Source organism: Streptomyces sp. NPDC104381 (assembly GCF_055583745.1).
Window position 1 is genome coordinate 229,053 of the sequence record NZ_JBVJNK010000003.1, and the last position, 57,671, is coordinate 286,723.

General features: G+C 72.9%; 40 protein-coding genes (2 of these 40 cut by a window edge). 26 read left to right on the forward strand and 14 right to left on the reverse strand.

The window, feature by feature from the left end:
• The 3 genes from ACZ607_RS10570 to ACZ607_RS10580 form a co-directional block, all read left to right on the forward strand.
• Positions 1 to 351, forward strand: the end of a protein-coding gene (locus ACZ607_RS10570) for a right-handed parallel beta-helix repeat-containing protein (RefSeq protein WP_469733831.1). It extends 1,863 nt beyond the left edge of the window; 351 of the gene's 2,214 nt are visible here — the last part of the coding sequence; its start codon lies beyond the left edge, outside the window; the stop codon is at positions 349 to 351.
• A 56-nt stretch (positions 352 to 407) separates the two neighbouring features.
• Entirely contained in the window at positions 408 to 1,595 is a 1,188-nt protein-coding gene (locus tag ACZ607_RS10575; protein WP_469733833.1) for a Gfo/Idh/MocA family protein, read from the forward strand.
• Positions 1,596 to 1,813: 218 nt separating this feature from the next.
• Positions 1,814 to 2,371 (forward strand): DUF3291 domain-containing protein, encoded by a 558-nt coding sequence (locus ACZ607_RS10580; protein WP_469733835.1) that lies wholly within the window; start codon positions 1,814 to 1,816, stop codon positions 2,369 to 2,371.
• A 31-nt stretch (positions 2,372 to 2,402) separates the two neighbouring features.
• Here the strand turns inward: ACZ607_RS10580 and ACZ607_RS10585 are convergent, their stop codons facing one another.
• Both ACZ607_RS10585 and ACZ607_RS10590 read right to left on the reverse strand, forming a co-directional pair.
• The gene (locus tag ACZ607_RS10585) at positions 2,403 to 2,828 is read right to left on the reverse strand and encodes a spore-associated protein A (RefSeq protein WP_469733837.1); all 426 of its coding nucleotides are present in this window, start codon (positions 2,826 to 2,828) and stop codon (positions 2,403 to 2,405) included.
• A gap of 166 nt (positions 2,829 to 2,994) precedes the next feature.
• A complete protein-coding gene (locus ACZ607_RS10590; protein ID WP_469733839.1) occupies positions 2,995 to 5,973 on the reverse strand; it encodes a tetratricopeptide repeat protein in 2,979 nt (992 codons plus the stop codon).
• 118 nt (positions 5,974 to 6,091) lie between these two features.
• On the opposite strand from ACZ607_RS10590, the gene ACZ607_RS10595 reads away from it, so the two are divergent.
• A complete protein-coding gene (locus ACZ607_RS10595; RefSeq protein WP_469733841.1) occupies positions 6,092 to 6,721 on the forward strand; it encodes a hypothetical protein in 630 nt (209 codons plus the stop codon).
• Between the two features lie 62 nt (positions 6,722 to 6,783).
• On the opposite strand, the gene ACZ607_RS10600 is transcribed toward ACZ607_RS10595, so the two are convergent.
• Both ACZ607_RS10600 and ACZ607_RS10605 read right to left on the reverse strand, forming a co-directional pair.
• Positions 6,784 to 7,224: a VOC family protein gene (locus ACZ607_RS10600; RefSeq protein WP_469733843.1), complete on the reverse strand. Its 441-nt coding sequence runs from the start codon at positions 7,222 to 7,224 to the stop codon at positions 6,784 to 6,786.
• 78 nt (positions 7,225 to 7,302) lie between these two features.
• Positions 7,303 to 8,085, reverse strand: coding sequence for a toll/interleukin-1 receptor domain-containing protein (locus tag ACZ607_RS10605; RefSeq protein ID WP_469733845.1), 783 nt, complete (start codon positions 8,083 to 8,085; stop codon positions 7,303 to 7,305).
• 201 nt (positions 8,086 to 8,286) lie between these two features.
• Here ACZ607_RS10605 and ACZ607_RS10610 point away from each other — a divergent pair, with 201 nt between their 5' ends.
• A complete protein-coding gene (locus ACZ607_RS10610) occupies positions 8,287 to 8,733 on the forward strand; it encodes a hypothetical protein (protein WP_469733847.1) in 447 nt (148 codons plus the stop codon).
• Positions 8,734 to 8,755: 22 nt separating this feature from the next.
• Here ACZ607_RS10610 and ACZ607_RS10615 read toward each other — a convergent pair whose 3' ends face one another.
• On the reverse strand, positions 8,756 to 9,190 hold the full coding sequence (locus ACZ607_RS10615) for an HIT family protein (RefSeq protein ID WP_469733849.1): 435 nt from the start codon (positions 9,188 to 9,190) through the stop codon (positions 8,756 to 8,758).
• 251 nt (positions 9,191 to 9,441) lie between these two features.
• Between ACZ607_RS10615 and ACZ607_RS10620 the strand changes: the two genes are divergently transcribed.
• A complete protein-coding gene (locus tag ACZ607_RS10620) occupies positions 9,442 to 11,706 on the forward strand; it encodes a serine/threonine-protein kinase (protein WP_469733850.1) in 2,265 nt (754 codons plus the stop codon).
• 22 nt (positions 11,707 to 11,728) lie between these two features.
• On the opposite strand, the gene ACZ607_RS10625 is transcribed toward ACZ607_RS10620, so the two are convergent.
• The 3 genes from ACZ607_RS10625 to ACZ607_RS10635 all read right to left on the reverse strand — a co-directional run bounded on the left by ACZ607_RS10625 (position 11,729) and on the right by ACZ607_RS10635 (position 15,928).
• Positions 11,729 to 13,021, reverse strand: coding sequence for an MFS transporter (locus tag ACZ607_RS10625; RefSeq protein WP_469734908.1), 1,293 nt, complete (start codon positions 13,019 to 13,021; stop codon positions 11,729 to 11,731).
• Between the two features lie 272 nt (positions 13,022 to 13,293).
• Positions 13,294 to 13,845, reverse strand: a complete 552-nt coding sequence (locus ACZ607_RS10630) for a YciI family protein (protein WP_469733852.1) — start codon at positions 13,843 to 13,845, stop codon at positions 13,294 to 13,296.
• Between the two features lie 166 nt (positions 13,846 to 14,011).
• A complete protein-coding gene (locus ACZ607_RS10635) occupies positions 14,012 to 15,928 on the reverse strand; it encodes a beta-N-acetylhexosaminidase family protein (RefSeq protein ID WP_469733853.1) in 1,917 nt (638 codons plus the stop codon).
• A gap of 301 nt (positions 15,929 to 16,229) precedes the next feature.
• Here ACZ607_RS10635 and ACZ607_RS10640 point away from each other — a divergent pair, with 301 nt between their 5' ends.
• The gene (locus ACZ607_RS10640) at positions 16,230 to 18,209 is read left to right on the forward strand and encodes a family 20 glycosylhydrolase (RefSeq protein WP_469733855.1); all 1,980 of its coding nucleotides are present in this window, start codon (positions 16,230 to 16,232) and stop codon (positions 18,207 to 18,209) included.
• A 102-nt stretch (positions 18,210 to 18,311) separates the two neighbouring features.
• Here the strand turns inward: ACZ607_RS10640 and eno are convergent, their stop codons facing one another.
• Entirely contained in the window at positions 18,312 to 19,616 is a 1,305-nt protein-coding gene (gene eno / locus ACZ607_RS10645) for a phosphopyruvate hydratase (protein WP_469733857.1), read from the reverse strand.
• Positions 19,617 to 19,779: 163 nt separating this feature from the next.
• Between eno and ACZ607_RS10650 the strand changes: the two genes are divergently transcribed.
• Together ACZ607_RS10650 and ACZ607_RS10655 are read left to right on the forward strand one after the other, a co-directional pair.
• Positions 19,780 to 20,202: a MarR family winged helix-turn-helix transcriptional regulator gene (locus ACZ607_RS10650; protein ID WP_469733859.1), complete on the forward strand. Its 423-nt coding sequence runs from the start codon at positions 19,780 to 19,782 to the stop codon at positions 20,200 to 20,202.
• 123 nt (positions 20,203 to 20,325) lie between these two features.
• Entirely contained in the window at positions 20,326 to 22,287 is a 1,962-nt protein-coding gene (locus ACZ607_RS10655) for an acyl-CoA dehydrogenase family protein (protein WP_469733861.1), read from the forward strand.
• An 8-nt stretch (positions 22,288 to 22,295) separates the two neighbouring features.
• On the opposite strand, the gene ACZ607_RS10660 is transcribed toward ACZ607_RS10655, so the two are convergent.
• Positions 22,296 to 22,943, reverse strand: coding sequence for a ScbR family autoregulator-binding transcription factor (locus tag ACZ607_RS10660; RefSeq protein ID WP_469733863.1), 648 nt, complete (start codon positions 22,941 to 22,943; stop codon positions 22,296 to 22,298).
• Between the two features lie 555 nt (positions 22,944 to 23,498).
• Here ACZ607_RS10660 and ACZ607_RS10665 point away from each other — a divergent pair.
• On the forward strand, positions 23,499 to 24,179 hold the full coding sequence (locus ACZ607_RS10665) for an HAD family hydrolase (protein ID WP_469733864.1): 681 nt from the start codon (positions 23,499 to 23,501) through the stop codon (positions 24,177 to 24,179).
• Between the two features lie 30 nt (positions 24,180 to 24,209).
• Here the strand turns inward: ACZ607_RS10665 and dhaL are convergent, their stop codons facing one another.
• A complete protein-coding gene (gene dhaL, locus ACZ607_RS10670) occupies positions 24,210 to 24,878 on the reverse strand; it encodes a dihydroxyacetone kinase subunit DhaL (RefSeq protein ID WP_469733866.1) in 669 nt (222 codons plus the stop codon).
• Between the two features lie 55 nt (positions 24,879 to 24,933).
• Positions 24,934 to 25,932, reverse strand: coding sequence for a dihydroxyacetone kinase subunit DhaK (locus ACZ607_RS10675; protein ID WP_469733867.1), 999 nt, complete (start codon positions 25,930 to 25,932; stop codon positions 24,934 to 24,936).
• A 280-nt stretch (positions 25,933 to 26,212) separates the two neighbouring features.
• Between ACZ607_RS10675 and ACZ607_RS10680 the strand changes: the two genes are divergently transcribed.
• The 15 genes from ACZ607_RS10680 (at position 26,213) to ACZ607_RS10750 (ending at position 54,431) form a co-directional block, all read left to right on the forward strand.
• The gene (locus tag ACZ607_RS10680) at positions 26,213 to 26,905 is read left to right on the forward strand and encodes a type 1 glutamine amidotransferase domain-containing protein (protein ID WP_469733869.1); all 693 of its coding nucleotides are present in this window, start codon (positions 26,213 to 26,215) and stop codon (positions 26,903 to 26,905) included.
• 163 nt (positions 26,906 to 27,068) lie between these two features.
• Positions 27,069 to 27,809, forward strand: a complete 741-nt coding sequence (locus tag ACZ607_RS10685) for a DUF1684 domain-containing protein (RefSeq protein ID WP_469733871.1) — start codon at positions 27,069 to 27,071, stop codon at positions 27,807 to 27,809.
• 39 nt (positions 27,810 to 27,848) lie between these two features.
• Positions 27,849 to 29,366 (forward strand): ABC transporter substrate-binding protein, encoded by a 1,518-nt coding sequence (locus ACZ607_RS10690; protein WP_469733873.1) that lies wholly within the window; start codon positions 27,849 to 27,851, stop codon positions 29,364 to 29,366.
• The gene (locus tag ACZ607_RS10695) at positions 29,366 to 30,331 is read left to right on the forward strand and encodes an ABC transporter permease (RefSeq protein WP_469733875.1); all 966 of its coding nucleotides are present in this window, start codon (positions 29,366 to 29,368) and stop codon (positions 30,329 to 30,331) included. The genes ACZ607_RS10690 and ACZ607_RS10695 overlap by 1 nt, the downstream gene beginning before the upstream one ends.
• A complete protein-coding gene (locus tag ACZ607_RS10700) occupies positions 30,328 to 31,194 on the forward strand; it encodes an ABC transporter permease (RefSeq protein ID WP_469733877.1) in 867 nt (288 codons plus the stop codon). Before ACZ607_RS10695 ends, ACZ607_RS10700 begins: the two co-directional genes overlap by 4 nt.
• Entirely contained in the window at positions 31,191 to 31,991 is an 801-nt protein-coding gene (locus ACZ607_RS10705) for an ATP-binding cassette domain-containing protein (protein WP_469733879.1), read from the forward strand. Before ACZ607_RS10700 ends, ACZ607_RS10705 begins: the two co-directional genes overlap by 4 nt.
• Positions 31,988 to 32,752, forward strand: a complete 765-nt coding sequence (locus ACZ607_RS10710; RefSeq protein WP_469733881.1) for an ABC transporter ATP-binding protein — start codon at positions 31,988 to 31,990, stop codon at positions 32,750 to 32,752. The genes ACZ607_RS10705 and ACZ607_RS10710 overlap by 4 nt, the downstream gene beginning before the upstream one ends.
• Positions 32,753 to 33,060: 308 nt before the next feature.
• Positions 33,061 to 34,173 carry an SDR family oxidoreductase gene (locus ACZ607_RS10715; protein WP_469733883.1) on the forward strand — a complete coding sequence of 371 codons (1,113 nt, stop codon included), beginning with the start codon at positions 33,061 to 33,063 and terminating at the stop codon, positions 34,171 to 34,173.
• Between the two features lie 70 nt (positions 34,174 to 34,243).
• A complete protein-coding gene (locus ACZ607_RS10720) occupies positions 34,244 to 35,827 on the forward strand; it encodes a PfaD family polyunsaturated fatty acid/polyketide biosynthesis protein (protein ID WP_469733885.1) in 1,584 nt (527 codons plus the stop codon).
• A gap of 55 nt (positions 35,828 to 35,882) precedes the next feature.
• Complete coding sequence (locus ACZ607_RS10725; RefSeq protein ID WP_469733887.1) at positions 35,883 to 41,864, forward strand: SDR family oxidoreductase; 5,982 nt, start codon at positions 35,883 to 35,885, stop codon at positions 41,862 to 41,864.
• A gap of 44 nt (positions 41,865 to 41,908) precedes the next feature.
• The gene (locus ACZ607_RS10730; protein ID WP_469733889.1) at positions 41,909 to 49,594 is read left to right on the forward strand and encodes a beta-ketoacyl synthase N-terminal-like domain-containing protein; all 7,686 of its coding nucleotides are present in this window, start codon (positions 41,909 to 41,911) and stop codon (positions 49,592 to 49,594) included.
• Positions 49,591 to 51,912 (forward strand): MMPL family transporter, encoded by a 2,322-nt coding sequence (locus ACZ607_RS10735; protein WP_469733891.1) that lies wholly within the window; start codon positions 49,591 to 49,593, stop codon positions 51,910 to 51,912. Before ACZ607_RS10730 ends, ACZ607_RS10735 begins: the two co-directional genes overlap by 4 nt.
• 176 nt (positions 51,913 to 52,088) lie before the next feature.
• Positions 52,089 to 52,649, forward strand: a complete 561-nt coding sequence (locus tag ACZ607_RS10740) for a transglycosylase SLT domain-containing protein (protein ID WP_469734909.1) — start codon at positions 52,089 to 52,091, stop codon at positions 52,647 to 52,649.
• A 127-nt stretch (positions 52,650 to 52,776) separates the two neighbouring features.
• Entirely contained in the window at positions 52,777 to 53,442 is a 666-nt protein-coding gene (locus ACZ607_RS10745) for a bifunctional 4-hydroxy-2-oxoglutarate aldolase/2-dehydro-3-deoxy-phosphogluconate aldolase (protein WP_469734910.1), read from the forward strand.
• Positions 53,439 to 54,431 (forward strand): sugar kinase, encoded by a 993-nt coding sequence (locus ACZ607_RS10750; protein ID WP_469733893.1) that lies wholly within the window; start codon positions 53,439 to 53,441, stop codon positions 54,429 to 54,431. Before ACZ607_RS10745 ends, ACZ607_RS10750 begins: the two co-directional genes overlap by 4 nt.
• 54 nt (positions 54,432 to 54,485) lie before the next feature.
• Here the strand turns inward: ACZ607_RS10750 and ACZ607_RS10755 are convergent, their stop codons facing one another.
• On the reverse strand, positions 54,486 to 54,977 hold the full coding sequence (locus tag ACZ607_RS10755; RefSeq protein ID WP_469733895.1) for an ATP-binding protein: 492 nt from the start codon (positions 54,975 to 54,977) through the stop codon (positions 54,486 to 54,488).
• A gap of 121 nt (positions 54,978 to 55,098) precedes the next feature.
• Complete coding sequence (locus ACZ607_RS10760) at positions 55,099 to 56,550, reverse strand: PucR family transcriptional regulator (protein ID WP_469733897.1); 1,452 nt, start codon at positions 56,548 to 56,550, stop codon at positions 55,099 to 55,101.
• 124 nt (positions 56,551 to 56,674) lie between these two features.
• Between ACZ607_RS10760 and ACZ607_RS10765 the strand changes: the two genes are divergently transcribed.
• On the forward strand, positions 56,675 to 57,671 hold the 5' portion of the coding sequence (locus ACZ607_RS10765) for a purine-cytosine permease family protein (protein WP_469733899.1). The gene runs 539 nt beyond the window's last position; 997 of the gene's 1,536 nt are visible here — the first part of the coding sequence; the start codon lies at positions 56,675 to 56,677; the stop codon falls past the right edge of the window.

Below are 57,671 nucleotides of genomic sequence, written 5' to 3' on the forward strand. Positions count from 1 at the left end.
GACCTGGCCCGCCTCGGAACGGCCACCCAGTCCTCCACGGACGGCGCCGCCACCGCCGCCCTGGCCCTGGACGCCGACACCAACACCGACAGCCGGACCCTGTCCGAGCCGGGCGCGTGGTGGCAGGCCGACCTCGGCGCCGAACGGCACATCCGCCGGATCGAGGTCTGGAACGACGCCTCGTCCACGACGGCCGGCTTCGACGTCGTCACGGACGACCGTACGGTCCACATCAGCGGCAAGGCCCTGCGCCCGACCGTCGTCGACCTCGACAGCCGCACCCGGACGGTGCGGATCGAGGCCCGGGGGACCGGACGCGTCGCCCTCTCCCAGGTGCTCGTCCACCCCTGACCACGCCGGCGCACACCCCCTCGCCCCGCGCACCACCGCACAACGAAGGACATCCCATGACCGACCTCCGTATCGGCGTGCTCGGCTACGGCCTGCGCGGTTCCCTCGCCCGCACCGCCCACCGGCCCGGCTCCGGCGCCCGCGTCACGGCACTGGCGGAACCGGACCCACGCGCCCGTACGGAGGCGGCACGGGCCTTCCCCGAGGCCCGCACGAGCGCCGACCACCGCACGGTCGTCGAGGACCCGGACATCGACGCGGTCCTCGTCCTCACCCCCGACCACACCCACGCCGACCTCGCCTGCCAGGCACTGCGCGCGGGCAAACCCGTGTTCGTGGAGAAGCCCCTCGACATAGACATCGAGCGGTGCGACACCATCCTGCGCACCGCCCACGAGACCGGCACCCGGCTCTACATCGGCCACAACATGCGCCACATGCCCGTCGTCCGGCTGATGCGCGACCTGATCCGCGACGGCGCCGTCGGCGAGGTCAAGACCGTCTGGATCCGCCACTTCGTCGGCTACGGCGGCGACTGGTACTTCAAGGACTGGCACGCCGAACGCCGCTGCACGACCGGCCTGTTGCTCCAGAAGGCCGCGCACGACATCGACGTGCTGCACTGGCTGGCGGGAGGATACGCGCGCGACGTCCAGGCGCTGGGCGACCTGATGGTCTACGGGGACAACCCGCACCGCCGCGCGCCGGGGGAACCCAAGGCCGACGACTGGTACACCAAGGACGGCCACTGGCCCCCGCACACCCAGCGTGCGCTGAACCCCGTCATCGACGTCGAGGACGTCTCGCTGCTCAACATGCGACTCGACAACGGCGTCCTCGCCTCGTACCAGCAGTGCCACTTCACCCCCGACTACTGGCGCAACTACACCGTCATCGGGGACGCCGGGCGCCTGGAGAACTTCGGCGACGGCCCCGGCGGCCAGGTGAAGGTGTGGAACACCCGGAGGTCCGGCTACCGCGCGGACGCGGACCAGGTCCACGACATCCCGGCCGCCGAGGACAACGCGGGGCACGGCGGCGCCGATCCGCTGCTGATCGACGAGTTCCTGCGGTTCGTCAGGGAAGGCGGCCGTACCGACACCTCACCGGTGGCCGCCAGGATGGCGGTCGCGGCGGGGGTCCGGGCCACGTCCTCCCTGCGCTCGGGGGGCACTCCGGAGCGCGTACCCGTCCTCGACCCGGAACTGGTGGCGTACTTCGAGCGGGGCCAGATCCGGGGGTGATCCGCCGCCGGCCACCTCGTGGGCGCACGCCGCCCCGGAGCCCGCGAGGACCTGTACGGGAAGCCACCCGGAGAGGGAAAACGCAACTTCGACAAGGCGCGCGGGGGCGGCTACCTTCACCTGGTCCCCGGCGATCACCCACCGCGCCCCACGCACCCTCGCCCCGTGCGTGAGCCCGGGCCGGGCCCCCTCAGGCACCCCCGACCAGGGAGAGACGCATGCCCCAACTCGCTCTGTACACCTTCGGCGTCCTGACGTCACCTCTCGCCGATCCCGCGCCTCTCACACGCGAGTTCTACGAGATCGGTGAGGCCGTCTACCGGGAGTTCGGCCGCCACCCCGGGTACCTCGCCCGTGCCGAAGCGGTGGACGGTGAACCGGGGGTGCTCTTCGGGGCGGACTGGGGCGCGTGGGGGGAGTTCGCCGTGCCGGCCTGGTACGACAAGGGCCGTACGGCGGACACCACCGCCCTGGCCACGACCCTCTCCCTCTGGACCGGCCTGCGCCCCGCCTTCGAGGCCGTCTACACCGGTCTGCACCGCACCGCGCTGAACAGGCGTTACGACTGGTTCGAGAGGACCGGCCACCCGAACTACGTGTTCTGGTGGGTCCCCGGCGGTGTGACACCCACCTGGCAGGACGGGGTCTCCAGGCTGCACCACCTCCAGGACCACGGCTCCGCGCCGCACGCCTTCACCTTCCACGACCCGTTCACCCCGGAGGGAACTCCGGCCACGGTCAAGGACGTCGGGCCGAGAGGTGACCGGGTGCGCTGACGAGGGAGCCTGAACGCACCCGGCCCGTGGATCAGCCGCAGTTGGTCGCGTACCGGATCACGTACTGCTCCGGCGCGGGGCCGATCGCGCCGGACCAGTCGATGCAGGCCCCCTTGCCGCTGATGTACACGGGTCCGGCGTAGCTGGTGTACGTCCCGTGGTCGTCCACGGCGGTGTTCCCCTGGTCGGCGAGCTGGAATCCCGCGTAGATGTAGACGCCCGTACCCGGGGTGTTGCGAATGGTGACGATGCAGTTCTTCCCCGTGGCCGCGCTGTAGGTCAGATACGTCATCCCCCGGGTGCCGACCGCGCCCGAATTGACGACGGAGTATCCGGCCCCGCAGGCGCCGTTGTACGCCGCCGCCGCGGAGGCCGAGGGTGCGGCGACGAGACCGGCCCCCAGGAACGTCATCGAGAGAGCGCCACCGGTGACCGTACGCCGCAGTGAGGGACGCATGAATACTCCTTCAGGGACGACCGCGGGGGCCGTGGACCATTATCAAGATCATCAGAGCATCGGGGTGCGTTCACGTCAACTCCCCGGTGCGTCCAACTCCTCTGCACATCAGTGGAGTTCGCTCTGACCGGCCGGCCCACGGACGGTCCACCGCCGACCCCGCTCCCTACAGGTCCTCGTCGTCCAACTCCCGTACGACCGCGTCGGCTTCCTCCGTGCGGCCGAGTATCCGCAGTACGTCGGCCTTGGCGTTGAGCACGGTACTCAGGTCCGTCGCGTAGGTGTCCGGATCCGCCGCGAAGAGTCGGCGGCAGAGTCGCACCGCCTCCTCCGCGGCCTCCAGTGCCGCGGCCGGGCGCTGTTCCTTGTGCTCATCCGCGATCACCCACCAGCTGCGCAGCAGTTCAGGTTCATGGAGGGCGGGGTTCTCCGCCGCGAGCCGGCGCAGGACGGCCGTCGACTCCGCGGACGCCTCGGCCGCCTCCTCGGGGCGACGGGCGCGTATCAGGAACACACCGAGATTGCCCAGCCCGCTCGCCAGATCCGCCTCGTGGGCCGCCGGGTTGACCCCGGCCAGGCGCCGCAGGACCTCCACGGCCTCCCGGCCCGCCGTCAGGGCGTCCTGGAGGCGCTGGACCTGGTACAGATGCGCACCGAGGTTGCTGAGTGTCCACGCGAGACCGGGTTCGTACGCGGCGGGGTTGGCCCGCGCGAGCCGGCGCTGGATCGCCACCGCTTCCTCGGTCGGAGGCACGGCGTCCTCCAGGAACCCGGCTCCGGCCAGGTGGGCGCCCAGATTGGCCAGTGCGTCCGCCAGATGGGACTCGTAGACCGCCGGGTTGACGGCGGCCAGCCGGCGTTGGATGGCCACGGCCTCGCGGGTCGGGACGTGCGCCTCCTCCATCCGGTGGGCCTCCCACAGATGAATCCCCAGGTTGCTCAGCGCGGTGGCGAGCTGCGGTTCATGGGCGGCACGGTCCTCGGCCGCCAACCGCCGCTGGATGGCGAGGACTTCCTGCCCGATCTCCAGCGTCTCGCTCCTGTGTCCTGCCTGGGCGAGGAAGCTGCCGAGATTGTTCAGGGCGGCGGCCAGGCCCTCCTCGTACGCCGTCGGGTTCGTCGAGGCCAGCCGCCGGCGGAGGGTCACGGCCTCCGTCGCCGCGCTGACCGCCTCCTCGCGCCGGCCCACGTCGGACAGCCGGATCCCGAGTTCGTTGAGCGCCGTGGCGAGGTCGTCATCAGCCTCGGTGCGCACTTCCGTGCCGCCGTCAGCGTTGTTGCGCGCTTCGGTGCCGCCGTCCGGGTCGGAGACGATCGCCTCCGCGACGCGGCGGCAGATGCGCACCGCCTCCTGCGCCGGGGCCACCGCCTCTTCGCGCCTGCCCACCCGCGCCAGGCGGATCCCCAGATCGGTCAGCGCCCCGGCCATCCCGGTCTCGTGGCGTCGCGGATCCGTCGTGACGAGCGATCGCCATGTCTCCAGCGCTTCCCGGGTGCGTTCGAGGGCCTCGCCATGCCGGCCGGCGAACCCCAGACGCGCGCCGAGCCGGTCGAGCTCCCGGGCACGGGTCAGTGGATCCCGGGTCAGGGGCAGCCGGCGTACGGCGAGTCCGTGGACGAGCGCGGCGATCCCGGTGTCCAGGTCCGTGTGGCTGCCCGTGGGAAGCCGCTCCTCGACGGCCTCCAGGACCCCGGTGTCGAGTTCGGCCGCGGCGAGAGCCGTCAGCGCGGCGCCGCCCGCATCGAGGGCCAGCAGAGGATCGGCACGCAGGATCTCCTCGACGTATCCCGTGAGATGGGGCCAGCGGTCGGGTGCGGCAGCCGACGCCAGGAACGTGAGCACACGGGCGAGATGCGCCGGTGCCGCGCCCTTCCCGTCGCGTACGGTCAGCAGTCGGCCGGTGGGGGCGGCCCAGGCCTGGGCGGGATAGTCCGTGACGGAGTGGCCGGGCAGGGTGAGGGCCAGGAAGTCCTCGGCCAGCCGGTCCGGGTAGAGCGGTTCCAGGACGGTGCGGTCGCCGGGCTCCGCGGCGGGATAGCAGAGCGCGTGGTCGGCCAGCACCTGGTCCGCGCGGTGCGGCGAGGCGTCGCAGATACCGGAATCACGCAGCACCGCCCGCCCCAGGTCCCGGGTCTGCGGTCCGGCGAGCGAGGCGACGAAGACGGTGTGGTTCATGACCTCCGGCGGAGTACGCGGAGCGCCCCGGGCGGCGCCGACGCGGTGCGTTCCGCCGTCGGCCATCCGCGACCAGTGCGCGTGCTCACGATCGAGCAGGTACACCGTCAGCCCGGCCATGTCCGCGGGCGCCCGCCGACCCGAGACGTGGGTGTCCACGGCGACCAGCGCCGCCACGTGCAGCGCCAGGGTGAGCCCCATCCCGGCGGAGTCCAGCGGCACGGCCGGGACGACGGCGGGTGGTTCGGCGAGTCCGTAGTGCCGGGCGAATCCGTCCCGAGCCGCGCCGAACATCTCCGTCCGGGCCGCGACCGTGGCCGGCAGCGCGTCGAGCCGTTGCCGGGACGTCGCGGCTCCCCGGTCCGCCGCCGCCTCGGCGACCGGGAGCCAGGCGTCGTCGGTGCGGGCGAGCAGCAGCACGCGGACGGGTGCGCCCGGCTGCCGCAGGAGCGAGTTGCTGAAGAGCCAGCCCAGATGGGACAGCGGCCAGCGATCCGCGTAGTCGACGATGATCAGCAGACCCGTGTGGCCGTCCGAGCGCAGGTCGTGCGAGGCCGAACGCAGTACCGACCCGGGGCCGTGCGTCGCGACGACGGTCTTCCACCCTCTCGCGCCGGCCTCCAGGGCCAGTTGATCGGCCAGCCGGGTCTTGCCCATCCCGCCGGCGCCGTGAAGCCACCTCATCGACAGCCGCGTGTACTCGGTCAGCCACGCGTGCAACGACCGGCGCTCGTCATGGCGTCCGGAGAACCCGACCACGGCGTTCCGGGCGTTGAGCATGCGACTGGGCAGCTCCCGGAGCCATTGCGCCGGCGCCGGCGCGGCCGGGCTCCAGTTCCCGAGGAGGTAGAGGGGCATGCCGTCGCCGAGGACGTGGAGGTCCGCGCCGATCACCCCGTACGCGAATCCGCTCTCCGCGCGGACGCTCTGGTGGGCGGGTGGAACCGTGCTGTCCGGTGCGGCTGACATCGACGGCGCTCCTGGGAGTCGACGGACGGTCGGACGAACGTACAGCCCGGCCACCACGGCCACGCAGAAATACGCAAAGCCAGGTACGGACGGGCATGACCGCACATAATCGGACGTCATGCCGACCACCTCGGGCCCGGACCCCGGCGGCGAACCGTGTCCCGCCGACACCCAGCACATCGTCGCGGCGGGCGGATTCGCCTACGGCACGATGCACGCGCACATCCATGTCGTCGCCGACGGCTCTCCGGCGTATCGGTTGGAGCGCTGGCCGGAGCGTCGGCCGGACACCTCGTCGTCCCGTCGTGCCCCGCTCCGTACCGACGTTCCCTCCACGGCACAGGACCGCCTGCGCGAGTGGCGCGACAGCGGGCCGGCGCTCTCGGGGCGCTGGCTGCACGGACCCGATGACGACCGAAGGGACGGGCTCGCCGCTCGGCTCGCCGCCGAGTCGGCGGAAGCCGGGTGGGAGGTGATGACCGCCTCCCACGGCCCCGGGCCCTCCCCGGCCGCGGCGATGGCCCCCGAGGGACGTCCCGGCGCGCCCGCGGGGGTCCTGCTGATCGTGGAGCACGCCGACCGATGGCCCCAGAGCCATCTGACGTGGCTCCTCAGCAACGCCCTGCTGGAGCGCGCGGGCACCCCGGTGAGAATGCTGTTCCTGTCGGCCCGGCTCGATGCCTGGCCCGCGATACGCGCGTCCCTCGCCGGGCGCCGGGCGGCGCACTCGGCCCAGGCTCTTCCCTGACGCGATGACGACGGCCCCGCCGCACAGGCTCCCCGTGTGGGGTGCGGGGCGGCGGACCCGCGTCAGCCGATCTGTTCGGCCAGGGCGACGATGATGCCCGCCGGGCCGCGAAGGTTGCAGAGCCGGTAGACGTTCTCGTACTGCGCCACCTCGCCGAGGAGTTCGGCGCCGTGGGTGCGCAGGCGGGCGATGGTGTCGTCGATGTCGTCCACGGCGAACATGACGCGGTGCAGGCCCAGCGTGTTGGGCGGAGGGTTCCTCGGCCCGGCTTCGGAAGCCGCGGGGGTGTGGAAGGTGGTCAGCTCCAGCTTGCTGTGGCCGTCCGGGGTCCGCATCATCGCGATGCTGCTCCGTACGCCGTCGAGTCCGGTGGTGTGGTCGGCGTACAGGCCTTCGATCTGCGCCCTGCCCTCCAGCTCCATGCCGAGCTCGGTGAAGAAGGCGACTGCCGCGTCGAGATCGTCGACGACGATGGCGACGTTGTCCATCCGCTGGAGAGTCATGTCGCCGAGCCTAACGACTCGGGGCCGGCACAGCGGGAACTCAGCCGTGTGCGCCCTGTTCCGGAGCTCCGGGTCCGGTCATGGTGCGCCGTCCTCGCGCTCGGCGGCGGAGCCCGCGTCGGTGTCCGCCGTGGGCAAGGGGGCCTGGTGGAGGTGGACGTTGCCGTTCAGCGCGGCGACGGCCATCCCGCCGTACGAGACGATGGTCTGCTGCACGGGTGCGGCCGGCCCCTGCGGGGCCGCGGCGGCGGGTGCGGTCGGGGCTTCCGGAGCCCGGGCCGGAGCCGTCGCGGGGGAGGGGGACGCGGAGACGTCACGGGCGGGCAGGTGGGGCCGAGGGCCGAGCGGCGTGACCGTTTCGTACGGCTGGCCGAGGAGGTAGCGCAGAAGCCCCTCGATGCCGGGCCGGTCGAGGGTGGGGACGTCATGGACGGTGACGGCCCCTCCGGTCATGAACGAAGGCAGGTCGTCACTGTTCTGGCCGGGCAGGACCACGCCCAGGACGCGCAGGTGCCAGTCGTCGGGGTTCCGGTGCACGATCGCGCGCAGTTGACGGGCCTCCCAGGCCACCCCCCTGCCGACCCCGGCCTTCTCCTCGCCCTCCGCGCGGCGACGGTACGCGGGTGACGCGATGACGAGGATGTGGTCCGCCTCGCGGATCTGGCCCGTCATCCACATCGGCCAGTCCTGGGGCTGTTCCGCCGCCGGCAGGTCGATCCGCGCGTCCACATGGTGCTTCCGGAGAAGTGCCCACAGGCACCGGACCCGTTCCGTGTGGGCGTTGTCGTCCTGGGCGTACGAGATGAAGACGCGAGGGGCGGACGGGGGATCCTCTGCCGTCGGCAGATCAGGTTCGGTCACCGTTCCACGGTACCGAGCAACGGCCCCCGGGCGCCCCGTCATCCGCGCTTCCCGGCGGCTCCGCGGCGGTGGCGAAGCTGTCCGGGGCTCATGGCGCGCGCGCACCCGCGTCGGTACGATCGTCGACGCGCAGGTACCAGGGGTTCGTCGACGCGCTAGCACCGGGGGATCGTCGACGCGCGAGCACCGAGGGGGAGAGCCATGACAGCAGTGAGTGACGGGCCGGACACGCCTGTTGTGCGCCGGCCTCTCGACGCCGACCGGATCAAGCATCTCGAATTCATCCAGGCCGTCGTCACCCGCCTGGGCACCAACTCGTTCCTGATCAAGGGGTGGGCGCTCACTCTGGCTGCCGCCTTCCTCGCCCTGTCCGCGGGCCGGCTGAACTGGCCGCTCGCCCTCGCCGGAGCTGTGCCGCTGATCTGTTTCTGGTCACTGGACGGCTACTTCCTCCGCCAGGAGCGGCTGTTCCGCCATCTGTACGAGGACGCCCGGCGCCCCGCGAGCACGGTCGAGGTCCTGTCGATGAACATCGGCCCGTACACGGAACGGGTCCTGTGGAGACACGTCGCCTTCTCCGGCACACTGCTGCTGTTCTACGGCGCTCTGCTCGTGGCGCACCTCGCGGTCGTCGCTCTCGCTGTGTAGCTCCGACGACCGGCCCCCGCGTTCAGGGCGCGACGCTCCGGCACTCCACGGAGATCCGGCGGGCCAGGGCGTCCAGCTCCGCGTCGTCCTCGGACGGGCTGCCCTTCGGCGGCCAGATCGGGCCCATCGCATCTCCGGGCCACCGGGGTACGAGGTGTGTATGGCAGTGGAAGACGCTCTGCGAGGCCGCGGTCCCGGCCGAGTTGACGACGTTCATCCCCTCCGGCTCCAGCGCCGACCGCAGCGCTCTGCCGACCGTCAGTGTGGTCCGTGTCAGATGCTGGACGGACAGCTCGTCCATCTCCCACAGATCCGCGAAGTGTGTGCGGGGGACGACCAGGGTATGACCCCGGGTCGCGGGCGCCAGGGGGAGAAAGGCCACCGTGTGCGGGTCCGAGAACACCACGCGGGCCTTGCCCGGATCGTCGATGATGGCGCAGAAAACACAATCTTCCATCTGCTTCTGGTCCGTTCGGCCGGAAATGGGGCGAAAGCGAGCGAAGGGAATGCTGCGGGTGATTCCGGCGGTCAGGATAGCGGCCGTCGCCTCCGGTCCGTGCGGTCGCGGGCGGCTCCGGAGCCCGTGTACGTCACCCGCTTCGTCCTGCCGTACCGCACTGCGGCTAGTTTGGGTGCAGGACAGATGAGCAGGACAGATGAGCAGGCCCGTGGTGGCAGAGACGCACGGGGGACGGGAGGTCGGGAAGAGTGTCGCTGCGCGGAGGTGATCCAGCCGAGATCGGCGGTTATCCGCTCGAGGCGCGGCTCGGCTCGGGTGGCATGGGCACGGTCTTCCTGGCCCGTACGAGCTCGGGGCGGCCCGTCGCGATCAAACTCATCCACCAGCAGTTCGCGGGGGACGACGAGTTCCGCATCCGCTTCCGGCAGGAGGTGGCGGCCGCGAGACGGGTGAGCGGCGCGTTCACCGCCGCCGTGGTCGACGCGGCCCCCGAGGCCGACCAGCCGTGGATGGCGACGACCTACATCGAGGGGAACACGCTCGCCCAGCACATCGCCGCGAACGGCCCGCTGGACGGGGAGGAGCTGCGGAGGCTCGCCATCGGGCTGGCCGAGGCGCTGCGCGACATCCACCGGGTGGGGGTCGTCCACCGTGACCTGAAGCCCTCGAACGTCGTGCTCTCGCCCGAAGGCCCCCGCGTCATCGACTTCGGCATCTCGCGCGCCGTGGACCAGCAGACGCTGACGATGACGGGGCGGGTCATCGGGACGCCGCCCTTCATGTCGCCCGAGCAGTTGCAGGCGCCGCGTGGGGTGGGGCCGCGGTCCGACGTCTTCTCGCTGGGGACCCTGCTGGTGTACTCGGCGACGGGCCACGGGCCCTTCGACGCGGACAGCCCGTACATGACGGCGTACCAGGTGGTCCACGAGGAACCCTCGCTGGACGCCGTGCCTGCGGCTCTGCGCGCGGTCGTCGAGCCGTGCCTGGACAAGGAGCCGGAGGGGCGGCCCTCGGCCGACGAGCTCCTCGTGCTGCTCAGGGACCTGCCGGCCGACCTCGGCGGGACCGAGGTGAGCGCGGCCGGCGCGGGACGCACCCGGGACATGATCACCCAGCACGACGTCGCGGCGCGGGCCACCCCGACGCCCTCAGACCCGGCCACCGGCGCGGGTACGGAAGGGCCCGGTACGGAAGGCTCCGGTACGCAGGACACCGGCACCGCCCTCGGCCGCCGGCTGCGCGGCCGGTGGCGTCCCGTGCTCGCGGCCGCGGTCGCGGTGGCGGCGATCGGCGGCGGAGTCACCGCGCTGAAGGCGGGCGGTCTCGGAGGGAACGACGGCGGCGACAAGGGCAGCACCGTCGCGGCCCCGGGCGCCACGCTTCCGTCCGGCTTCCAGCCGTGGCACACGACCGTGCCGGGCGGGGACGAGGGCATCCCCGACGAGCTGCGCTGCGTCGCCCGCGAGGACGCGCTGTTCTGCGGGGGCGGGGGAGTGGTCGCGACCCGGGTCAGCCTCCTGGACGGCTCGCGGGCGTGGACGGCGAAGAGCCCCGGCGTCCCCGTCCAGGGCAGGCACCTCGTGGGCGCCACCGACGACACGGTGCTCGGATACCGCTTCGCTTCCCAGGACGACCCGCAGGGACCTCCCGAAGAGGTGGTGGCCGTCGACGCCGACACGGGCCGGGAGCTGTGGTCCGTACCGTCGGGCGCCCAGTCGACGGCCGTCACGGGCCGGTCCCAGGACGCCCTGCTGACCGGCTCCACCGTCGTGACGGTCGACGCCTCCAACTCCCGCTTCGAGGCCCGGGACGCACACAGCGGCGACGTCGCCTGGAAGACGTCGTTCCCCGACGGCACGCGGTGCGCTCCCGTCCCGGCGGGCCCCCGGCTCATGGCGATGTGCGCCACCGACGCGGAGCTGGACGACTCGGAGGTGCGCGACCCCACCCTGTACGCGATGGACCGGGCGTCGGGGGAGCTGGGCAGGCCCATCGCGGTCGACGGCCCGGCCGTGCCGGTGGGAGCCGCCGACGGCAGGCTCGTACTCCTCCAGGAGCACCGGGACGGACCGGCGCTGAACGGCTACGACGGGGTGGCGCGGGTCGACCCGGCCTCGCGGAAGGTCACGTACTCCCGGCTCGCGAAGACGTACGACGGGACCCCCGGCATGGCCGGCGGCACCGTCTACGTGAGCGGGCAGACCGGTCGTGTGACGGCGCTCGACCCCGCGACCGGCCGCAACAAGTGGTCGCGGCAGACGGCCGTGGAGGGCGCGTCCGGGCCCGTGGCGGGAGCCGGCGCGCTGTACTTCAGCTCGGCCACCGGCCGGGTCGTCGCGCTGTCGCCGGACGACGGCACCCTCCTGTGGACGACGGACCCGCAGGCCGACGGCCTGACGGGCGAGCAGGGCGCGAGCCCGCGTGTGACGGTCGCGGGGCGCGCGGTGGTCGTGGCCGGGGACGGGAACACCCTGTTCGCCTTCGACACCCGCAAGCCGCCGAAGTCGGGCTGACCGGGGCGCCGCCGCGCACGCGTCACACCGCTTCCGGTGCGCCCGTCGCCGCCGCGTGGGCCGCGCGGCGGCGGTTGGCGTCCTCGTCGGTCCCCGCGTCGTACGTCAGGAGCTTCGGCAGCGCGGCGGCGAGCAGGCCCACCGAGGCCAGGCAGGCGATGCCGCCGGTCCAGATCGCGGGGCGGGCACCCGTCCAGCCGGCCATCGCACCCGCGCGCACCTGGCCGAGCTGGGGGCCGACGCTGTAGGAGAGGACCTCGATGCCCGCGAGCCGGCCGCGCAGTTCGTCGGGGATGGTCTGGTTCCAGATGGTCGAACGGCCCAGGCCGCTCAGCATGTCGCCCGCCCCGGCCAGGCCCAGGCACACCAGCACCAGCCAGACGTCGGTCAGCCAGCCGGCCGCGGCGATGGCCAGACCCCACCCGGCCGCGCCGCACACGACCAGGAGCCCGTGCCGCCTGACCCGGGACACCCAGCCGCTGGTCAGGCTCACCAGCACCGAACCGACCGACCCGGCCGTGTACATCAACCCCAGGGACCAGTCGGCGTCGAGGTCGTCGGCGAGGAAGGGGAAGATCGTGTTCGGGAAGGCGAAGAACATCGCTGCCAGGTCCACCGCGTAGGTGCCCAGCAGGACCGGGCGCGACCAGGCGTAGCGAGCGCCCTGGGCGATGCCGCGCAGGGACGGCCTCTCCGCGTTCTCGGCGGGCGGCACGGGGGTGAGCCGGAGACACATCGCGACGGACACGGCGAAGCAGGCGACCGTGGTGGCGTAGGCGGGGACGTTGCCCGCGTACGCCACGACCAGGCCCGCCAGCGCCGGACCGGCGATCGCACCGGCCTGCCAGCGGAAGGCGTTGAGCGCGGCGGCCGCCGCGAGCTGGTCGTGCGGCACGATCCGGGCCAGCAGCGAGTCGAGCGCGGGCCGCTGGAGACCGGCCAGCGCCGCCACCCCGGCCGCCACCACGTAGAGCGGCCACAGCATCGGTTCCGGCAGCATCGCGTTCACCAGCAGGACGGCCGCCAGCAGCCCGAGCCCGGCCTCGGTGAACAGGATGACCTTGCGCCGGTCGACCGCGTCGGCGAGCGCCCCGCCGTACAGACCGAAGACGATCAGCGGAACCAGCTCGACGGCGCCCATCGCGCCCACCGCGAGCGGGGACCCGGTCAGTTCCTTGATCTGGAGCGGCAGCGCGACCAGGGCCATGAAGCTGCCGAAATTCGTGATCAGCCCTTGGACCCAGAGGAGCCGGAAGTCACGTGAGGAACGCCAGGGGGAGAGATCGGGCAGCACCGCGGACAGTTTTGACGTCATCGCCGGGAGCCCGCCCTGGGCGCGCATGATCGGGACATGGTGGAACTCCACGTTCTGTGGTGCCGGGGGTGCGTGTTCACGGTGTTCGTCGACCCGGGCACCGGGGCATTCCCGTGACATGTGAAGCGGCCGCACGCCCCGGAGACATATCAGGTAAGGCCAGCCTTATTTCTGTGGCAGTTTATGGGCGTCCGGACCGTGTCGCAATCAAGATAATGGGACAGCGGATGTAGCGGTCAGGACACGTCGTGGGCCGCCGGAGGGGCCCTCGGTCATGAATCCCGCCCGCCGGGCTGCCAGTTGTGCACCTCGATGTCGGCGTACCGGTCCGCGGTCAGGAGGGCGCGCGCCGCGTCCGGGCCGGGTGCGCGGACCAGTGCCGCCGTGCCCACCCAGGTGGTGCCGTCGTCGGCCAGCAGCGGCCCGTACGCGATCAGTTCGTCCCGGCCGGGCGGCACCGCGAGGTCGGCGGCCTGCCCCGAGCCGAGGCCGATCACCAGGTAGCGGTTGCCCTCTGCCGCACCGCCGGGGAAGTCCCACATGGTGCGCCCCAGCAGGTTGCGCCACCGTCGCAGCAGCACGTCCCGGTAGGCGCCCGCCTGGTAGTTGGGCTCGTCGAAGGCGAACGCGCGGGCGGCGGCGGGATCGGGCAGGTCGAGGATGTGGACGCTTCCGGTCGGTGTGTCGCCGTCGTCGGCGAGGGTCGGACCGCGGGCGATCATCTCCTTCGCGTACCCGTCCATGTAGGACCAGTGTGCTTCCAGCAGTTCGGCGCGCAGCGGGAGGGATCCGGGCCGGTCGCGGTGGTAGCAGAGGAACTCCATGCACGAAGCATGTCCCGTGGAGGTGATCAGGTCGAGAGGGTTTCACCGCGTCCGGCCGGCCGCCCGGGGTCGGTGGTCGGGGTCCCGGTGGCCCGGGTCCCGGTGGCGCCCGTGTTCCGCACGCCGGAGCGGAACACGGGCCGCCTTCCCCCGGGGACGGGGGGCCTTACTGCCGGGCGGCCTCCGCGGCCTTGTCCAGGAAGGTGTCGAGCACACCGTCACCGACCTTGGGCCGCACCTTGCCCCAGGAGTTGCGCGGCGGGTCGACGAGCAGGGCCCGGGCCCGGCCCTGCAGTTCGGCGGACTCGGCGAGCAGCCGTTCCGCCGCCTTCGCGTTCCCGTCGTCGTGGGCCGCGAGCGCGTCGAGGGTCTTCACCATCGCGCCGCCCCACAGCTCGGTGGCGTCCAGCCACGGCGCGGCGTCCACGGTGAAGCCCTTCTCCACGTCGCCGCCGCGGATGGTGGCCGGGGCCTTCCGGACGGCCGTCGCGTAGGCGCGCAGGGACTTCAGCGCCTTCACGCGATCGCCGCCGTCCTCCCAGGCCGACCAGAACTCCGCGACCCGCCGACCGAGTTCCGGGGCCTGGGGCTGCCAGGGCTCCGCGCCGAAGGTCGGCGCCATGTGCTGCAAATCGCTGAAGACCAGCAGTGCGCCGGTCGCCGCGCGGTCCCCGCCGGCGAGGTAGGACATCACTCGCGGCCAGCTCTTCCCCGCGTCGTACCCCTGGTCGTTCCAGGCGAAGTCGGCGGCGCCGAAGACGGCGACCTTGCTGGCGTACGGCTGGTTCATGGGGTTGGCGACGATGCCGGAGAGGTGTTCCGAGAGGCCGGCCTCACGCTTGTCGTACGGCGCCAGCAGCAGGCGTCCGGCGGTGTTGCCGAAGTCGTTGACCGGATAGTTGTCCCAGACGAAGACCCGGCGGCCGAAGAGCTCCGAGATCCGGTCCGCCTCGTCGTTCGTGATCTGCGGGGGCACGACGTCGGTGCCGGTCCACATCACCACGACCTCCGGATCCAGGGTGTCCCGGATGATCTTCTTGTACGGGCTGTCCCGCAGGTCGCCGTACTCCGTGGGCACCATCTGCAGCGGCTTCGCGCCGTCATGGCCCGCGATGAAGTCACGCTGTACGTCGTTCAGCAGGTCGACCTGGGCCTTGGCGGCGGACTCCTGGCCGGGCTCGCCGTACGCCGCGCGGTCCGCCTCGCAGTTCCAGCTCGTGTAGTTGATGTCGTCGAGCGGGATCGAGAAGGCGCGGGTGCCCAGGTCGTACAGCGCCTGGAGCTTGGCCTTGAGCGTCGCGCGGTCACCGGCGTCGGAGTAGCAGATCGACTCGCCGGGGGACACGGCGAAGGTGAAGCGCACATGGTTCGCGGTGGCCCGGCCGACCAGTTCGCCGAGCTCGGTGAGCTTGTCCGCGGGGTAGGGCTCGCGCCACTTGCCGCGGTGGTACGGGTCGTCCTTGGGGGCGTAGATGTACGTGTTGGCCTTGACGTCCCCGTAGAAGTCCATCTGGTCCAGGCGCTCCTGGTGTGTCCAGGGCTGGCCGTAGAAGCCCTCGATGGTGCCGCGCAGCGGCATCGACGGGTGGTCGGTGACCTGGACTCCGGAGATGGTCCAGCGCCTGTCGGCCCGGAGGAAGAGCTGGCGCAGGGTCTGCACGGCGTAGTACTGGCCGTCGGCGTCGCTGCCGCCGAGCGCGATGTTCCCGGCGCCACGGGTCCGGTTCACCCGCAGGGCGTATCCCTCGGCCCGGTCGGGCGCTTCGGTGTCCCCGAGCGCCCTGGCGATGTCACCGCGGTCCGCCGCGCCGAGCCGCACGGTGAGGTGGCGTACGGCGTCCCCGGGAACGTTTCCGGGGGCGACGACCTTCACCTCGCGGGCGCCGTGGTCCCTGAGCTCCCGGACCAGCCGGTCCCGGGCGGCGGCGTCCGTGGCGTCGTCGGCCACGACATAGACCTTGCCGGTCACCTGGACGTCGCCACCTGTGCGGCCGATGTTCTGCGGGGTCGGGGAGACCGGCGGTGTGGTGGCCGCGCTGCGGGGTGCGTCGGGGGCGGCGGTGGCCGGCAGGGTCTGAAGCAACAGACCACTTGCGAGTGCGAAGCATGTGCCGACAGCAAGTGTGGTGTTTCTGCGACGTCCCACGTCATCTCCTCAGTTGGTCCGGTCCAATAACTTCCCTGGTTCTCTTCGATGCTGGACCAGGAAGCCGGAAGGCATAAGACGTATGGGGTCTAGACCTCTTGGTGGCAAGCCTTTACTCTGGCCAACACTTCCCGGCCGGGTCTGCCCTTGGCATGCTCCGGCCATTCTGCCCGCCGGGCCGTCGCCCGGCCCGGCGCGCCGCATGACCCCTGCCCCAGAGGAAGCATGGAAGGTGATCATGAGATCCGGAAGACGCCGCAGTACCGCCGCAGCGCTCGGCGTGGTCGCGGCCGTCGCGGCCGCCCTGCTCCCGACAGCCCCCGCCGGAGCGCGGGAAGGCGGTGCCGCGGCGCCCCAGGTGCTCCCCGCGCTGCGTGCATGGGAGCCCGGATCCGGTGAGTTCCGCTTCGGCGCGGGCAGCCGGATCGTGCTCGACGACGCCGACGCGCGGACCACCGCCGACGCGCGCCGGCTCGCGGGCGAGCTGCGCGAGGTGACCGGGCGCGCCCCACGGGTGGTCGAGGACCGGCCCGCCGGCCCCGGCGACATCGTGCTGAGCCAGGACACCGGCCGAAAGGACGACCTCGATGACGAGGGGTACCGCCTGGAGTCCGGTGCCAGGCTGACCGTCACCGGCGCCACCTCCACCGGGATCTATCACGGGACCCGCACCGTGCTGCAGCTGCTCCGCGCGGGCGGCGCGGTCCCGGGCGGCTCGGCCACCGACGTGCCGGAGTACGAGGAGCGCGGCGTGGGTGTCTGCGCCTGCTACATCCACATCTCCATGGACTGGTTCGAGCGGCTGATGCGCGACATGGCGTCGCAGAAGCTGAACCAGCTGTGGATCGAGGCCAAGGTCAGGAGCGACGTCGACCCCGAGTCCGCCTTCTGGGGGTACTACACCAAGGACGAGGTGCGACAGCTGGTCAGGATGGCCGAGCGGTACCACATCGAGCTGATCCCGGAGATCAACTCGCCCGGCCACATGGACACCTACCTGGAGGACCACCCAGAGCTCCAGCTCAGGGACAAGGACGGCACGCCCTCCCCGGCGCGCCTGGACATCACCCGGCCCGAGGCGTTCGCGTACTACACCTCGCTGGTGGACGAGGCGCTCGACGTGTGGGACACCCGCTCCTGGCACATGGGCGCGGACGAGTACATGATCGGCACCGCCTACCCGGACTTCCCGCAGATCCAGGAGTACGCCACCGAGAAGTTCGGCGCCGGAGCCACTCCCGATGACGCCTTCGTCGGTTTCGTCAACCAGGTGAACGACCACGTACGCGCGGACGGCCGCACGCTGCGGATCTGGAACGACGGACTCCTCGGCCGTAACCGCCTGGTCCCACTGGACCGGGACATCGCCGTGGAGCACTGGCTCGGCGGCGGTGATGTGCGGAAGCCGTCCTCCCTGATCGCGGAGGGCCGCGAGGTGATGAACTCCTCGTACTCGCTCTACCTGGTGCGCGGCGGCTACACCATGCAGACCGCGAAGCTGTACGACTCCGGCTGGAGCCCGCTGAGCTTCGAGGACGAGACCCTCGCGTCCAGGCCCGCGAACCTCACCGGCGCGAAGATCACCATGTGGCCGGACAGCGCCGCGGCGGAGACCGAGAACGAGGTCGAGGCCAAGGCGTTCATGCCCCTGCGGTTCATCGCCCAGGCCACCTGGGGAGGCCCCCGCCCCGCCCCGACGTACGGGGAGTTCGAGACGCTGGCCCGCAGCGTCGGGCACGCGCCGGGATGGGCGAACACCGACCGTGAGCCGCTGCGCGCGGGCACGTACCGGCTGGTCGCCACCGGCGGTAAGGAGCTGGCTCCCGCGGGACGGGCCGGGGGCGACCTCGTGGGCTTCGTCGCCGGCCGTGAGGCGGCCTGGGAGGCCGCCGTCACGGCGGACGGCTACTACACGCTCCGGTCGGCGGGGACGGGCCTGTGCCTGGACGTCGAACGCGGCAAGCGCTACCTGGGCGCCCCCATCGAGGCCGGTGCTGAGCTCACCCAGGAGACGTGCGCGGCGGACAAGCGCACCCAGCGCTGGCAGCTGTCGGCGGACGGGGGCGCTCTGACGATCGTGAACGCCATCTCCCAACTGCGGCTGACGGCACGGGCCGGGGACGGGGTCGCGACGCAGACCGCGCCCGACGGGGCGGGGCCGACCCGCGTACGGGCCGTCCCCGCGCATCCCGGGAGCCCCGCCGACCGCCGGTCCTGACCGCTCCGGTGGACGCGCGGGCGACGGTGCGGCCGGGGCGGGCGATCCCCGCCCCGGCCGCACCGTGCCGCCTCGCACCCCGGGGCGGCCGGCGCCCGTCGTTCAGGCCCGGCGCAGTGCGGAGCGGCCCGCGTAACGCGCCGAGTCGCCCAGCTCCTCCTCGATCCGGATCAGCTGGTTGTACTTCGCCGTACGGTCGGAGCGGGAGAGCGAGCCGGTCTTGATCTGACCGCAGCCGGTCGCCACCGCCAGGTCCGCGATGGTGGTGTCCTCCGTCTCGCCCGAGCGGTGCGACATCACAGCCGTCCAGCCCGCCCGGTGGGCGGTGTCCACCGTCGCCAGCGCCTCGGTCAGCGTCCCGATCTGATTGACCTTGACCAGCACCGAGTTGCCGACGCCGGTGCGGATGCCCTCGCGCAGCAGCGCCTCGTCGGTGCAGAACACGTCGTCGCCGACGAGCTGGCAGCGGTCGCCGACCCGGGCGGTCAGCTCCCGCCAGCCCTCCAGGTCGTTCTCCGCCATCGGGTCCTCGATGGAGACGACCGGGTAGGCGTCGATCAGCCCGGCGAGGTGGTCGACGTTCTCGGAGGGGGTGCGCCGCACCCCCTCGCCCGCGTAGTCGTAGACCCCGTCGCGGAAGAACTCCGAGGACGCCGGGTCCATGAGCAGGCCGATGTCGGCGCCGGGACGGTAGCCGGTGCGCTCGATCGCGGCCATCACGAAGTCGAGGGCCTCCTCGGCGGTACGGAGCGACGGCGCGAAGCCGCCCTCGTCCCCGACGCCCGTGGAGTGCCCGGCGGCCAGCAGATCGCGGCGCAGGGTGTGGAAGACCTCGCTGCCCATGCGGACGGCCTCGGCGAAGCTGTCCGCCCCCACCGGCGCGATCATGAACTCCTGGAAGTCCAGCGGGTTGTCGGCGTGGGCACCGCCGTTGACGATGTTCATCATCGGCAGCGGCAGGAGGCGCGCGTCGGCGCCGCCGAGGTGGCGGTGGAGGGGCAGGCGGTGGGCCGCCGCGGCGGCCTTGGCGGCGGCGAGGGAGACGCCGAGGATCGCGTTGGCGCCGAGCCGGGACTTGCCGGCGGTGCCGTCGAGGGCGATCAGCGCGGCGTCGAGACCCGCCTGGTCGGCCGCGTCCAGGCCGCGCACGGCCGCCGCGATCTCGCCGTCGACGTGGGCCACCGCGCGGTCGACGCCCTTGCCGTGCCAGCGCGTGGGATCCCCGTCGCGCAGCTCCACGGCCTCCCGGGCGCCGGTGGAGGCGCCGGAGGGGACGGCCGCGCGTCCCAGGGACCCGTCCGTCAGGACGATGTCGACCTCGACCGTGGGGTTGCCCCGGCTGTCGATGATCCGGCGGGCGGTGACCTTCTCGATGGCGGTGTCCGGGCCTGCTGACTGTGCGGACATGGGAGGTCCTTCCCGTTGTCGTGTGCCGTGGCCCCCGGCTGCGACAACGCTGGCGCTGAGCCCGACGGGAAAAACCATACAGCAATGCTGCTCAGTTTGGCTGTACAGCATTGCTGTGCAGGTCAGCTGTGCAGCCCTCCTGGCCAGCGGGGTAAAGTGCCCTATGCCCACCTCGGAAGCCGCCGCCATCGCCGCCGAACTGCGTACCGCGATGGGCAAGCTCACCCGGCGAGTCAAACACGAGGACCGCATCCCGCTGGGCCAGGTCGCCGTGCTCGGCGTGCTCGACCGCGACGGCGCCATGACCACCAGCGACCTCGCCGCCGATCAGCGCGTACGCCCCCAGTCGATGGCCCGCGCGGTGGGACTGCTCATGGAGCAGAACCTGATCACGCGCCGGGCGCACCCCACGGACGGCCGTAAGTCGCTGGTGGAGCTGTCGGACGCGGGCCGGGCCGCCCTCGAAGCGGAGCGCGGCCGCAGGGCCGGCTGGCTCGCGCAGGCCATCGAGGCCGAACTCACCGATGAGGAGCGGACGTTGCTGGCGCGGAGCGCCGCCCTGCTGGAGCGGCTGGCCACCCGGTGACACGCTCCGTGCGGGCCGGCGCGGACGCCCGGGTGCCCGCCGGCCGCGCCGCGCGTACTCCGTACGGCGCCGGGAGCCCCGGCCATGCCGCTTGATCGTCCCCGGGCGGGGTAGCGAACTGGCATGGCCACTGACAACACATCCACGGATCCGAGCGGTTACGTGCAGCCCGAGGTCGACGTCCGGGCGCTGACCGAGGTGCTCGACGGCGAGTACGCCGAGATCCGCGACCTCGTCCGGACCAACCTGGTGAAGTACGCCTCCGTGCTGGAGGAGGCCGACGAGCTCGGCATCGACGCGTTCCGCGAACGGGTGCGTGAGGTCGTGGTCGAGATGGCCGCGACGGGCCAGACCGGCATGGGCTTCCCGGGCGCGTACGGCGGGGGCGGTGACGTCGGGGCTTCCATCGCCGCGTTCGAGACGCTCGCCTTCGGCGATCTGTCGGTGCTCGTGAAGGTCGGGGTGCAGTTCGGGCTCTTCGGCGGCGCGATCCTGCACCTGGGCACCGAACGCCACCACGACGCCTATCTGCCGGACCTGATCACCGGGAAGCTGATGGGATGCTTCGCGATGACCGAGACCGGGCACGGCTCCAACGTCCAGGCGCTCGGCACCCGCGCGAGGTACGACGCCGCGGCCCAGGAGTTCGTCATCACCACCGACGGCGACCAGGCGCGCAAGGACTACATCGGCAACGCCGCCCGCCACGCCGAACTGGCGGTCGTCTTCGCCCAGCTGGAGGTGGGCGGGAAGTCCGAGGGCGTGCACGCGTTCGTCGTGCCGGTCCGGACCGGCGGTGAGGTGGCGCCCGGCGTCCGCATCGAGGACGACGGCCGCAAGATGGGCCTCAACGGCGTGGACAACGGCCGTATCTGGTTCGACGGCGTGCGGGTGCCGCGCGAGGCCCTGCTCAACCGCTTCGCCGACGTCACCGCCGAAGGCGTCTACGAGAGCCCGATCGACAACCCCGACCGGCGCTTCTTCACCATGCTCGGCACCCTGGTGCAGGGCCGGGTCAGCGTCGGCGGGGCCGGGGTGAACGCCGCCAAGGTCGCCCTCACGATCGCCACGAAGTACGCCGTGCGGCGCAGGCAGTTCGAGGCGGCGTCGGACACCGAGGAGCAGCTGCTCCTCGACTACGGGCTGCACCAGCGCCGTCTGCTGCCGCTCGTCGCGCGCACCTACGCGCTGCACTTCGCGCAGGACGTGGTGCGCACGCAGCTGCACGAGGTGTTCTCCGGCATCACGGACGACGAGCAGGCGCGGCGCCGGCTGGAGTCACGGGCCGCCGGGACCAAGGCGCTCGGGACCTGGCACGCGACCCGGGTCGTCCAGGAGTGCCGCGAGGCGTGCGGCGGCGCCGGGTACCTCGCCGTCAACCGCTTCGCCGCCCTCAAGGCCGACAGCGACATCTTCACCACCTTCGAGGGCGACAACCACGTCCTGCTCCAGCTCGTGGCCAAGGGCCTGCTCACCCATCACGCCAGTGAGTTCGAGGACCTGGACCAGCTCGGCATGGTCCGCTACGTCACCGGCCTCGCGGTGGAGACGGTCATCGAGAAGACCTCGGCCCACAAGCTGCTGGAACGGGTGCGTGACCTGCTGCCCGGCGGTGACGAGTGGGACCAGGAGGCGGGCCTGCTCGACTCGGAGTACCAGCTCGCCATGCTCCGCCACCGCGAGGAGCACATGCTCGCGGGCGTGGCCCGCCGGCTCAAGCGCGGGATCGACCAGAAGCGCAACCCCGGCGTCGTCTTCTCGCAGGTGCAGGACCATGTCATCGCGGTCGCCCACGCGCACGTCGAGCGGCTGGTGCTGGAGGCGTTCGTCGACAAGGTGCGCGCGCTCCCCGAGAGCGGCGACAAGGTGGCGCTGGGCCTGCTGTGCGACCTGTTCGCCCTGTCGACGATCGAGGCGGACCGGGCGTGGTTCATGGAGCACGGCAGGCTGACGATCCAGCGTTCCAAGGCGATCAGCCGTGAGGTGAACGATCTCTGCCGCAAGGTCCGGCCCCTCGCGGTCGACCTCGTCGACGCCTGGGGCGTCCCGGCCGAGATGCTGCGCGCGCCGGATCTGCTGGGCTGAGTCACGCCCTAGGTGTATTGCCTTGTGAGGTTGGGGACCCGTGCCCGCGCGCGGGCGAGCAGACCGGCCGCGTCCGGTTTCGCCTGGAGGGACTTGAGCGTCAGCAGCCACCACTGGTCGAACTGCTCCCACCGGTCGCGGCCGGCCGGCAGGTCGTCGGTCAGTGTGCAGAGCCCGAAGAAGGCGGACACGAGCGGCACGGCCGCGGCCGACGGCCTCACGTCGGCCGCGAGTTCACCCCGCGCGCGGGCCTGGGCGAGAAGCCGGGTGGCGGCCAGGGCCCAGGCGTCGAACGGCGTGGGCACGGCTGCCTCGATGCCCCGGCGCTCCGCCCAGAGCCGGGCGCCGGCCCGCGCCACGACGTCCTCGCTGAGGGAACGCGCGACACCGAGGCTGAGGGCGACCAGCTTCTCCAGCGGAGGAATACCGGGCGCGGCGTAGGGGGCGGCCAGCTGCGGCCAGGTGGCGAACTGTTCCCTGGCCACCGCCAGGGCCAGCTTCTCCTTGCTCGAGTAATGGAAATAGATCGCGCCGCTGGTCTTTCCCGAGTGATCGCTTATGTCATTGACACTCGTTCCCGCATATCCACGTTCGACAAATAGATGTGCTGCTGATTCCAGCAATAGTTTTCGGGTTGCCCGGGCTCTGTCCTGCACGTACGTTCCACCTTCGCTCGCATGTTCTGTCGCTACGGCGAGAGAATGCGGACCCTCTCCCTGGGGGCGCAGTCGCATCGCGCGAAGATCTTATTATTCGTCAGCCGCCCCCATGTGGACGCGTGTTCACACAATCTCCCGCCCGGCTGGGGAGAAACGTTTCGTGTGGGCGTCATGACTACGCCTCCCGTGGTGTCGCACGCGACCGGGAGCGCCGCTCACCAGGCGTGTTGACCGCCCTCCGCGCGCGCCGGGCCGTTTCACCGGCCCGTGCGTGCGCCCCTGACGCCGGCGGCCGGGGCAATTCCATGCACTCGAATTGGTGATTGCGGAAATCGGAGAGGCCGAAATAACGTAACGGCCACGATGTTTTCGGCTCGGGCCGAAAACGACGATCCACGTCCGCCACGACGCGCTCAGCAACGTGCACGCGGTCGCAGCAGCCGTGCTCATGCGCACGGTTCCCTCATTGCCGCGCATTCGTCATCCGCATCCCGGCACCTCTCTGCACCCGTGCACGAAACGGTCGGCGCAGTCTCCGAGAACGGCAGTTACATGACAGCTCGTAACATCCTTGCCTGGTCCCCGTCAGCCATCGTCTTCGACTGCGACGGGACCCTGATGGACACGGAACGACACTGGCAGGAGGCCCGGAACGCCACCTTCCGGGTGTTCGGCCTCAAGCCTCCGGCCGGATTCGCCGACCGTGCCAAGGGCGTGCACTACACCGAGTGCGGCGCGCTCATGGCCGAGGAGACCGGGAAGCCGGATCTCGCGGACGACCTGGCGGCCACCCTCCTCACCACCTTCACCGCGCTGGTCGACGAGGACCCCGTCACCATGCCGGGCGCCGCCGCGCTGGTGCGGCTGGCGGCCCGGCACCTCCCCCTCGCGGTGGCGAGCAACTGCCCCCGGGAGACGGTGGAAGCGTGCCTGGACCGGGCCGGGCTCCTCGGCTCCTTCAGCCATGTCGTGGTCGCCGGCGAGGACGTACGGCCGAAGCCGGAACCCGATGTCTACAGCGTGGCCGTCCGTCTCTGCGGCGTCCCGCCCGAGAAGGCTCTGGCCGTGGAGGACTCGCTCACGGGCATGGAGTCCGCCCGCCGGGCGGGCCTCCGCGTCATCGGCCTCGGGCCCTGCCCGCCGGGACCGGACGCGGAACAGGCCGACCTGTGGGTCGACAGCCTCGCCGACCGGGAGCTGGTGGGCTGGGCCCGCAGCCGGATCGGGGAGTAGCGCACCCCGCTGCCCCGGGCGCGGGTCCGGTCAGCCGGTGGGGCGCAGATGGGGCCCCAGGGCGGGGACGGCGCCGGCGGCGGAGGCGAAGAACAGGGCGATCCCCACCGCGCCGGGATCGGGGATGCCGGTCGCCCGTTCGCCGAGATAGCTGGCCCGGCCCATGCGCGCCGACAGGTCGGCGGTGTCCCGTACGCCACGCCAGGCGCCGTCCGCCGCCGTGGCCAGGGCGGTCGCGGGCGGTGCCGTCCCCGCCGCCCGCAGTGCGGCGGCGGCCGGATCCAGCGCGTCGACCAGCGTCTTGTCGCCGGGGGCCGCATCACCCACACGGCGGATGGCGGCGAGGCCCTGGGCCGTGCCTTCGGCGAGGGCGGTCGTCGTCAGCCCCGGACCGGAGTCCGCGGCGGCCCTGCTCAGCGCCTGGAACAGCAGGCCGAACAGGGGGCCGCTGGTCCCGCCGATCTCGTCGAGGAAGGCGGTGGCCATGGCGCCCAGGGTCTCCGCGGGCCCGGCCGACCCGTCCGTACGGTCGAGCAGCCGCCCGGCGGCCCGGACCCCGGTCGCGAGATTGGTCCCGAAGTCGCCGTCCCCCGCCCGCTGGTCGAGCGCGGTCAGCTCGGCCTCGGTCGCGTACACCGAGTCGGCGAAGCGGCGTATCCAGTCACGGGTCTGTGTCCCGTCGAAAGCGGCAGTCGTCATGGGGCCGTCCTCCTGCTCCTGTCACGGGCCGCCGGGGCGCAGGCCCGCGGGCCGCTCACCATCGCAACGCCGGGGTGCGGACCGGCGCATCGTAGAAGCCCAGGGTGTCGTGGTCGGCGACCATCAGGGTCAGGGAGAAGCCCCGCATGTCGAGCGCGGTCACGTAGTCGCCGACGAGGTGCCGGACGAGCCGCACACGCCGGGCGTCGAGGACCCGGCCGAGTTCACCGAAGATGCCGTACAGCTCGAGCGAGGTGACCGACCCCAGGCCGTTGACCAGGGCCACGACCGGGTCGTCGGGGCCGGGGCGCAGCGCGTCCAGCAGGGCGCCGGTCATGTCCTCCACGAGCGCGCCCATGCTGCCCTGGCTCCTGGTGCGGTCGGCGCGCTCGCCGTGGATCCCGACGCCGTACTCCAGTTCCCCGGGCAGCAGCCCGAACGCGGGCTCACCGGTGGCCGGCGCGTTGTGGGCGGCGGAGGCGGCGGCGAGCGTCCGGCACCGGCCCGCGAGGGAGGTGCCGAGGTCCACCAGCGCGTCGAGCCCCATCCCGGTGTCGGCGGCGCCGCCCAGGACCTTCTCGACCAGCATCGTGGCACCCGTGCCCCGGCGCCCCGCGGCGATCTCCTCGGAGTCGGAGGCCAGGTCGTCGTCGATGAGGACCCGCGCGCAGGTGATGCCCGCGTCGGCGAGCCGCTCGGCCGCGATGCCGAAGTTGATCCGGTCGCCGGTGTAGTTCTTGACGATGTGCAGCACGCCCTCCGGCCCCGCCACCGCACGGGACGCCCGGTAGATCTGCCGGTTGTGCGGGGAGGCGAAGACCCTGCCGGGGCAGGCGGCGTCGAGCATGCCCGCGCCGACGTATCCGGCGTGCAGGGGTTCGTGCCCCGAGCCGCCACCCGACAGGAGCCCCACCCGCCGGGCCGGTGAGGCCTGCCGGGCGGTGAAGAACCCGTCGCGCGGGTCGTACGCCACGAGGTCCGCGTGGGCACGGGCGAAGCCGGACAGCGCGTCGGGGACGAGTTCGCCGGCGTCGTTCTCGAAGTACCTGGCCATACGCCGAACCCCTTCCGTCCACGGCTGCGGGGCCGGGCGGGCCGGCCTCCGGACGAGACCTCCATGGTGGGGGTGACCGAGCGCATGCGGCAACTCGCGGACCGTATCGGCGGCTGCCGCGGTGACCGAGGGGCCCCGGTCAAGGGCCGCCCGCATCGGAATTCCGATTCCTGGAATCGGATTCCCTATTGGTCCTCCCGCGGCGTGCGGCCTAACGTCATGAGGTCGCCGGGGCGTCGCCGCGGGCGACGGCGCGGGCCGGAACCATTCGAGGAGAGACATGTCGAAGATCGTTTTCGTGATGACCGGCGCCGATGAGTGGACGCAGGCCGACGGCGGCAAGCGTCGCACCGGCTTCTGGGCCGACGAGGCGGTCATCCCCTACGAGGCGTTCAAGGCCGCGGGGCACGAGATCACCGTGGCCACCCCGGGCGGAGTGGTCCCGCCCGCGGACCCGACCAGTCTCAGTGCGCAGGCCAACGGGGGAGAGGCCGGGGCCGCGGCGGTCCGGGCGGCGCTGGACTCCCCGGAGTTCCGTAACCCCTCGGTCCTCGCCGCCGTGCGGGTGGAGGACTTCGACGCGGTGTACGTTCCCGGCGGCCGGGGCCCGATGGAGGACCTGGCGGTCGACGCGGACTGCGGCCGTGTCCTGACCGAGGCCGTGGAGTCCGGTCTGCCGGTGGGTGTGGTGTGCCACGGCCCGGCGGCGCTGCTCGCCGCCGTCAAGGAGGACGGCACCAACGCCTTCTCGGGCTACCGGATCACCACGTTCAGCAATGCCGAGGAGCGGCTCAGCGGCTGCGCCGAGATCTCGAAGTGGCTGCTGGAGGACCGGCTCACCGAGGCCGGCCTGAAGGTCGAGGTGGGGGAGCCGTGGGCGCCCTTCGTCAAGGTCGACCGCAACGTCGTGACCGGCCAGAACCCCGCCTCCTCCGGTCCGCTCGCCACCGAACTGCTCAAGAAGCTTGCCTGAGCCGGCACGGGAGGGCCCTGCTCCGGGGGCCCCGCTGAGATACCCGTCTCAGCATGTGGCGCAAAAGTTTGACATTAGATGAGCTTATGGTCAATAAAGGTGATGCTTTGGCCACTTATTCACGTCCCGTCACCGGGGTCGTGAGGCCTGTCCCACCTAGCGAATGAGTACCGCCGTGTCCCACTCCGCCCCCGACCGCGCATCCGTCGATCCCGCGGAGGAGTGGGACGCCTGGCGCGCCGAGCGCCACCGCGCGCTCACGGCGCCCACCGGCAACCTGGCCCTGGTCGAGACCCGCTGGGCCCCCGCCGGTGAGGTCCCCGACGTGGCGGAAGCCCGCGAGGGGCAGCCCGACACCGTCACCGTCACGACGCTCCGGCGCACCGACCTGGTCAGCGGCGAGGCCGAGCACGGTCTGCGCTTCTGGGACGCGGACGCGCCCGCCATCCGCCACTTCGACCGGGTCGACACCTTCCCGTACGACCCGGCCTGGGTCCTGGAGGCGTCGTTCACGCCCGTCCCCGGCGCCCGGCGCATCGCCTTCGAGCACATCCGGGACAACGGAGGCAGCCGCGACCTGGTCGTCCCCGGCGACATCACGCTCACCGTCGACGGCCGCGCGTACACGCTGAGCGCCTTCGACGACGACGGGACCCTGCTGCTCGTCTTCGGTGACCCGACCAACGGCGACAGCACCTACGGGGCGGGCCGCTTCCTCTTCGTCCGGCGTACGGACGACGAGAGCCGGGTCGTCCTCGACTTCAACCGGGCCTTCGTGCCGCCCTGCGGATTCTCCGATCAGTACAACTGTCCGATGCCGCCGCGGCAGAACCGCTTCCACCTGCCCGTCGAGGCCGGCGAGAAGCTCCCCCTCCTCCGCGACGGCTCCGACGCCCAGCACTGATCACCCCCGCAGCTCCCCGCACCGAAAGAGCCCCACCCCATGCGCACCAAGAAGAACATCTCGTACGCCATCGCCTCCGCCGCCGCTCTGGCCGTGACCCTCACCGCCTGCGGCGGATCCGGCGGCTCCGACGCCTCGGGCGGCACCTGGGACAAGGACGCCGTCGTCAACATCGGCTCCCTCTACGAGCCGCAGAACCTCGACAACACCGCGGGCGGCGGCCAGGGCGTCACCGAGGCGCTCAACGGCAACGTCTACGAGGGCCTGTTCAGACTCACGGACGACGGCAAGGTCGACAAGCTCCTCGCCCAGGACTACGAGACCAGCGCCGACGGCCTCACCTACACCTTCACCCTGCGCGACGGCGTGAAGTTCCACAGCGGCAAGGAACTCACCAGCCAGGACGTCAAGTACAGCCTCGAGAAGGTCACCGCCGACGACTCCCAGTCGGCCCGCAAGAGCAACCTCGACGTCGTCAAGGACATCGCCACCCCCGACGCACGGACCGTGAAGGTCACGCTGTCCAAGAAGTCGATCTCCTTCGTCTACAACCTCTCCTACGTCTGGATCATCAACTCCCAGGCGAAGAACCTGAAGACCACCGAGGACGGCACCGGCCCCTACACCCTGAACAAGTGGAGCCGCGGCTCCGCGCTGTCCCTGAACCGGTTCGCCGGCTACTGGGGCGACGCGGCGGCCAACAAGCAGGTCGTCTTCCACTACTACAAGGACGCCACGGCGCTGAACAACGCGCTGCTGACCAACGCCGTCGACGTCGTCACCAGCGAGCAGTCGCCCGACGCCCTGGAGCAGTTCAAGAGCAACGGCTCCTACAAGGTGAACGACGGCGACTCCACCACCAAGCTGCTGCTGGCCTTCAACGACAAGGCCAAGCCCTTCACCGACGTCAAGGTGCGCCGGGCCGTGTCCGCCGCCATCGACGACAAGAAGCTCCTGGAGTCCGTCTGGGGCGGCTACGGCAAGGAGATCGGGTCGATGGTCCCGCCCACCGACCCCTGGTACGAGGACCTCACCGACGTCAACGCCCACGACGTGGCGAAGGCCAAGAAGCTGCTCGCCGAGGCCGGTTACGCCAAGGGATTCAGCTTCACCCTCGACACCCCCAACTACGACCCGCACCCGACCGCCGCGACCTTCATCAAGTCCCAGCTCGCCGAGGTCGGCATCACCGTCAAGATCAACACGATCACCCCGGACGAGTGGTACACGAAGGTCTACAAGAACCACGACTTCACGGCCACGCTCCAGGAGCACGTCAACGACCGCGACCTCGTCTGGTACGGCAACCCCGACTTCTACTGGGGCTACGACAACCCCCAGGTCACCAAGTGGGTCGAGGAGGCGGAGGCGGCCTCCAGCACCGCCGCCCAGACCGAGCTCCTGAAGAAGGTCAACCGGCAGACCGCCGAGGACGCCGCCAGTGACTGGCTGTACCTCTATCCGCAGATCGTCGTCGCGAACGACAAGCTGTCCGGCTACCCGCTCAACGGCCTGAACTCGCAGTTCTTCGCCTACGACATCAAGAAGACGGGCTGATGGCGCGCTATCTGCTGCGCCGGCTCGCCTTCCTCGCCGTATCGCTGGCCCTGGCGAGCGTCGTGCTGTTCGTGCTGCTGCGCATGCTGCCCGGCGACCCCGCCAACGCGCTCACCGCGGTCGGCGCGAGCCCCGAGCAGATAGCCGCGGCCCGCCACTCCATCGGCTCCGACCGGCCGCTGCCCGAGCAGTTCACCCACTGGCTCGGGCAGCTGGCGAGCGGCGACCTCGGCACGTCGTTCGTCAGCTCGCTGCCCGTCGGACCCGAGGTCGTCGCCCGGCTGGACGTCACCGTGCCGCTCACCCTGGCCGCGTTCGTCCTCGCCGTCCTGGTCGCCGTACCTGCCGGGTTCACCGCCGCGTACAAACGGCACACCTGGTACGGGGCGCTGCTCAGCGGGGTCTCCCAACTGGGCATCGCGATCCCGGTGTTCTGGCTCGGCATGATCCTCATCGCGGTGTTCGCGCTGAACGCGGGCTGGCTGCCCTCCGGCGGCTTCCCGCAGGACGGCTGGGACGCCCCCGCCGAGGCGTTCCGCGCCCTGGTCCTGCCGGTCGTGACCATCGCCCTGGTGATGAGCGCGTCCCTGATCCGCTACGTCCGGTCCGCCACCCTGGACGTGCTCGGCAGCGACTACCTGCGCACGGCCCGCGCCCTCGGCTCGTCCTTCGGCAGCGCCATGTGGCGCCACGGACTGCGCAACGCCTCCGTGCCGGTGATCTCCGTCCTCGGCATCGAACTCGCCTCGACGCTGCTCGGCGCCGTCGTCGTGGAGTCGGTGTTCGCGCTGCCCGGCCTCGGCTCCCTGCTCGCCACCGGCATCGCCCAGCACGACTACCCGGTCATCCAGGGCGTGCTGTTCGTCTCCACCCTCGCGGTCCTGATCATCGGCTTCCTCGCCGACCTGGTCCAGCGGTTCATCGACCCGCGGCTGCGCGGCCGGCTCTCGGGAGGCGCCCGATGACCGGGACGGACCTGCTCACGCCCACCGAACTCCCGTCGAAGCGCCGCTCCCGGCGCTCGGCCACCCTGGCCGTCGGCTGCGTACTCGCCGGGCTGATCGCCCTGCTCGCCCTCGTGTCGGTCCTCTGGCTGCCCTACGACGCCGAGGACACCTCCGGCGGACGGCTCGACGGCCCCGGCGGCGGCCATCTCCTCGGCACCGACAAGCTCGGCCGCGACCTGCTCACCCAGGTGATGACCGGCTCCCGGATCGCCGTCGAGGCGGGGCTCGGGTCGGTGACCATCGCCGCCCTCATCGGCGTCACGCTCGGTGTGCTCGCGGCCTTCGCCCAGGGCTGGCTGGACGACACGCTCTCCGCCTTCCTCGACATCCTCATCGCCTTCCCGACGCTGCTGCTGGCGATGCTCATCGTCGCCGCCCGGTCGGCCACGCTCGGCTCGGCGGTCCTGGCGATCGGCCTGGCGCAGAGCGCGGTGGTGGCACGGCTGGTGCGCATCCTGGTCAAGCGGGTCCTCGCCCAGGACTACATCACCGCCGCCCGCACCTCCGGCACCTCCTGGCCGCGTACGGTCCTCTCCCACGTCCTGCCCAACATCTGGCCCACGCTGGTGGTCAACCTCGCCCTGCAGTTCGGCCTCGCCGTGCTCGCCGAGGCCGGGCTGTCCTACCTGGGCCTCGGAGCGCCGCCGCCCAACGCCTCGTGGGGCCGCATGCTCCAGGAGGCCCAGGCCACCTTCACCACGGCGCCCGCCGGGGCGCTCGCACCCGGCATCCTCCTCGTCCTGCTCGTCATCGGCGTGAACCTCGTTGCCGACGGCCTGCGCGACACCCTCGACCCGGCCACCCGGCGGAGGCGCTCGTGACTCTCCTCGACGTACGCGGACTCACCGTCCGCGCCTCCGACGGGCGGACCCTCGTCGACGACCTGTCCTTCGGCGTGGCCGGCGGTGAACGGCTCGGCCTCATCGGCGAGTCCGGCTCCGGCAAGTCCCTCACGACACTCGCCGTGCTCGGGCTGCTGCCCGACGGCATGACCTCGGCCGGCAGCGTCGAACTGGCCGGGACACAGACGGTGGGCGCCCCCGAGAAGCGGCTCACCGCCGTACGCGGACGGGACGCGGCCGTCGTCTTCCAGGAGCCCCTGACCGCGCTGGACCCGCTGATGCGACTGGGCCGCCAGATCGCCGAGCCGCTCGCCCGCCGCACCGGCCTCAAGGGGAAACCGCTGCGCGAGGCCGTGCACCGGGCACTCGAACAGGTACGGCTGCCCGAACCCGGCCGTATCTCCCGCGCCTTCGCACACGAGATCTCCGGCGGCCAGCGCCAGCGCGTCGCCCTCGCGATGGCCCTGGCCTGCGAGCCGAAGCTGCTCGTCGCCGACGAACCCACCACCGCCCTGGACGTGTCCGTGCAGGCCGAGATGCTGGAGCTCATCGACACCCTCGTACGGGAACGGGAGATGGCCGTGCTCTTCGTCAGCCACGACCTCGCGGTGGTCTCCCGGGTCACCGACCGGGTGCTGGTCATGAAGGACGGCCGTGCCGTCGAACAGGGCGCGGTCCACGACCTCGTGCGCGACCCCCGCGAGGAGTACACCAGGACGCTGGTCGCCAGCGCCCGGAAGCTGGAGTCCGCCCTGGACCTGAGGAGCCCGCGATGACACCCGTGCTGGAGCTGAGGGACGCGGCGGTCCGCTACCGGGGCACCGCGGCCGACGTGGTGCGGGACGTGTCCCTCGCCGTCGAGGCGGGCGAGAGCCTCGCCCTGGTCGGCGAGTCGGGGGCCGGCAAGACGACGCTGCTGCGTCTGCTGCTGGGCCTGGCCCGCCCCACGGCCGGCACGGTCCGCTTCGACGGCGCGGACCTGAACCCGCGCGACCGCGAACAGATGCGCCGCTTCCGGCGGGGCGTCCAGTGCGTCTTCCAGGACCCGTACTCCTCGCTCGACCCCAGCCGGCGGGTCGGCGCGATCGTCGCGGAACCGCTGCGCTCCCTCGGCCTCGACACCCGCGCCACCGCGGCGCCCAAGGTGGCCGCGGCCCTGGAACGCGTCGGCCTCCGGGCCGACGCCGTCGACCGCTACCCGCACGAGTTCTCCGGCGGCCAGCGCCAGCGCATCGCCATCGCCCGTGCCACGGTCTGCGATCCACGAGTCCTGCTGGCCGACGAGCCGGTCAGCGCCCTGGACGTCACCACCCGGGTCAAGGTCGTCGATCTGCTGGCGGAGCTCAAGGAGGAGCAGGGGCTGACGCTGGTGATGGTCTCCCACGACCTGTCGGTCGTGGCCTCCCTGTGCGAGCGCACCGCCGTGCTGGAGCGCGGCCGGGTCGTCGAGCAGGGCGCCACCTCCCAGGTGCTCGGTGAACCCGCGCACGCGTACACCCGCAGGCTGATCGCGAGCGTCCCCCGGCTGCCCGTCTGACCCCCTCCCCCCACGGCCGCGGCGACTCCGGACGCGGCCTCCCGGATTCCTCACCCGCCGCGAGCAGGGCCCGCACCGTTCCTCAGGTGCGGGCCCTGCTCGCGGGTCGAGCACACGACCGGGCGTGTTCAGGTCCATTCGGGTGAAGTTGGATGCGCGCGGCGGCCATCCCGTTTCCCCCCGTGGCGACCGGTGGTTGTCCATCCAGGGAGAGCGGCCGGTGCGTCCCGTGGGAAGTCCCACCAGCCCGGCGGCTCCGGGGCGGGTCGAACGGATCTCCGTTCTCTGGACTTTGGAGTTACTGAACAGTGCGCGTCGCTCTCACCGGGGCCACCGGGTTCCTGGGACTACGTCTGGTCCGCGAGCTGTTGGAGCACCACGACTCGCTGACGGTCCTCGCGCACGCGGGGTCGGGCTGCGCGCTCGGGAGGATCACCCGCTTCCTGGAGCTGACCCACGCGCCCGCCGCGCTGATCGCCGGCCTCCCCGGCCGGATCCGCGTCGTGGAGACCGACCTGAGCCGCCCGGCGCTGGGGCTGTCCGCCGCCGCGTTCCGGCGACTGGCGGACGAGCTGGACGTGATCTGGCACAGCGCGGGCAACATCAACCTCGACGACGACCTCGCGGACCTGCGCCGCGTCAACGTCGAAGGCACCCGCAACATGCTGGAGCTGGCCGCCGCGGGCAGCCGCCGGCCCTCGTACCACCACATCAGTACCGCCTTCGTGGGCGGGACGCGCCACGAAGGCGTCGTCTACGAGGACGAGCTGGACGGCCGGTACGGATTCGAGAACGGCTACGAGCAGTCCAAGTACGAGGCCGAGGTGCTCGTGCGCGACTGGTCACGGACCCACGGGCGGTCCGTCGTGATCATGCGGCCGAGCATTCTGGTCACCGACCTGCCCTCGTACGCCGAACTGCCCCAGCACCCGTTGCAGTTCCTCGCCCGGATCGTGCGGGCGTCGCTGGGGGAGGGGAGACCGGACGCCGTGCCCGACGAACACAGGCCGGTGGTCCGGGTGGCCGGCCGCCCGGACGGGCACCTCAACCTGATGCCCGTGGAGCACGCGGCCGCCGTCATGGTCCGGCTGGCGGGCCGGCCGCCCTCGGGGCGGGCCGACGTCTACCACGTCGTCCACGACCACGATGTCGCGACCACCGTCCTCGCGGCCCTGGTCGAGCGGATCGTGCCGGTGAAGGTGCGGCTCGTCGCCCGGAAGCCGGACGACCCGGCCCCGATGGAGACGGCCGTGGACCTCCACCCCGGATTCACGCCGTACCTCAGCCATCGCCGTCGCTTCGACGACACCCGGGTACGGAGCCTGCTGGGCCCGCGCCCCTCCGGGATCCGCGTCGATCTCGACTACCTGGCCGCCGGCCTCACCCCGGGCCGGCCCGCCTCCACCTCCGGGGCGCCCTGAGCGGCACCGCAGCCCCGCCCGGGCCGCCACCCCAGGAATCAACCCCCTCCTCCCGACGGGAAACCGACCCTTGTCCCTTCTGGCACGCCCGGACGCAGCCGCCACCGGCTCACCGGTCCTCGCTCCGGAACACATCGCTGCCTGCGTCCGGCAGATCAGGCACCCCGCGCACATCGTCGCCGACCCCACCGGCCGGGAACTGGGCCTGGTCACCGGGGACAGGCCGCCGGGTGACGTCGTCGGCACGCTGCCGCCGCTCTACCCGGAGTGGCTGGGAGGGCGGACCTTCTGCGAGGCCCACGGGGTCCGCTTCCCCTATGTCGCCGGAGAGATGGCCAACGGCATCGCCACCACCCGCATGGTGACGGCGATGGCCCGGGCCGAGATGCTCGGGTTCTTCGGCGCCGGTGGTCTCGTCCTCGACGAGGTGGACCGAGCCGTACGCACGCTGGCCACGGAACTGTCCGGCCTCCCCAACTGGGGCGTGAACCTCATCCATTCACCGAACGAACCCGGTCTGGAGCACCGCGTCGCCCAGCTGCTCCTCCGGCACGGCGTCCCCTGCGTCTCGGTGTCCGCCTACATGGAACTCACCCCGGCCGTCGTCCTGTGCGCGGCCGCCGGTCTCCGCCGGGACCCGGACGGGCGGATCGTGCGGCGCACCCGCGTCCTCGCCAAGGTGTCACGGCCCGAGGTCGCGACCCGCTTCCTCTCACCGGCGCCGCCCGAGCTGCTGCGCCACCTCGTCGGGAACGGGGAGCTCAGCCCGGAGGAGGCCGAGCTGGCCGCACTGGTGCCCGTGGCCGAGGACCTCACCGTGGAGTCCGACAGCGGGGGCCACACCGACAACCGCCCCCTCGGCGCCCTGCTGCCGCGCATGCTGCTCCTCCGGGACGAACTCGTACGCCGCCACGGGTACACCCGGGACATCAGGATCGGCGCGGCCGGCGGGCTGGGCACCCCGGACGGAGTGGCGGCCGCGTTCGCGCTCGGCGCGGCCTACGTGGTGACGGGGTCGGTGAACCAGGTCGCCGTGGAGGCGGGCATCTCGGACGACGCGAAGGCCATGCTGGCCGACGCCGACATCGCCGACGTGATCATGGCCCCCGCCGCCGACATGTTCGAGGCCGGAGTGAAGCTCCAGGTCCTGCGCAGAGGAACCCTGTTCGCCCAGCGGGCCGGCCGGCTCCACGAGGCGTACGATGCCCACCCCTCCCTGGACGGGCTGCCGCCGCAGCTGCGCGCCAAGCTCGAACGGGAGGTGTTCCAGGCCCCGCTCGACGAGGTGTGGGCGCGGACCAGACGCTTCTGGCAGCAGCGCGACCCGGCCGAGGTGGACCGCGCGGAGAAGGACCCCAAGCACCGGATGGCGCTGGTCTTCCGCTGGTACCTGGGGAGTTCCAGCCGCTGGGCGATCACCGGGGACGCCTCCCGGCGCAGCGACTACCAGATCTGGTGCGGGCCGGCGATGGGGGCGTTCAACCGGTGGACCGCCGGCAGCTTCCTCGCGGACCCGGCCCAGCGGTCGGTGGTGCAGATCGCGCTCAACCTGCTCGAAGGCGCCGCCGTCGTCACCCGCGCGCACCAACTCCGCACGTACGGGGTGCCGGTGCCGTCCTCCGCCTTCGCCTTCACCCCGCGCCGCCTCGCCTGACCCGCGTACCTCCGTCCTTCGCGCGTACCACCGACCAGCAAGGAAGTAAGCGAGCATGCCCACCTCTCGCCCCCGACAGGTCCCCATCGCCGTGGTCGGCGTCGGCGCGCTCATGCCCGGGGAGCACGGCGCCGACGGGTTCTGGCGCACGGTCCTGGCCGGCCGTGACCTGATCACCGACGTCCCTGCCGCCCGCTGGCTCGTCGAGGACTACTACGACCCCGACCCCACCGCGCCGGACAAGACCTACGCCCGCCGGGGAGCCTTCCTGCCCGACGTCGGCTTCGACCCGATGGCCTTCGGGATCCCGCCCAACACCCTCGCCGCCACGGACACCGTCCAGTTGCTGGCCCTCACCGTCGCCGAGCAGGTGCTCGCCGACGCGGGCGGTCTCGCCGGAGCGGACCGCGACCGCGTCTCCGTCATCCTCGGCGCGGGTGCCACGGAACTCTTCACCCACATGACCGCGCGGATCCAGCGCCCGGTCTGGATCAAGGCCCTCCGGGAGAACGGGATCCCCGAGGACGAGGCGCAGGCCGTCTGCGACAGCATCACCGACCACTACGCCCCGTGGCAGGAGTCGACCTTCCCCGGCATGCTCGGCAACGTCATCGCGGGCCGGATCGCCAACAGGTTCGATCTGCACGGCACCAACCACATCACGGACGCGGCGTGCGCGAGCTCCTTCGCGGCGCTCTCGGCGGCGGTGGGCGAACTCTCCCTCGGACGCGCCGACCTCGTGATCAGCGGAGGCATCGACGCCTCCAACGACGCGGGCACGTTCATGTGCTTCTCCAAGACGCCGGCCCTCTCGCCCAGCGGCGACTGCCGGCCCTTCTCGGACGCGGCCGACGGCACGATGCTCGGCGAGGGCATCGCCATGTACGCGCTGAAGAGACTGGAGGACGCGGAACGCGCCGGAGACCGGATCCACGCCGTCGTCCGGGGGATCGGCACCTCGTCCGACGGCCGCAGCGGTGCCATCTACGCCCCGCTGCCCGAAGGCCAGGCACGCGCGCTTCGACGTACGTACGAGGAGGCGGGCTACGGCCCGGAGACCGTCGAACTGGTGGAGGCGCACGGCACCGGGACGAGCGCGGGGGACGGCGCGGAGTTCGCCGCGCTGCGCCAGGTGTACGAGGAGTCGGACCGGCGGGACCGGCAGTGGTGCGCTCTCGGCTCGGTCAAGTCCCAGGTGGGCCACACCAAGTGCGCCGCCGGTGCGGTCGGCCTCCTCAAGAGCGTCCTCGCCCTGAGCCACCAGGTCCTCCCGCCGATGATCAAGGTGGACCGGCCGGACCCCGCGATGCGGATCGACGACAGCCCGTTCTACGTGAACACCCGGACGCGCCCGTGGGTGCGCTCCCCCGACCGGCCCCGGCGGGCCGCCGTGTCCAGCTTCGGCTTCGGCGGCAGCAACTTCCACGTGACCCTGGAGGAGTACACACCCTCCGCCGGCTCCGGCGGGCGTACCGCCCGGCGCACCAGGTCCGCCCCCACCGAACTGGTGCTCCTCAGCGCTCCGTCGGCGGCCGCCCTCCTGGAACGGACACCCGGCAGCGGCCGGCCGCTGTCCGAGACCGCCCGGGAGAGCCAGCGGGCCTTCCGCACGACCGACCCCGTGCGTCTGGCGATCGTCGCGGCGGACACCGCGGATCTGTCGGACAAGCTCGCCCAGGCGTTCGCGCTGATCGGCCGCCAGCCGGACACGGCGTTCTCCACACCGACCGGTGTCCACTACGCCACCGGCGCCGCCTCGGTCGGCCGGATCGGATTCCTCTTCCCCGGACAGGGCGCCCAGTACGTCGGCATGGGCGCGGACGTGGCCATGCTCTCCCCGGCCGCCCAGGCGGTGTGGGACCGGCTGGGCACCGTGGAGTTCGGCGGGCGCCCGCTGCACCGCGTGGTGTTCCCGCCGCCCGCCTTCAGCGACGGGGAACGGGCCGCCCAGCAGGCGCTGCTGACCGCGACCGAGTGGGCGCAGCCCGCGCTCGCCGTGCAGAGCCTCGCCCTGGCCGAGGTGCTGCGCGGGCTCGGGCTGCGCCCGGACTGCGTGGCGGGCCACAGCTTCGGTGAACTGGTGGCGCTGCACGCGGCGGGGGTCCTGGAGGCCGAGCCGCTGGTGGGCCTCGCCCGCCGGCGCGGGGAGCTGATGCGCGAGGCGGCGGAGGTGCCGGGCGCGATGCTGGCCGTGGCGGCCGGGCGCGACCGCATCCAGGAGGTCATCGCCGGCTGCGGGGTCACGGACGTCTGGCCCGCCAACCACAACGCACCCGCCCAGACCGTGATCTCCGGGGCCTTCGAGTCCGTGGGGATCGTCGAGCAGAAGCTCGCCGCCGAGGGGATCACGACCCGACGGCTGGAAGCCGCGACCGCCTTCCACAGCCCGGTCGTCGCCGGGGCGGGCCGGCCCCTTCTCGCCCATCTGCGCGAGATCCCGGTCGGCGAGCCCCGGCTGGAGGTCTACGGGAACGCCGACGCCGCGCCCTACCCGCCCGGCCCCGAGGAGATCCGGCACCGGATCGCCGGTCATCTCGCCTCACCCGTGCTGTTCGACGAACAGATCGAGGCGATGTACGCCGCGGGGGTGCGGACGTTCGTCGAGGTGGGCGCCGGTGACACGCTCACGGGCCTCGTCGCGCAGATCCTCGGCGACCGCAGGCACCTCGCGGTCGGCCTGGACCGCAAGGGACGTGACGGAGTCACCTCACTTCAGGACGCGCTCGGCCGGCTCTCCGTGTGGGGCGTCCCTCTCGACCACGAGGACCTGTGGGCGCCGTACGCGCCGCCCGCAGCAGCAGCCGAGGAGCAGAAGCCCAGAATGACCGTGCAGATCAACGGCAGGAACCAGGGGCGGGTCTACCCGCCCGCCGGAGGCGCCGCCGCCCTGCCCGCCCCCAACCCGCCCCGCCGGGCCGTGGCACCCGCCGTACAGGTCCCGGCCCCGGCAACCACCCCACCCACGAGGGATGTTCCGGTGACGCCCGTTCCCGCAGCCGCAGAGCCCGCCCCGGCCGTACCCGCCGCTTCCGCACCCGCTGCCGCGGTCACGGACCCGGGCTGGCTCACCGTGATCGACAATGTGCAGCGCTACACCGCACAGGCCCATGAGGCCTGCCAGCGCATGCTGATCGACAGTCACCTGGCCTTCCTGCAGATGACGGAGACGACCTTCAGCGCGATGCTGGGCGGCCAGTCCGGCGGGGACACGGGCGCCCAGGCGGTGTCCACCCCGCCCGGCGCCACGGTCGCGCCGGCCGCCCTGCCCGCCCAGGCCGTACCCGCTGCCGCTGCCATGCCCCCGGCTCCTCCCACGGCCCCCGTGCCCTCGCCGACGCCCGCCGTGCCCGCCGGGGCGGCCGTGCCCAACGCGGCCTCCGTGCTCCAGGAGGCGCCGCCCGTCCAGGCCCGGACCGCCCCCGTCGCGGCCCAGGAGCTCACCGCCGAGGCGTTCGAGGAGCTGCTGCTCTCCGTGGTGGCGGAACGGACGGGGTACCCCGTCGAGATGCTGAACGTCGACATGGAACTCGAGTCGGACCTGGGGGTGGATTCGATCAAGCGGGTGGAGGTCCTGTCCGCCGTGCGGGAGCGGGTCGGTGACCACGGGAGCGGTGATGTCGGGGAGCTCCTGAAGCTCCGCACCCTCCGCCAGATCGTCGAGGCGTTCACGGCCGCCACCGCACCGGCCGCCGCGGCCACCCCCACCCCCAGCCCCGCCCCCACCGCCCCCGTCACGGTGCCCGACGCGGAGAACGCGATCCCCGCGCCCCGGCACGAGCCGGTGCGCACGGCCGAGCCGGCCGCCGAGCTGACCAGGCTCGCCGTCCGCGCGGTCGAGACCCCCGCACCGGGGCTCACCCTGGCCGGTCTCGGGGACGGGCCGATCGTCGTCACCGAGGACGGCGAGGGCATCGCGGAGCGGGTGGTGGCCGGACTGACCGGTCGCGGCCTGCGCGCCACCGTCGTGACCAGCGTCCCCCCGGACGCGCGGGCGGTCGTGCACCTCGGGGGTCTCGCCCCGGCCGGCTCGCCCGAGGCCGCGCTGGAGATCCAGCGGGGCGTCTTCGACGCGGCCAGGTCGCTCGCGCCGCAGTTCACCACCGCCGGCGGGGTGTTCGTCGCCGTGCAGGACACCGGCGGCGACTTCGGGCTGCGCGGCAGCCACCCGGTGCGGGCCTGGCTCGGAGGCATCGCGGCGCTGGCCAGGACGGCCGCCAGGGAGTGGCCCACGGCCGTGGTCAAGGCCATCGACTGCGAGCGCGGCGGACGCGACGCGGACGCCGTCGCCGAAGCGGTCGTACGGGAACTGCTCGACGGCGGACCGGCGGCGGAGGTCGGCCTCCGCGCCGACGGCACCCGCACCACCCCGGTCACGGTCCGCGTGCCGGTGGAGCCCGGGACCGGCGCACGCATCGGCACGGACTCGGTCGTCGTCGCCACCGGCGGGGCCCGGGGCGTGACGGCGGCCGCGCTGCTCGACCTCGCCACGGCCCACCGGCCGCGCATCGTGCTGCTCGGCCGCACCGAGCCCGCCGAGGAACCGCCGGGGCTGGCCGCGGCGACCGACGAGGCCGCGCTCACCCGGGCCCTCGCCGAACGCACCGGCGGGACCACCCCCGCCGCGATCGGGGCCGAGGCACGACGGATCCTCGCCGCCCGCGAGGTCCGGTCCACCGTGGCCGCCCTGGAGAGCGCCGGATCCAGCGTCCGCTACGTGGCGGTGGACGTCCGGGACGGCGGGGCGCTGGGCGCCGCGCTGGAGGAGGTACGCCGCGACTGGGGCCCGGTCACCGGGATCGTGCACGGCGCCGGGGTGCTGGCGGACAAGCTGATCGCCGAGAAGACCGACGAGCAGTTCGACCACGTCCTGACCACCAAGGCGGGCGGTCTGCGCGCGCTGCTCGCGGCGACCGAGAGCGACCCGCTCGACACGATCGTCCTGTTCTCCTCCGTGGCCGCCGTCTTCGGGAACGCCGGACAGAGCGACTACGCCATGGCCAACGAGGTGCTCAACCACGTGGCCTGCGCCGAACGCGCCACCAGGCCCGACTGCCTGGTCCGGTCGGTCTCCTGGGGCCCGTGGCACGGAGGAATGGTCACGCCCGCCCTGGTCGCGCACTTCGGCCGGTCCGGGGTGCCGCTCATCCCCGTAGGACAGGGTGCCGCCGCCTTCACCGCCGAACTGTGCGCTCCGGGCGACGACACCAGGGTGGTGCTCATCGCGGCCGGGGACGGGCCGGACGTCTCCGACCCGGCCGCGGCGCAGGTGCGCGTCGACGCGCGGACGCACCCGTACCTCGCCGACCACGACATCGCCGGTGTCCCCGTCCTGCCGGTGGCCGTCGCCCTGGACCGGTTCGCCGGCGCCGCCGCGGCCTGGCGGCCGGACGCCGGCCACCTGGTGCTGCGGGACCTCCGTGTCTTCAGCAAGGTCGCCCTGCCGCACCTGGACACGGAGGGCCACCGGCTCACCCTGAGCGGCCGCCGCGCGGCGACCGGGTCCCCCTCGGCCGTGGAGGCCGAACTCGCGGGGGAGGAGGGCACACCGCACTTCCGCATCCAGATGGACTTCGAGGCGGAACCGCCGCGCGCGGAGAGCTGGGACACCCCCCGAGGGCTCACCGCCCCGACGGGCACCGACATCTACGACGGCCGGGTCCTGTTCCACGGCCCCCGGTTCCACACCCTGCGCTCCGTCCACGGCGTCGGCGCGGAAGGAGCCGAGGCGACGGTGGCCGGCCTGACCGAGCTCGGCTGGGGCGGTGACCACTGGCACCTCGACGCGGCCGCCACCGACGGCGCCCTGCAGCTCGCGCTGCTGTGGGCGGACCACGCGCTCGGTGACGCCACCCTGCCGATGGCGGTCGCGGAGTGCCGCGTGCACCGGCGTGGCCCCGTCCAGGGCCCCGTGCGCTGCGTGGTGCGGGCCAGGAAGGTGCACGACACGGGGGCGCGCTGCGACGCCGCCCTCCTCGGCCCGGACGGCTCCCCGTGGGTGGAACTGCTCGGCGTGGAGCTCGTACGGCGCCCTTCCTGACCCCGTATCACCCGGATCGTCCGTGTTCGTGAAATGAGACCGGTATGGCATTCGACCCGATCGCCGTCGTCGGCCGGGGGTGCGTCTTCCCCGACGCCCCCGACCCCGACGCCTTCTGGGACAACATCGCCGCGCGACGGTGCAGCCTGTCGCCGGTCCCGGACGGCCGGTGGCGGCTGCCGCACCGATGGGCCATGGGCACCGTCGACGACCACCTGGACCGTACGTGGACCGATGTCGGCGGCTACGTACGGGACTTCACCCAGGTGTTCGACCCGACCGGCTTCCTCGTGGACCCCGAGGAGATCCTCGGCCTGGACCCGCTCTTCCACTGGGTGCTCCACGGCAGCCGGCAGGCACTGCGGGAAGCGGGACACGACGGGCCGTCGCCGCGCACCGGACTGGTTCTGGGCAACCTCTCCTACCCGACGAGCGCGGGGTCGGCCTTCGCCGAGCACGTATGGCTGTCCGAGGGGGCGCCCTCCCTGCTGCCCGCGGCCGTACGGACCAGGCCCGACGCCCGCAACCGCTTCTCCTCGGGGCTTCCCGCCCACTTCGCAGCCAGGGCCCTGGGGTTGGGCGCTGGGGCCTTCGCACTCGACGCCGCCTGCGCCTCGTCCCTGTACGCCGTCAAACTGGCCTGCGACCGCCTCCACGACGGGACCGCGGACCTCATGGTCGCCGGTGCCGTCAACCGGGCCGACAGCCTCTTCCTGCACGTGGGGTTCTGCGGCCTGTCCGCGGTGAGCCGCACCAGCCGCAGCCGCCCCTTCCACCGGGACGCCGACGGCCTCCTCCCCGGTGAGGGCGCCGGGTTCGTCGCGCTGATGCGCCTGCGGGACGCCCTCGCGCAGGGTTCGCCGGTCCTGGGGGTCATCAGGGGGGTCGGGCTGTCCAACGACGGACGCGGCAGGGGACTGCTCAGCCCCGCGCGGGAGGGGCAGGAACGGGCGATGCGTCTGGCGTACGCCATGGCCGGCGTCGCACCGCAGTCCGTCTCGCTCGTGGAGTGCCACGCGACGGGCACACCCGTCGGGGACGCGGAGGAGGTCCGCAGCATGGCGCGGGTCTTCGCGGAGAGCTCCGATGTGCCCATCGGTTCGGTGAAGTCCAACGTGGGGCACCTGCTGGCCTCGGCCGGTGCGGGCGGGCTGCTCAAGGTGCTCGGCGCGATGCGGGCGGGCGTCCGTCCCGCCACGCTGGCCGCCGAGGAACCGCTGTCCGAGCTGCGCGGCACACCGCTGCGGGTTCTGGGCGAGTCCGAGGAGTGGTCCGGCCTGCGCCGGGCCGCCGTCAGCGCCTTCGGGTTCGGCGGCACCAACGCCCACCTGATCGTGGACGCCTGGGACGGCACGGGACGTACGCGCGGAGCCCCGGCAGCGCCCCGGCCCCGCACCCCGCGCCCGGCCGAGGGGCCCCTGGCGATCGTGGCGACGGCCGTCCGGGCCGGCGCGGGTGCGGGCACCCACGACTTCCACCGCGCGGTGCTCGAAGGCCGCACGAGCGGCCCGGCGGCGGAGATCGAGGTGGCCCTGCCGGGCCTCTGCTTCCCGCCCCTCGCGGTCGGACAGGCCCTGCCCCAGCAGATCCTGATGCTCGAAGCCGCACGGGAGGCGGCACGGAACACCCCCCTGCCGCGGGACCGGACCATGGTCCTGGTCGGCACCGGCGTGGACACGGAGAACAGCCGTGCCTCCGCGCGCTGGCGGGCCCCCTGCTGGCTGGAGGACGCCGGGAAGCCCACCGGACCGGAACCGGCCGCGCGGTTCCGGGACGCCTTCTGCGCCCCCATGGGCGCGGAGAGAGTGGTCGGAACCCTGCCGAACCTCGTGGCCAACCGGATCAACACCCAGCTCGACCTGGCCGGTCCGGGATACACCGTGTCGGCCGAGGAGGCCTCCGGCACGGTGGCACTGCGCCTCGCGGCACGCGCGCTGCGGTCCGGGGAGGCGGACGCGGCGCTCGTCGGCGCCGTCGACCTCTCCTGCGAACCGGTCCACCGGGCCGCCCTGGACGAGCTGGGACGACGGACCGTCACCGGCGACGCCGCCGTGGCGGTCGTCCTCAAACGTCTCGACGACGCCCGCCGGGACGGCGACCCGGTACTGGCGCTCCTCGACGACGCGGCCACCGGAGAGCAGCCGGACGTGGTCATCGGTGACGGCCCGGACGCCGGGTTCGACCCGGCCGCGCTGTTCGGCCGCGCCCACGCCGCCCACGGTCTGCTGGCGGTCGCCACCGCGGTGACCGCCCTGCGGCACCGCGCCCTGCCGAGGACCGGAGGCCCCGCCGAGCCCGCCCCCGCACTGCGTACCGCGGACGTGGTGGTGACACCGCTGGAGGCGCCCCCGCTGCGGATGCGGCTGCGGGCCGCCGACGCCGGATCCTGGGCTCCCGGCCCCGCGCCGCGGCTGCACGTGTACTCCGGGCGTGACCGCCACGAGGTCCTGGCCGCACTGGAGTCGGGCACCGAGTCCCGCGAAGGGCCCGCCCGGCTGGCCTTCGTGTGCGACGGAGACCCCCGGGCGCACCGGGAGGCCGTACGCGGCTGGCTCCTCGGCGACGGAGTCGGACCGCCCGGCGCGGTGTACCGCGCCGCACCGGTGGAGGGCGCGACCGCCTTCGTGTTCACGAACGGGTCGGCCGCCTACCCCGGCATGGGCCGCGAGGTGCAGCTGGCCCTGCCGTCGCTCGGCGACACGGTCGCGGCCACGTACGGGAGCGCCGTGGGGCGGCCCGGATCCGATGGCGCGCCGACCGTACTCGACCGGATCTGGGGAGCCGCCCGGCTGGCCGCGATCCACGCGGAACTGACCCGGGGCGTGCTGGGGCTGCGGCCGGACGCCGCCCTCGGCTACTCGTCCGGGGAGTCCGCCGCCCTGGTCGCCCTGGGGGCCTGGGGTGACGTGGACGCCCTGCACCGGGACACCTGGGAGAGCGGTCTGTTCACCCGTGAACTCACCGGCGAGCTACGGGCGGTGCGCCGTGTCTGGGAACGGCTCGGTGTGGACGGCGACCGGTGGTCGAGCTATGTGGTCACCGCACCCCTGGACCGGGTCCGCACGGAACTGGCGGAGGAACGCGCCGTCCACCTGATGGCCGTCAACGCCCCCGGCGTGTGCGTGGTCGGCGGTGAAGCACGGGCGTGCGAGGCCGTCGTGCGGAGGCTCGGCGCCGCCCACGCGATCCCGGTCGACTACGACCTGGCCGCCCACGCCCCCGAGCTGTCCGAGGTCCGCGACCGGTGGTGGAAGCTCCACCACCGCCCCACCCACGCTGTGCCCGGGGTGCGGTTCTACAGCGGGGCGACCACCCACGCGTACGTCCCCACGGCCGAGCGCGCGGCCGACGCCGTCACCGCGCAGGGCATGGGGACGATCGACTTCGTGGGCACGGTCGAACGGGCGTGGGCCGACGGCGTCCGGGTGTTCGTCGAGCACGGGCCGCGCGGCCTGTGCACCGGATGGATCAAGCGGATCCTGGGCGACCGCGACCATGTGGCCGTCGCGCTCGACGCCCAGGACGGAGGGCTGCGCCCGCTCTGCCTGGCCGTGGCGGAACTCGTCGCCGCCGGTGTGCCCGTCCGCACGGAGGCCCTCTTCGAGCAGCTGCGGACCGCCGTGCCCGCACCGGCCGACGACGGGCCCGCCCTCACCGTTCCCGCCCACTGGGAGATCACCTTGCCGTCCCTGGAAGAGCCCGCGGTGATCATGCCGAGGGCGCCCCGGCTGTCCCCGGTCCCCGCGCACCGGCCGGTCGAGCCCGCCGCACCCGTAACCGTGCCCGTGTCGGTGCCCGCCGCAGCACGCGTGCTCGCCCCCGCGCCCGTGCCCGCCCCCGCGCCCGCAGTGCCCGCCCCCACCGCCGTGGAACCGCAGGCGACGGACCTGCGTACGCTCGTCGCCCAGCAGACCGGCCGCGTGGTCGCGCTGCACCAGGACGTCCTTGCCCGGCACCTGGCGATGCATCAGAGGTTCCTGCGGACCAGGGCCCGGCTCGCCACCGCCCTCGTCAAGGGAGCGACGGGAAGCGCGCCGCCGGCGACCGCACCCGCAGGTTTCCCGGGCGTCACACCCGCCCCCGTTCCCGCCGGGCAGCCGGACCCCCTGCCGGTCACCGTGTTCGACCGGGCGCAGCTCGAACACCTCGCCTCGCAGCCGGTCTCCACCCTGTTCGGGCCCGCTTTCGCCGCGCAGGACGCGTACGCCCTGCAGACCAGGATGCCCGGGCCGCCCATGCTGCTCACCGACCGGGTCACCGGCATCGACGCCGTCCCCGCCGCCCTCGCCCAGCTCGGCCCGGACCACGCCACCGGCACCATCCGCACCGAGACCGACGTCCGCCTCGACAGCTGGTACCTCGACTCCACCGGCCGTATGCCGGCCGGCCTCATGATCGAGGCGGGACAGGCGGACCTGCTGCTGATCAGCTGGCTCGGGGTCGACCTGCTCAACCGGGGCACCCGGGCCTACCGACTGCTCGGCTGCGAACTGACGTACCACGGCAGCCCGCCCCTGGCGGGGGAGACCCTGCGGTACGAGATCCACATCGACCGGCACGCCGAGCACGACGGCGTCCGTCTGTTCTTCTTCCACTACGACTGCTACGTCGGCGACGAACTCCGGCTGAGCGTCCGCGACGGCCAGGCCGGTTTCTTCACGAAGGCCGAGCTCGACGGCACCGACGGCGTCCGCCGGGACCCGGCGGGCCGGCCACCGGCCCAGGACCTCCCGTACGACCCCCCGGCGGTGAACGGCGCACCGTCGTCCTTCACCGCCGAACAGGTGCGGGCCTTCGCGGCGGGCCGGCCGGCGGACTGCTTCGGCCCGGGCTGGGACATCACCCGGTCGCACGTGCGCTCACCCCGGCCCGACGACGGCCGGCTGCTGCTCCTGCGCGAGGTCACCGCGTTCGAACCGGCCGGAGGGCCGTGGGGCCGCGGCTACCTCCGCGCGGAGACACCCGTGGCACCGGACGACTGGTTCTTCGAGGGGCACTTCGAGAACGACCCCTGCATGCCGGGCACCCTGATGCTCCAGGCCGGTCTCCAGGCGATGGCCTTCCACCTGGCCGCCCTGGGCTTCACCGCCGACCGGGACGGATGGCGCTTCGAGCCGGTCACCGGGCGGGCCTGCACCGCCCGGTGCCGGGGGCAGGCCACCCCCGCCAGCCGGCGCATCGTGTACGAGGTGTTCGTACGCGGTGTCTCGGCCGGCCCCGAACCGACGCTGTACGCCGACATCCTGGGCACCGTCGACGGGGTCAGGGCCTTCCACGGCGAGGACGTCGCGCTCCGGCTGGTGCCGGACTGGCCCCTCTCGCACTGGCAGCAGCTCGGTGCGCACCGGGAGCAGACCAGCGGTGTCCCGGTGCCGCTCGCGTCCCTCGGGGGGCTCGTCGGTCACCGCGGGGCCGAGGTGTCCGCGCGGTCCGACGGGCCCGTGGCCGACTACCCGTCCTTGCTGGCGTGCGCGTGGGGCAGGCCGAGCGCCGCGTTCGGTGAGGCGGCGCGGATGTTCGACGGCACGCGCAGGATCGCGCGGCTCCCCGGGCCGCCGTACCACTTCATGACCCGTGTCGCCTCCGTGGACGGCCCGCCGCTCGGCATGCGCGAGGGCACCCGGGTGGCCGCCGAGTACGACGTACCCGACGAGGTCTGGTACTTCGAGCAGAACGGTGCCCCGGTCATGCCGTTCGCCGTGCTCATGGAGGTCGCCCTGCAGCCGTGCGGGTGGCTGGCCGCCTACACGGGCTGTCCGCTGACCGCCGACATCGACCTGCTCTTCCGCAACCTCGACGGGAAGGGAACGGTCACCGGCGAGGTCACACCGGCGACCCGCACCGTGCGTACCGAGGCGGAGTTGACCTCGATCTCGCGGACCGGCGAGATGATCATCGTGTCGTTCTCGATCCGGTGCCTGGCCGACGGCGACGAGGTCTTCACCCTCTCCACGGTGTTCGGGTTCTTCCCACCGTCCGCCTTCGCGCACCAGCCGGGGCTGCCCGTCCGGGAGGCCGACCGGGCCGCGCTGGACGCGCCGTGCGCGCGTACCGTCGATCTCACCACGCGCCCCGCCCGCTTCTTCGCCGGCCCGGCCGCGCTGCCGGGCCCGATGCTGCTGATGATCGACAGGATCACCGGGTACTGGCCCGAGGGCGGCAGTGCCGGACTCGGGCGGCTGCGGTCGGAGAAGGACGTCGACGCGGGGGAGTGGTTCTTCAAGGCCCACTTCTTCCAGGACCCGGTCCAGCCGGGCTCGCTCGGCATCGAGGCCATGTGCCAGCTGCTCCGGTTCTTCCTGATCGAGCGGGGGCTCACCGACGGGGTGCCCCGCCCCCGCTTCGAGCCGCTCATGTCCGGCCGGGAGGTGGTCTGGAAGTACCGCGGGCAGATCACCCCCGCCAACCGCCTCATCAGGATCGACCTGGAGATCACGGAGGTCGGCGGGGACGAGCGGGGCCCCTACGCACTGGCCGACGCCAGGCTCTGGGGCGACGACATCTGCCTCTACCACGCCCGCGGACTCGGCGTCCGGGTCGTGTCCGGGGACGGCCCGTCCGGCGTGACGGAGACGACGCTCGACCCGGCGGTCGACCGCTGGACGGGCGACCACCGTCCGACGTGGACCGTGCCCGCGCTGCCCATGATGTCCGTCGTCGACCGGCTCGCCCGAGCCGCCGCCGACCACACCGGCCGTCAGGTGGTGGCCGTGCGCGACGTCCAGCTGCGGCGCTGGATCCCGCTCGCCGGGCCGGTACGTCTGCGGACGGAGGTCACGGCGGCCGGAGCGGTTCTGGAGGTCACGCTGCTGATGTGGCGTGAGGCGGCGACGCCCGCGCTGTCCCGGTTCGAGGAGGTGGCGGGCGGCACCGTGCTGGTGGGCGACCGGCCGGACGACCGCCCCGCGCGGTTCGCGCCGCTGCCGGACGCCGTGGTGCAGCCGGATCCGTACGCCTCGGCCGAACTGTTCCACGGCCCCGCCTTCCAGTACCTGACCTCCCTGGCCATCGGGGCGACGGGCGCCTCCGCGGTGGCCGACACCGCCCGCGGTTCGGTGCCCCGGGGATGTCTGCACCAGGGAGTCATGGACGCGCTCGCCCAGGTGATCCCGTCGGCCGGCCTGCGGCGATGGTCCCCGCAGATCGACGAAGGCATGGTCGGCTACCCCCTCCGGGTGGTCCGGCTGGAGCTGTTCGAAGCGGTACCGGACACCGGCGAGGTCGAGATCGAGGCGCGCTTCGGCGGGCTCGTCACCGACCGGACGGCCCCCGGCCCCCTGATCGCGATCGACGTCCAGCTCTGCGTGCAGGGGCGGGTCGCCGTCGAACTCCGTCTGCAGAACGTCCTGTTGCCCGTCGGCCCGCTCACCCGGGCCACACTCGCCGAGCGCCGGGACTTCCTGCTCCGCCGTGGTGCCGCGCCCGGGGTGGGACTCTGCAGGTACGCCGACGGGGCGACGGAGCTCCTCGGCGACGAGATCGACGCGGTGGACTGGCTCAGGGGCACGGTCGCGCACGTCGTGGGGCTGCCGCCCGGCTCCAGGGCGAGGGACCACCTGGAGGTGATCGCCGTCAAGGACCACGTCGGCCGGCTGGCCGGTGTGCATCCGTACACGGTGGAGGTCGCCGAGGACCTGCGGTCCGCCCGCACCGCCTCGGGAGAGCTCCACCCCGTCCAGGTCGTCCGTAACGGCGACGGGGTCACCGTCCGCTCGGCCGGTGAGCGATGACCGGGACGCCGGAGGACCACCCCGTGCCCCGGGCGCGTACGGCGCGCCCCGAGCGTCCGGTACGTCAGCCGTGGAGACGGCGGTACGTGTTCCTCGCGCTGACCGTGCTGGTGACGATCGCTCTCGGGGCCCTGGGCACGGGCGTGTTCGGCAAGCTCTCCGGTGGCGGATGGACTCCGGCCGACGCGGAGTCCGCGCGGGCCGACGAGGCGCTGCGCGCACACTTCGGGTCCGGCACACCCGACCTCGTCCTGCTCGTCGCCGCGCCCGGCCCCCTCGACGAGCCGCGAGCGGCGGCCGCCGGTCTCCGGCTGACGGACAGACTGCGTGCCGACACCCGTGTGCAGCACCTCGACTCGTACTGGCCGCAGGGCGACCCGGCCCTGTTGTCCCGCGACCGGCACACCGCACTCATCGGTCTGCGGCTGCTCGGCGGCGAGCGCGAGGCCGCGGGGGCGGCGCAGGACATCCGCCGTGAGGTGGCCACCGGCACCGGGCCGCTCACGGTGACCGCGGCCGGGCGCGCGGCGGCCAAACGCGACCTGGAGGAGCAGAGCAGGCAGGACCTCGTACGGGCGGAGCTGATCGCGGCCCCGCTCGTCCTGATCATCCTCGTCCGGGTCTTCGGCAATGTGCTGAGCGCCCTGCTCGCGCTGTCCGTCGGGGGCATCGCGGTGGTGGGCACGCTGGCACTGCTGCACGCCCTCACCGCGTTCACCGAGGTGTCGGTGTTCGCGGTCAACCTGACCACGGCGCTGGGCTTCGGACTCGCCATCGACTACGGCCTGTTCATCATCACCCGCCACAGAGAGGAACTGGCCGCGGGCCGTGACGTCCGGGCTGCGGTCCTGGTGAGCGTGCGCACGGCGGGCCGGACCGTGTTCTTCTCCGCCCTGACCGTCGCCCTGTCGATGGCGGCCCTGCTGGTCTTCCCCCTGTACTTCCTGCGCTCACTGGCCTACGCGGGCATGAGCGTGGCGGCCCTGGCCGGGCTGACCGCCGTACTCGTCCTCCCGGTGTGCCTGCTGGTGGCCGGTGACCGGGTCCGTGGCCGGCGCGGCGCTTCACCGCAGGCCGGGGAGGGCCCGGACGGCGCCGGGCCGCCGGGAGGCGTCTTCCACCGCACCGCCCGTACGGTCATGCGCCGGCCCCTCCTCACCGTTCTCCTGGTCGCGCCCGCCCTGCTCTGTCTGGCCGCTCCGTTCCAGCGCGTCGAGTTCGGCCTGCCGGACGACCGGGCGCTGCCCGCGTCCTCACCCGTGCACCGGGCCACCGACGTGGTGCGTGAGGAGTTCGAGTCCCGCGCCACGGCCATGGCGAGCATCGTGCTGCCCGGCCTCACGGGCCCCGCGTCGACGAGCCTCTCCGACTACGCCCGCCAGGTCTCCCTGGCCCCTCATGTGGTCAGGGTGGACACCGCGACGGGCTCCTACACCGGAGGGACCCTGAAGGCCCCGCCCGTCCCGGCGTCCGCCCGCTTCTCCGGCCCGTACGGCAGCCGGCTCTCGGTCGTCACCGACGCCGAGCCCTTCTCCGCCGAGGGCGGCGAACTCGTCGACGGGCTGAGGTCGGTACCGGCCCCCGTCCCCGCACTCGTGGGCGGGGACGCGGCCGCACTCGTGGACACCACGGCCGCCGTCGGCGCACGGCTCGTACCGGCCGCCGCGATCATCGTGCTGGTCGTTCTCACCCTGCTGTTCCTGTTCACCGGAAGCGTCCTCATCCCCGTCAAGGCCCTCGTGCTCAACCTGCTCAGCCTCACCGCCACGTTCGGGGCGATCGTCCACGTCTTCCAGGAGGGGCATCTGCGCATGCTGGTGGGCGACTTCCAGGTCACCGGCACCACGGACACGCTGCTGCCCGTGCTGATGTTCTGCATCGCCTTCGGGGTCTCGATGGACTACGAGATGTTCCTGCTCTCCCGGATCATGGAGGAGCACCGCCGCACGGGGGACACCACCACCGCCGTGGCCTTCGGACTCGCACGCACCGGCCGGCTGTTCACCGCGGCGGCCCTCGTGCTCGCCGTCACCATGGCGGCGATGGCCACCAGCGGCCTCACCCCGCTGAAGCTCCTGGGAGTGGGGCTCACACTCGCGGTGGTGCTCGACGCCACGCTGGTGAGGATGCTCCTGGTCCCCGCGATCATGAAGTTGGCCGGCCGCGCGAACTGGTGGTGCCCGAAGCCCCTGCGGTACGTGCACGCCCGGTTCGGCGTCTCGGAGACCGGGGCGGACGCGGGGGCGGTGGCCGGGCCGTTTCCGGCCCCGGCCTGTGAGTCGGACCATAGGCCGCAGATCACATACGACGCGCGGTAGTAGGGGGCTTCGCCCGCTCGGGCGCGCCGACCGGCCCGCCGGCCGGGCGTTACGTAAGGGCCTAGTAGCAGGGGTCGTTGCCGCCGTCCCGAGGTGCCGCTAACCATGGTTCGAGTCGCGGGAAGCCGTCCGCCGGCACCGCGCCGTCCCTGACAGCAGCACGAGGAGAGTGTTCTATCCGTACGTCCGTCCAGTCCCTGGCCCCCGCCGCCCGTACCGCCCGGATCCGCAGGTTCTCGGTCTCCGGTCTGTGCGCGGCCGGAGCCGCAGCAGCGGCCCTGACCCTCGCCCCGTCCCCCGCACACGCCTCGGAACCGGCCTCGCACAGCGCGACCGCGTCGGCAGCGGGCCCGGCGGCAGCAGTGGCCGCTCAGGCGGACACCCTGGCCGAGAAGGCCGCGAAGGCACCCGCCGCCTCGGACAAGCTGGACACCTGGATCCACAAGTCCCTCAAGATCATGAAGGACAAGGGGATACCGGGCACCTACGAGGGCCTGCACCGCAACATCATGCGCGAGTCGGGCGGAGACCCCGATGCCGCCAACGGCTGGGACGTCAACGCCCAGAACGGCACGCCCTCCAAGGGTCTGCTCCAGGTGATCCAGCCGACCTTCGACGCCTACCACGTCGCGGGCACCAAGAAGGACCTGACCGACCCGGTCGCCAACATCACCGCGGCGGCCAACTACGCGGCCGACAAGTACGGCTCCATCGACAACGTCGACTCCGCCTACTGACCGGCACCGTCCGCCCACGGCCCGGCCACGCCCCTCCCGGGGGGCGTGGCCGGGCCGTTTCCGTGCCCGGCGACGCCCCCGCGAGGGCCGGACCCCACCCCCCACTACGCTCGTGAGGGTGAACGACATACGCCCCGTGCCCCCGTTGAACAGCGACTTCTTCGCAGGACTGCTGCACCGCACCCGCCTGGCCGCCATCGTCCGCGGACCGGATCCCGACGCCGCCCTGCGCACCGTGCTCACGCTCGCGGAAGAGGGTGTGGCCCTCGTCGAGGTCTCCCTCAACACCACCGACGCCCTCGGAGTCATCCGCCGCGCCGCCGCCGAGGTGGGGCCCGGAACCGTCGTCGGAGCCGGCACCGTGCTCACCGAGGACGACGTCGCCCGCGCCCAGGACGCCGGGGCCGGCTGGATCGTCACTCCCGCGCTCACCGAGTCCCTGGCCGCCTCGGTCCGGGCCGGACTGCCGGTCCTGGCGGGCGCCCTCACCCCCACCGAGGCCGTCGCCGCGCGCCGCGCGGGCGCCGACGCCGTCAAGCTGTTCCCCGCCTCCCTCGGTGGCCCCGCCTACCTCAAGGCCCTGCGCGACCCCTTCCCCGACATGCCGTTCGTGCCCGTCGGAGGCGTGGACCTCGACGGGGCGGAGCAGTACCTCGCCCATGGCGCGGTCGCGGTCGGCGTCGGCTCCCCGCTGGTCGGCGACGCCGCGCAGGGCGGCGACCTGACCGCCCTGTGCGCACGCGCCCGCCGCTTCGTCGCGCTCTGCGCCCGGGACGAACGGGAGGACGCATGAGCACCGCCCCCGGTCCCGTGGCCGCCGCACCCGCCGACGTACTGACGTTCGGCGAGACCATGCTCGCCGCCCAGCTGCCCGGCACCCTGGCGGTCGGCGCCCAGGCCTGTACCACCGTCGCCGGAGCGGAGTCGAACGTCGCCATCGGCCTGGCCCGCCTGGGGCACCACGCCGTCTGGGCCGGCCTCGTCGGCGACGACGAACCCGGCCGGCTCGTCCTGCGCACGCTGCGCGGGGAGGGCGTCGACATCACCCGTGCCGGAACCCACGCCACGGCCCCCACCGGTGCGATGCTCCGCGAGCGGCGCGTCGCGGACCTCGCCCGGGTCCACTACTGGCGCGGCCACTCCGCGGCCTCGCTGCTCACCCCCGCCGACCTCGCGCCCGCCCTCGGCGACGACGCCCGGGTCCTCCACCTGACCGGCATCACCTGCGCCCTCGGCCCGGGCCCGCTGGAGGCGGTGCGTACGGCCGCCGCCCACGCCCAGGCGCGGGGACGGACCGTCACCCTGGACGTCAACCACCGGCAGCGGCTGTGGACGGCGGAGGAGGCGGGCCGGGCGCTCCGGCCCCTGCTGCCGCACATCACGGTCCTGATCGCCTCGGACGACGAGCTCCCGGTCGTCACCGACGTGCCCGCCGGGACCCCCGACGGAGAGGAGCGAGCCGTCGCCGCGCTGCTGGACGCCGGTGTGCGGGAGGTGGTCGTCAAGCGCGGGGGAGAGGGCGCCGCGGTCAGCGACCGGCAGGGCACCCGGCACTCCCTGCCCGCCCTGCGGGTACCCGTACGGGACACGGTCGGGGCGGGCGACGCCTTCTGCGCCGGGTATCTCTCGGGTCTCCTCGACGGGCTCCCGCCGGCCGGGCGCCTTGCCCGCGCGAACACCCTCGGCGCGTTCGCCGTCGCCTCCGACGGGGACTGGGAGGGTCTGCCGCGCCGCGACGAACTGGGCCTGCTCGACGTGGCACCGGGCAGCGCGATCCGCTGACCCGGGACGGCCCGGGACGGCGTCCGTGCCCGGTCGCGGCACGGACGGCGGAGGTCACCAGGGTGACTGGCCCGCCGGATCGCCGTCCGGGCCGTCGAGCAGCGAGATCTGTACGCGCACCCGCTTGCCCACCGGCTCGCGGCGCACCTCGAAGCTCTGGCAGACCGCGAGAACGATCTCCAGGCCGTGCTGCCCCGCGCGTGCGGGGTCACCGTGCAGGGCACTGGGGAGCACCGAGCCCGAGTCCCACATCGTGATGTCCAGCATGCTGCCGTTCACCTCGAGGTCCAGCAGACACGGGCCCGGCGCGTACTTGCAGACGTTCGTGGCCAGCTCGCTCACCACCAGCTGCGCGACCTCCTGGGCGCGCGCCGGAACGTCCACACCGCGCAGCGACCGCGCGTCGGACAGGAAGTCGCGTACGAACCCACGGGCCAGGGAGATCTCCTCCGAGCCCATGTCGTACGCGGCACTACCGGCCACGACGGCCCCGCCGCCCTCCGGCCCGTTCCGTTCGGTCCCGCACCTCTTCACCAGCTGTTCCATGCCACAACCCCCGTCGGTCGGCTGCACCACGCAGCTCATTCACCGCCCGCCTACCCCCCGTCACACGTTTCAGGCCGGGGAGGGCGGCGAAAACCGTTCGGTTCCGCCGCCGGGCAGCCGGTCAGTCGGTGAGGCCCAGCGCCCCGGCCGCCTGGATCGCCAGCCAGACCTCGGCCAGGGCGCCCGTCGACGTCAGATCGCGGTGCGCGAGGGCACCGAAGCGGCGCAGCCGGTAGGCCAGGGTGTTCGGGTGGATGTGGAGCGCCGCCGCGGCCGTCTCCGTACGGCGGTCGCGCTCCATCCATGTACGGGCGGAGACCAGCAGGTGCGAGTCGTGGGCCTCGTCGTACCGCAGGACGTCGCCGAGCACATGCTCCACCAGCGCCGTCAGCACCGCGGGGTCGTCGGGCAGCCACCGGCCCGTCGCGTCGTCGCCGTACCGGACGACCGGGCGGCCCGACTCCACGGCCTTCGACACCGCCCAGAGCGCCTCGCGCTCGGCGACCTTCAGCGCGACCCCCGGCGCGAAGGGGCGGCTCATCCCCGCCGCCACGGCCGGCAGCTCGCCGACCGCCTCCGCCAGGTCGGGCGCCCCCAGGACATAGCGGTCCTCGCCCCAGGTCAGCAGCAGGTGCGGGCGGCCCTCCAGGCAGTGCAGCAGCGCCTCGTCCGTGGTCCGGCGGACCACCAGCAGCACGGCGTCGCCCTCGATCGCGTGCCGGGCGAGCCGGCGGCGGGCGGCCTCCGGATCGAGCACCTCCTGCAGCAGCTCGGCCAGGGTCTCCGCGCCCTCGCGGCGCAGCACCTCACGCTCGTTGCGCACCATCGCCAGCCGCAGCGCCGCCACCGTGGCGATGTGCTGGACGACGGCGAGCCCGGCCGGCTGGGCGCCCTGACGCTCGTACGCCACGAGGAAGCCCGCCGGGCCGCCGGGCGCGGGCACCGGCAGGACGAAACCGCCGGGCACCGTCGGCGGGGCGTCGACGGACGCGGGCAGCACACCCGGGTCGGGGGTGGGGACGCCCGGCAGCAGCGGGCGGCCCTGCGGTGTGCAGAGGCGGACGTCGTAGCCCGACAGCGCTTCGAGACGCCGCAGCAGCGCGGGGGTGTCGAGATCCTCGGCCACCAGCCAGCGCAAGGAGCCGAAGACCTGGAGCTGTGCGCCCAGCCGGTACCGCGCGTCCTCCTGGACCGAGGCCGCGACCTCCTGGGCGACGGCGATGAACGGGACGGCGAGCGGCACCTCGAGGACCGGGAAGCCCCGCTCCTCGGCCGCCTCGAAGAACGCGTCGTGCAGGGGCGGCATGTGCAGCTGCGCCGAGAGCGCGAGGGCGGACACGCCCGCGTCGTCCAGCCGCTCCAGATAGGCGCGCTGTCCGGCCGCGTCCCGGGGGACCGCCAGACCCGCCGTCATGATCACCTCGGCACCCAGCAGCCAGGGCGTCGGATCGGCGAGCTCGCTGGCGTGCGCCCAGGACACGGACCGGCCCAGGCCTCCGCCGCCGGCCTTCACCGAGAGCTGGAGCGCCGGGAAGGTGAGCAGATCCTCGACGGTGAGTTTGTTGCCGGCCACAGTCGGGAGCGTACATCTTTGTGGCGGACACAGTTGTCGCTGATCATCCGGGGGCCACAGACTGCTGGGACGCCGGGGACGGACCCCAGCACGCCCCTGCGCAAGATCGGAAGGTGGAGCGTCCGTGACGACCTCGATCACCGAAATCGAGACCTATGGTGTCGAGCGGATCCCGGACCAGGACCGCACGGCCCGCCCGCTCGACCTGTTCCGGCTCGCCTTCGGCGGCGCCAACACCTTCGCCACCTGTGTGCTGGGGGCCTTCCCGATCCTCTTCGGCCTGTCCTTCCTGCAGGGCCTCGCGGCGACCCTCCTCGGGCTCGTCGCCGGTGCGCTGCTGCTCGCCCCGATGGCCCTGTTCGGACCGGCCAACGGCACGAACAACGCCGTCTCCTCCTCCGCGCACCTCGGTGTGCACGGCCGGGTCGTCGGCTCGTTCCTCTCCCTGCTCACCGCCATCGCGTTCTTCTCGATCTCGGTGTGGTCCTCGGGGGACGCGCTCGTCGGCGGCGCGCACCGCCTGGTCGACGCCCCCGAGTCCGACCTCACGTACGGGCTGGCGTACGCGCTCTTCGCCGGGCTCGTCCTCGTCGTCTGCGTCTACGGGTTCCGCTTCATGCTGCTGGTCAACAAGATCGCGGTGCTGGCGGCGTCGTCCCTCTTCGTCCTCGGCGCGTTCGCCTTCGCCGGCGACTTCGACCCCGGCTACGCGGGAACCTTCGCCTCGACCGCCGACCCGCTGTTCTGGCCGTCGTTCATCGGCGCCGCGCTGATCGTGCTCTCCAACCCGGTCTCCTTCGGCGCGTTCCTCGGCGACTGGTCCCGCTACATCCCGGCCGGAGCACCGCGCCGCCGCGTCATGGGCGCCGCCTTCCTCGCCCAGATCGCCACCCTGCTGCCGTTCCTCTTCGGCCTGGCCACCGCGTCGATCATCGCGTCGAAGGCCGCGAAGTACGTCGATCCCGCCGCTCCCAACTACGTGGGCGGACTGCTCGCGATCTCGCCCGGCTGGTACTTCCTGCCCCTCTGCCTGATCGCGCTGATCGGCGGCCTCTCCACCGGCACGACCGCCCTCTACGGCACGGGCCTCGACTTCTCCAGCGTCTTCACACGCTTCAGCC

Coding starts and splice junctions, on each gene's coding strand:
- ACZ607_RS10575 (WP_469733833.1), top strand. CDS start 408: ATGACCGACCTCCGTATCGGCGTGCTCGGCTACGGCCTGCGCGGTTCC.
- ACZ607_RS10580 (WP_469733835.1), top strand. CDS start 1,814: ATGCCCCAACTCGCTCTGTACACCTTCGGCGTCCTGACGTCACCTCTC.
- ACZ607_RS10585 (WP_469733837.1), bottom strand. CDS start 2,828: ATGCGTCCCTCACTGCGGCGTACGGTCACCGGTGGCGCTCTCTCGATG.
- ACZ607_RS10590 (WP_469733839.1), bottom strand. CDS start 5,973: ATGTCAGCCGCACCGGACAGCACGGTTCCACCCGCCCACCAGAGCGTC.
- ACZ607_RS10595 (WP_469733841.1), top strand. CDS start 6,092: ATGCCGACCACCTCGGGCCCGGACCCCGGCGGCGAACCGTGTCCCGCC.
- ACZ607_RS10600 (WP_469733843.1), bottom strand. CDS start 7,224: ATGACTCTCCAGCGGATGGACAACGTCGCCATCGTCGTCGACGATCTC.
- ACZ607_RS10610 (WP_469733847.1), top strand. CDS start 8,287: ATGACAGCAGTGAGTGACGGGCCGGACACGCCTGTTGTGCGCCGGCCT.
- ACZ607_RS10615 (WP_469733849.1), bottom strand. CDS start 9,190: ATGGAAGATTGTGTTTTCTGCGCCATCATCGACGATCCGGGCAAGGCC.
- ACZ607_RS10625 (WP_469734908.1), bottom strand. CDS start 13,021: ATGACGTCAAAACTGTCCGCGGTGCTGCCCGATCTCTCCCCCTGGCGT.
- ACZ607_RS10630 (WP_469733852.1), bottom strand. CDS start 13,845: ATGGAGTTCCTCTGCTACCACCGCGACCGGCCCGGATCCCTCCCGCTG.
- ACZ607_RS10640 (WP_469733855.1), top strand. CDS start 16,230: ATGAGATCCGGAAGACGCCGCAGTACCGCCGCAGCGCTCGGCGTGGTC.
- eno (WP_469733857.1), bottom strand. CDS start 19,616: ATGTCCGCACAGTCAGCAGGCCCGGACACCGCCATCGAGAAGGTCACC.
- ACZ607_RS10650 (WP_469733859.1), top strand. CDS start 19,780: ATGCCCACCTCGGAAGCCGCCGCCATCGCCGCCGAACTGCGTACCGCG.
- ACZ607_RS10655 (WP_469733861.1), top strand. CDS start 20,326: ATGGCCACTGACAACACATCCACGGATCCGAGCGGTTACGTGCAGCCC.
- ACZ607_RS10665 (WP_469733864.1), top strand. CDS start 23,499: ATGACAGCTCGTAACATCCTTGCCTGGTCCCCGTCAGCCATCGTCTTC.
- dhaL (WP_469733866.1), bottom strand. CDS start 24,878: ATGACGACTGCCGCTTTCGACGGGACACAGACCCGTGACTGGATACGC.
- ACZ607_RS10675 (WP_469733867.1), bottom strand. CDS start 25,932: ATGGCCAGGTACTTCGAGAACGACGCCGGCGAACTCGTCCCCGACGCG.
- ACZ607_RS10680 (WP_469733869.1), top strand. CDS start 26,213: ATGTCGAAGATCGTTTTCGTGATGACCGGCGCCGATGAGTGGACGCAG.
- ACZ607_RS10685 (WP_469733871.1), top strand. CDS start 27,069: ATGAGTACCGCCGTGTCCCACTCCGCCCCCGACCGCGCATCCGTCGAT.
- ACZ607_RS10690 (WP_469733873.1), top strand. CDS start 27,849: ATGCGCACCAAGAAGAACATCTCGTACGCCATCGCCTCCGCCGCCGCT.
- ACZ607_RS10695 (WP_469733875.1), top strand. CDS start 29,366: ATGGCGCGCTATCTGCTGCGCCGGCTCGCCTTCCTCGCCGTATCGCTG.
- ACZ607_RS10700 (WP_469733877.1), top strand. CDS start 30,328: ATGACCGGGACGGACCTGCTCACGCCCACCGAACTCCCGTCGAAGCGC.
- ACZ607_RS10710 (WP_469733881.1), top strand. CDS start 31,988: ATGACACCCGTGCTGGAGCTGAGGGACGCGGCGGTCCGCTACCGGGGC.
- ACZ607_RS10725 (WP_469733887.1), top strand. CDS start 35,883: ATGCCCACCTCTCGCCCCCGACAGGTCCCCATCGCCGTGGTCGGCGTC.
- ACZ607_RS10730 (WP_469733889.1), top strand. CDS start 41,909: ATGGCATTCGACCCGATCGCCGTCGTCGGCCGGGGGTGCGTCTTCCCC.
- ACZ607_RS10735 (WP_469733891.1), top strand. CDS start 49,591: ATGACCGGGACGCCGGAGGACCACCCCGTGCCCCGGGCGCGTACGGCG.
- ACZ607_RS10750 (WP_469733893.1), top strand. CDS start 53,439: ATGAGCACCGCCCCCGGTCCCGTGGCCGCCGCACCCGCCGACGTACTG.
- ACZ607_RS10755 (WP_469733895.1), bottom strand. CDS start 54,977: ATGGAACAGCTGGTGAAGAGGTGCGGGACCGAACGGAACGGGCCGGAG.